This window comes from Wenzhouxiangella limi (assembly GCF_010499265.1).
GTDB lineage: Bacteria > Pseudomonadota > Gammaproteobacteria > Xanthomonadales > Wenzhouxiangellaceae > Wenzhouxiangella > Wenzhouxiangella limi.
The window spans coordinates 1-57,500 of sequence record NZ_JAAGSC010000023.1 but is presented as its reverse complement, the minus strand read 5'-3'; the positions used below and the strand labels follow the sequence as shown (position 1 = coordinate 57,500).

The 57,500-nt window shown below is 62.4% G+C and carries 49 protein-coding genes and 2 rRNA genes (1 of these 51 running past the window's edge); 26 read left to right on the top strand and 25 right to left on the bottom strand.

What is annotated here, in order from left to right; all coding sequences use genetic code 11:
• Positions 1-1,423: ribosomal RNA gene (locus tag G3I74_RS00400) — 23S ribosomal RNA — on the top strand; it begins 1,460 nt to the left of the window's first position.
• A gap of 166 nt (positions 1,424-1,589) precedes the next feature.
• Positions 1,590-1,703: ribosomal RNA gene (gene rrf / locus G3I74_RS00395) — 5S ribosomal RNA — on the top strand.
• A gap of 294 nt (positions 1,704-1,997) precedes the next feature.
• On the opposite strand, the gene G3I74_RS00390 is transcribed toward rrf, so the two are convergent.
• Positions 1,998-3,269 (bottom strand): dicarboxylate/amino acid:cation symporter, encoded by a 1,272-nt coding sequence (locus tag G3I74_RS00390; RefSeq protein ID WP_164208867.1) that lies wholly within the window; start codon positions 3,267-3,269, stop codon positions 1,998-2,000.
• Positions 3,270-3,432: 163 nt separating this feature from the next.
• Here G3I74_RS00390 and G3I74_RS00385 point away from each other — a divergent pair, with 163 nt between their 5' ends.
• The 3 genes from G3I74_RS00385 to G3I74_RS00375 all read left to right on the top strand — a co-directional run bounded on the left by G3I74_RS00385 (position 3,433) and on the right by G3I74_RS00375 (position 6,400).
• Entirely contained in the window at positions 3,433-5,124 is a 1,692-nt protein-coding gene (locus G3I74_RS00385) for a glutamine--tRNA ligase/YqeY domain fusion protein (RefSeq protein WP_164208864.1), read from the top strand.
• Positions 5,125-5,279: 155 nt separating this feature from the next.
• Positions 5,280-5,738 (top strand): bactofilin family protein, encoded by a 459-nt coding sequence (locus tag G3I74_RS00380; protein ID WP_164208863.1) that lies wholly within the window; start codon positions 5,280-5,282, stop codon positions 5,736-5,738.
• A 101-nt stretch (positions 5,739-5,839) separates the two neighbouring features.
• Positions 5,840-6,400 (top strand): hypothetical protein, encoded by a 561-nt coding sequence (locus tag G3I74_RS00375; RefSeq protein WP_164208860.1) that lies wholly within the window; start codon positions 5,840-5,842, stop codon positions 6,398-6,400.
• Here G3I74_RS00375 and G3I74_RS00370 read toward each other — a convergent pair.
• Together G3I74_RS00370 and G3I74_RS00365 are read right to left on the bottom strand one after the other, a co-directional pair.
• Complete coding sequence (locus G3I74_RS00370; protein WP_164208857.1) at positions 6,375-8,819, bottom strand: heavy metal translocating P-type ATPase; 2,445 nt, start codon at positions 8,817-8,819, stop codon at positions 6,375-6,377. The genes G3I74_RS00375 and G3I74_RS00370 overlap by 26 nt on opposite strands.
• A 100-nt stretch (positions 8,820-8,919) precedes the next feature.
• Positions 8,920-9,318, bottom strand: a complete 399-nt coding sequence (locus tag G3I74_RS00365; RefSeq protein ID WP_164208854.1) for a hypothetical protein — start codon at positions 9,316-9,318, stop codon at positions 8,920-8,922.
• Positions 9,319-9,480: 162 nt separating this feature from the next.
• Here G3I74_RS00365 and G3I74_RS00360 point away from each other — a divergent pair, with 162 nt between their 5' ends.
• The 4 genes from G3I74_RS00360 to G3I74_RS00345 all read left to right on the top strand — a co-directional run bounded on the left by G3I74_RS00360 (position 9,481) and on the right by G3I74_RS00345 (position 16,601).
• Positions 9,481-10,191 carry a TetR/AcrR family transcriptional regulator gene (locus G3I74_RS00360; protein ID WP_164208850.1) on the top strand — a complete coding sequence of 237 codons (711 nt, stop codon included), beginning with the start codon at positions 9,481-9,483 and terminating at the stop codon, positions 10,189-10,191.
• Complete coding sequence (locus tag G3I74_RS00355) at positions 10,188-11,309, top strand: efflux RND transporter periplasmic adaptor subunit (protein WP_164208847.1); 1,122 nt, start codon at positions 10,188-10,190, stop codon at positions 11,307-11,309. The genes G3I74_RS00360 and G3I74_RS00355 overlap by 4 nt, the downstream gene beginning before the upstream one ends.
• A 17-nt stretch (positions 11,310-11,326) precedes the next feature.
• Positions 11,327-14,440, top strand: coding sequence for an efflux RND transporter permease subunit (locus G3I74_RS00350; protein WP_164208844.1), 3,114 nt, complete (start codon positions 11,327-11,329; stop codon positions 14,438-14,440).
• A gap of 94 nt (positions 14,441-14,534) precedes the next feature.
• Positions 14,535-16,601, top strand: coding sequence for a TonB-dependent receptor domain-containing protein (locus G3I74_RS00345; protein WP_164208841.1), 2,067 nt, complete (start codon positions 14,535-14,537; stop codon positions 16,599-16,601).
• 69 nt (positions 16,602-16,670) lie between these two features.
• On the opposite strand, the gene G3I74_RS00340 is transcribed toward G3I74_RS00345, so the two are convergent.
• The 12 genes from G3I74_RS00340 to G3I74_RS00285 all read right to left on the bottom strand — a co-directional run bounded on the left by G3I74_RS00340 (position 16,671) and on the right by G3I74_RS00285 (position 28,509).
• The gene (locus tag G3I74_RS00340) at positions 16,671-19,064 is read right to left on the bottom strand and encodes a complex I subunit 5 family protein (protein ID WP_164208838.1); all 2,394 of its coding nucleotides are present in this window, start codon (positions 19,062-19,064) and stop codon (positions 16,671-16,673) included.
• Complete coding sequence (locus tag G3I74_RS00335) at positions 19,061-20,557, bottom strand: complex I subunit 5 family protein (RefSeq protein WP_164208835.1); 1,497 nt, start codon at positions 20,555-20,557, stop codon at positions 19,061-19,063. Before G3I74_RS00335 ends, G3I74_RS00340 begins: the two co-directional genes overlap by 4 nt.
• On the bottom strand, positions 20,554-22,050 hold the full coding sequence (locus G3I74_RS00330) for a proton-conducting transporter transmembrane domain-containing protein (RefSeq protein ID WP_164208832.1): 1,497 nt from the start codon (positions 22,048-22,050) through the stop codon (positions 20,554-20,556). Before G3I74_RS00330 ends, G3I74_RS00335 begins: the two co-directional genes overlap by 4 nt.
• The gene (locus tag G3I74_RS00325; protein ID WP_164208829.1) at positions 22,040-23,536 is read right to left on the bottom strand and encodes a proton-conducting transporter transmembrane domain-containing protein; all 1,497 of its coding nucleotides are present in this window, start codon (positions 23,534-23,536) and stop codon (positions 22,040-22,042) included. Before G3I74_RS00325 ends, G3I74_RS00330 begins: the two co-directional genes overlap by 11 nt.
• Positions 23,533-23,850 (bottom strand): sodium:proton antiporter, encoded by a 318-nt coding sequence (locus G3I74_RS00320; protein ID WP_164208826.1) that lies wholly within the window; start codon positions 23,848-23,850, stop codon positions 23,533-23,535. Before G3I74_RS00320 ends, G3I74_RS00325 begins: the two co-directional genes overlap by 4 nt.
• Positions 23,851-23,878: 28 nt before the next feature.
• Complete coding sequence (gene mbhE, locus G3I74_RS00315; protein WP_164208822.1) at positions 23,879-24,583, bottom strand: hydrogen gas-evolving membrane-bound hydrogenase subunit E; 705 nt, start codon at positions 24,581-24,583, stop codon at positions 23,879-23,881.
• Positions 24,580-24,828, bottom strand: coding sequence for a Na(+)/H(+) antiporter subunit B (locus tag G3I74_RS00310; RefSeq protein WP_164208819.1), 249 nt, complete (start codon positions 24,826-24,828; stop codon positions 24,580-24,582). The genes mbhE and G3I74_RS00310 overlap by 4 nt, the downstream gene beginning before the upstream one ends.
• Positions 24,815-25,141 (bottom strand): monovalent cation/H(+) antiporter subunit G, encoded by a 327-nt coding sequence (mnhG, locus tag G3I74_RS00305; protein WP_203594420.1) that lies wholly within the window; start codon positions 25,139-25,141, stop codon positions 24,815-24,817. The genes G3I74_RS00310 and mnhG overlap by 14 nt, the downstream gene beginning before the upstream one ends.
• Positions 25,138-25,419 (bottom strand): monovalent cation/H+ antiporter complex subunit F, encoded by a 282-nt coding sequence (locus tag G3I74_RS00300; protein WP_164208816.1) that lies wholly within the window; start codon positions 25,417-25,419, stop codon positions 25,138-25,140. The genes mnhG and G3I74_RS00300 overlap by 4 nt, the downstream gene beginning before the upstream one ends.
• Positions 25,416-25,889 (bottom strand): Na+/H+ antiporter subunit E, encoded by a 474-nt coding sequence (locus G3I74_RS00295; RefSeq protein ID WP_164208813.1) that lies wholly within the window; start codon positions 25,887-25,889, stop codon positions 25,416-25,418. Before G3I74_RS00295 ends, G3I74_RS00300 begins: the two co-directional genes overlap by 4 nt.
• Before the next feature lie 123 nt (positions 25,890-26,012).
• Positions 26,013-27,581 carry an amidase gene (locus G3I74_RS00290; RefSeq protein ID WP_164208810.1) on the bottom strand — a complete coding sequence of 523 codons (1,569 nt, stop codon included), beginning with the start codon at positions 27,579-27,581 and terminating at the stop codon, positions 26,013-26,015.
• Positions 27,582-27,606: 25 nt separating this feature from the next.
• Entirely contained in the window at positions 27,607-28,509 is a 903-nt protein-coding gene (locus G3I74_RS00285; protein WP_164208807.1) for an acyltransferase, read from the bottom strand.
• Positions 28,510-28,540: 31 nt separating this feature from the next.
• Between G3I74_RS00285 and hspQ the strand changes: the two genes are divergently transcribed.
• From hspQ to G3I74_RS00245, 8 genes are all read left to right on the top strand, one after another.
• Entirely contained in the window at positions 28,541-28,855 is a 315-nt protein-coding gene (gene hspQ, locus G3I74_RS00280) for a heat shock protein HspQ (RefSeq protein ID WP_164208804.1), read from the top strand.
• Between the two features lie 11 nt (positions 28,856-28,866).
• On the top strand, positions 28,867-29,445 hold the full coding sequence (locus tag G3I74_RS00275) for a methyltransferase domain-containing protein (RefSeq protein ID WP_164208801.1): 579 nt from the start codon (positions 28,867-28,869) through the stop codon (positions 29,443-29,445).
• A gap of 91 nt (positions 29,446-29,536) precedes the next feature.
• Positions 29,537-30,259 carry an acetoacetyl-CoA reductase gene (gene phbB, locus G3I74_RS00270; RefSeq protein ID WP_164208799.1) on the top strand — a complete coding sequence of 241 codons (723 nt, stop codon included), beginning with the start codon at positions 29,537-29,539 and terminating at the stop codon, positions 30,257-30,259.
• Positions 30,260-30,481: 222 nt separating this feature from the next.
• Positions 30,482-30,850, top strand: coding sequence for a phasin family protein (locus G3I74_RS00265; RefSeq protein WP_164208795.1), 369 nt, complete (start codon positions 30,482-30,484; stop codon positions 30,848-30,850).
• An 88-nt stretch (positions 30,851-30,938) separates the two neighbouring features.
• Positions 30,939-31,448 carry a polyhydroxyalkanoate synthesis repressor PhaR gene (gene phaR, locus G3I74_RS00260; protein ID WP_164208791.1) on the top strand — a complete coding sequence of 170 codons (510 nt, stop codon included), beginning with the start codon at positions 30,939-30,941 and terminating at the stop codon, positions 31,446-31,448.
• Between the two features lie 51 nt (positions 31,449-31,499).
• Complete coding sequence (locus G3I74_RS00255) at positions 31,500-32,255, top strand: SDR family oxidoreductase (RefSeq protein ID WP_164208788.1); 756 nt, start codon at positions 31,500-31,502, stop codon at positions 32,253-32,255.
• A 27-nt stretch (positions 32,256-32,282) separates the two neighbouring features.
• Positions 32,283-34,055, top strand: coding sequence for a PHA/PHB synthase family protein (locus G3I74_RS00250; protein WP_164208785.1), 1,773 nt, complete (start codon positions 32,283-32,285; stop codon positions 34,053-34,055).
• A 110-nt stretch (positions 34,056-34,165) separates the two neighbouring features.
• On the top strand, positions 34,166-34,603 hold the full coding sequence (locus G3I74_RS00245) for a DUF1499 domain-containing protein (protein WP_164208782.1): 438 nt from the start codon (positions 34,166-34,168) through the stop codon (positions 34,601-34,603).
• A gap of 58 nt (positions 34,604-34,661) precedes the next feature.
• Here G3I74_RS00245 and pyrC read toward each other — a convergent pair whose 3' ends face one another.
• Positions 34,662-35,711: a dihydroorotase gene (gene pyrC / locus G3I74_RS00240; RefSeq protein WP_164208779.1), complete on the bottom strand. Its 1,050-nt coding sequence runs from the start codon at positions 35,709-35,711 to the stop codon at positions 34,662-34,664.
• Positions 35,712-35,824: 113 nt separating this feature from the next.
• On the opposite strand from pyrC, the gene G3I74_RS00235 reads away from it, so the two are divergent.
• Entirely contained in the window at positions 35,825-37,060 is a 1,236-nt protein-coding gene (locus G3I74_RS00235; protein WP_164208774.1) for a saccharopine dehydrogenase family protein, read from the top strand.
• On the opposite strand, the gene G3I74_RS00230 is transcribed toward G3I74_RS00235, so the two are convergent.
• On the bottom strand, positions 37,057-38,067 hold the full coding sequence (locus G3I74_RS00230; RefSeq protein ID WP_164208771.1) for a homoserine O-acetyltransferase family protein: 1,011 nt from the start codon (positions 38,065-38,067) through the stop codon (positions 37,057-37,059). The two genes, G3I74_RS00235 and G3I74_RS00230, sit on opposite strands and share 4 nt — an antisense overlap.
• The gene (locus tag G3I74_RS00225; protein WP_164208768.1) at positions 38,064-39,392 is read right to left on the bottom strand and encodes an O-acetylhomoserine aminocarboxypropyltransferase/cysteine synthase family protein; all 1,329 of its coding nucleotides are present in this window, start codon (positions 39,390-39,392) and stop codon (positions 38,064-38,066) included. The genes G3I74_RS00230 and G3I74_RS00225 overlap by 4 nt, the downstream gene beginning before the upstream one ends.
• Before the next feature lie 361 nt (positions 39,393-39,753).
• Between G3I74_RS00225 and G3I74_RS00220 the strand changes: the two genes are divergently transcribed.
• From G3I74_RS00220 to G3I74_RS00205, 4 genes are all read left to right on the top strand, one after another.
• Positions 39,754-40,185: a rhodanese-like domain-containing protein gene (locus G3I74_RS00220; RefSeq protein WP_203594418.1), complete on the top strand. Its 432-nt coding sequence runs from the start codon at positions 39,754-39,756 to the stop codon at positions 40,183-40,185.
• 143 nt (positions 40,186-40,328) lie between these two features.
• Positions 40,329-40,787: a hypothetical protein gene (locus tag G3I74_RS00215; RefSeq protein ID WP_164208763.1), complete on the top strand. Its 459-nt coding sequence runs from the start codon at positions 40,329-40,331 to the stop codon at positions 40,785-40,787.
• A gap of 151 nt (positions 40,788-40,938) precedes the next feature.
• The gene (gene thpD, locus G3I74_RS00210) at positions 40,939-41,898 is read left to right on the top strand and encodes an ectoine hydroxylase (RefSeq protein WP_239056488.1); all 960 of its coding nucleotides are present in this window, start codon (positions 40,939-40,941) and stop codon (positions 41,896-41,898) included.
• A gap of 72 nt (positions 41,899-41,970) precedes the next feature.
• Entirely contained in the window at positions 41,971-42,372 is a 402-nt protein-coding gene (locus G3I74_RS00205) for a DUF3775 domain-containing protein (protein ID WP_164208760.1), read from the top strand.
• A 172-nt stretch (positions 42,373-42,544) separates the two neighbouring features.
• Here the strand turns inward: G3I74_RS00205 and G3I74_RS00200 are convergent, their stop codons facing one another.
• The gene (locus tag G3I74_RS00200; RefSeq protein ID WP_164208757.1) at positions 42,545-45,154 is read right to left on the bottom strand and encodes a cation-translocating P-type ATPase; all 2,610 of its coding nucleotides are present in this window, start codon (positions 45,152-45,154) and stop codon (positions 42,545-42,547) included.
• 40 nt (positions 45,155-45,194) lie between these two features.
• Here G3I74_RS00200 and G3I74_RS00195 point away from each other — a divergent pair, with 40 nt between their 5' ends.
• Positions 45,195-46,040 carry an SOS response-associated peptidase gene (locus G3I74_RS00195; protein ID WP_164208754.1) on the top strand — a complete coding sequence of 282 codons (846 nt, stop codon included), beginning with the start codon at positions 45,195-45,197 and terminating at the stop codon, positions 46,038-46,040.
• 104 nt (positions 46,041-46,144) lie between these two features.
• Here the strand turns inward: G3I74_RS00195 and putP are convergent, their stop codons facing one another.
• Positions 46,145-47,602: a sodium/proline symporter PutP gene (gene putP, locus G3I74_RS00190; protein ID WP_164208751.1), complete on the bottom strand. Its 1,458-nt coding sequence runs from the start codon at positions 47,600-47,602 to the stop codon at positions 46,145-46,147.
• A gap of 500 nt (positions 47,603-48,102) precedes the next feature.
• Between putP and G3I74_RS00185 the strand changes: the two genes are divergently transcribed.
• A complete protein-coding gene (locus G3I74_RS00185) occupies positions 48,103-49,101 on the top strand; it encodes a hypothetical protein (protein WP_164208748.1) in 999 nt (332 codons plus the stop codon).
• 870 nt (positions 49,102-49,971) lie between these two features.
• Positions 49,972-50,433 carry a hypothetical protein gene (locus tag G3I74_RS00180; RefSeq protein WP_164208745.1) on the top strand — a complete coding sequence of 154 codons (462 nt, stop codon included), beginning with the start codon at positions 49,972-49,974 and terminating at the stop codon, positions 50,431-50,433.
• Between the two features lie 1,056 nt (positions 50,434-51,489).
• Here G3I74_RS00180 and G3I74_RS00175 read toward each other — a convergent pair.
• From G3I74_RS00175 to G3I74_RS00155, 5 genes are all read right to left on the bottom strand, one after another.
• A complete protein-coding gene (locus G3I74_RS00175; protein WP_203594417.1) occupies positions 51,490-52,692 on the bottom strand; it encodes an ATP-binding protein in 1,203 nt (400 codons plus the stop codon).
• 86 nt (positions 52,693-52,778) lie between these two features.
• Positions 52,779-53,057, bottom strand: coding sequence for a hypothetical protein (locus G3I74_RS00170; protein ID WP_164208739.1), 279 nt, complete (start codon positions 53,055-53,057; stop codon positions 52,779-52,781).
• A 320-nt stretch (positions 53,058-53,377) separates the two neighbouring features.
• Positions 53,378-53,689: a hypothetical protein gene (locus G3I74_RS00165; RefSeq protein WP_164208736.1), complete on the bottom strand. Its 312-nt coding sequence runs from the start codon at positions 53,687-53,689 to the stop codon at positions 53,378-53,380.
• A gap of 160 nt (positions 53,690-53,849) precedes the next feature.
• A protein-coding gene (locus G3I74_RS00160; RefSeq protein ID WP_164208733.1) for an IS3 family transposase occupies positions 53,850-54,937 on the bottom strand; the annotation gives its coding sequence in 2 pieces (ribosomal slippage) (positions 53,850-54,682 and positions 54,682-54,937; 1,089 coding nt in all).
• 258 nt (positions 54,938-55,195) lie between these two features.
• Positions 55,196-56,119, bottom strand: a complete 924-nt coding sequence (locus tag G3I74_RS00155; protein ID WP_164208730.1) for a DUF808 domain-containing protein — start codon at positions 56,117-56,119, stop codon at positions 55,196-55,198.
• 416 nt (positions 56,120-56,535) lie between these two features.
• Here G3I74_RS00155 and G3I74_RS00150 point away from each other — a divergent pair, with 416 nt between their 5' ends.
• Complete coding sequence (locus G3I74_RS00150; protein ID WP_164208723.1) at positions 56,536-57,486, top strand: IS5 family transposase; 951 nt, start codon at positions 56,536-56,538, stop codon at positions 57,484-57,486.
• Positions 57,487-57,500: the final 14 nt, after the last annotated feature.

The window sequence follows — 57,500 nt, the reverse complement described above, 5'->3', positions numbered from 1 at the left end:
AGGTTCCTTAGGCAAATCCGGGGAATCAATACCGAGGCGTGATGGGGAGTGCCCATGTGGCGCGAAGGGATTGATGCCATGCTTCCAGGAAAATCTTCTAAGCTTCAGGTAACACTTGACCGTACCGTAAACCGACACAGGTAGGCAGGGTGAGAATCCCAAGGCGCTTGAGAGAACTCGGGTGAAGGAACTAGGCAAAATGGTACCGTAACTTCGGGAGAAGGTACGCCTCTGGCGGTGATGAGACTTGCTCTCTGAGCTTCTGGAGGCCGCAGTGACCAGGTGGCTGCGACTGTTTATTAAAAACACAGCACTCTGCAAACACGTAAGTGGACGTATAGGGTGTGACGCCTGCCCGGTGCCGGAAGGTTAAGTGATGGGGTTAGCGCAAGCGAAGCTCTTGATCGAAGCCCCGGTAAACGGCGGCCGTAACTATAACGGTCCTAAGGTAGCGAAATTCCTTGTCGGGTAAGTTCCGACCTGCACGAATGGCGTAACGATGGCCACACTGTCTCCACCCGAGACTCAGTGAAATTGAAATTGCGGTGAAGATGCCGTATACCCGCGGCTAGACGGAAAGACCCCGTGAACCTTTACTATAGCTTCACATTGAACTTCGGTTATTCCTGTGTAGGATAGGTGGGAGGCTTTGAAGCGTGGACGCTAGTCTGCGTGGAGCCAACCTTGAAATACCACCCTGGTGTAATTGGAGTTCTAACTCAGGACCGTTATCCGGTTCGAGGACAATGTGTGGTGGGTAGTTTGACTGGGGCGGTCTCCTCCCAAAGAGTAACGGAGGAGCACGAAGGTACCCTCAGCACGGTCGGACATCGTGCGGTGAGTGCAAAGGCACAAGGGTGCTTGACTGCGAGATCGACGGATCGAGCAGGTACGAAAGTAGGTCTTAGTGATCCGGTGGTTCTGTATGGAAGGGCCATCGCTCAACGGATAAAAGGTACTCCGGGGATAACAGGCTGATACCGCCCAAGAGTTCATATCGACGGCGGTGTTTGGCACCTCGATGTCGGCTCATCACATCCTGGGGCTGTAGCCGGTCCCAAGGGTATGGCTGTTCGCCATTTAAAGTGGTACGCGAGCTGGGTTTAGAACGTCGTGAGACAGTTCGGTCCCTATCTGCCGTGGGCGTTTGAGACTTGAGGGAAGCTGCTCCTAGTACGAGAGGACCGGAGTGGACGATCCGCTGGTGTTCCGGTTGTATCGCCAGATGCATTGCCGGGTAGCTATGATCGGAAGGGATAACCGCTGAAAGCATCTAAGCGGGAAGCCCCTCCCAAGATGAGGTCTCACCGAGGACTTGATCCTCCTGAAGGGCCCTGGAAGACGACCAGGTTGATAGGCTGGGTGTGGAAGTGCAGTAATGTACGAAGCTAACCAGTACTAATTGCCCGTGAGGCTTGGTCATATAACACCAAAGCCAATTGCGCTGAAATATTTTGTGACACGACCGTGTCAAGACGCTCAAGAACAGACTTCGCGCTCCCTGCCCATGATGGTGTGCAGGGGGTCCCGGCTTAGTGCCGGGATCAACGGCGCCCCGGCCAGACTGGGCCGGTGCACAGTTGAGTTTGCCTGGTGGCAATAGCGGCATGGAACCACCCGACCCCATACCGAACTCGGAAGTGAAACGTGCCAGCGCCGATGGTAGTGCGGTTCGTCCGTGCGAGAGTAGGTCACTGCCAGGCATTTACACCAGAAGCCCCGGTGCTCGTTTCGAGTACCGGGGCTTCGCTTTTTCTGGGTGCTGGCTTCAGCCACCTGGCAGATGACCAACGGTCACGCGTTTAACGGCACTCCGGCCGCGCTTCTTTCGCTTCGCGAAAACCGCACGCCCTGCGTTGCCTACGCTGCCAGGCATTTACACCGAAAGCCCCGGTGCTCGTTGCGAGCGCCGGGGTTTTTTTTGGTCTATGTTGGGCGGTTCGCAGGCCATGTCGTTCTGCGCGGCTGCGCTCTAACTGCGTTGCCGTTGACCGTATTCAGCGGCCATCCTTCTCGTTGAAAAGGCTACGGTCCAGTTCCCCTTCCGAATCGGCAACGACCACGGTCACCATGGCGTCGCCCGTGACGTTGACCGCAGTCCGCGTCATGTCGAGCAGGCGGTCCACGCCTAGTATCAGCGCAATGCCTTCGGCCGGCAGCCCGACCTGGGCCAGAACCCCGGCAAGCAAGATGAGCCCCACACCGGGGACCCCGGCAGCGCCGACCGAAGCGATGATGACCATGACCACGATCATCAGGTACTGGGTCACGGACAGATCAACCGCGAAATACTGCGCGATAAACCCGGCTGCAATTCCCTGCATGATCGCGGTGCCGTCCATGTTGATCGTCGCCCCCAGCGGAACGGTGAACGACGCCACCTTGTTATCGGCGCCAAGCCGGTGCTCGACCGTTTTCAGGGTGACCGGGATCGTGGCCCCGCTGGATGCGGTCGAAAAGGCAAAGGCCAGCACGGCTCGCATCTTGGAAAAAAAGATTCGGGGGCTCAGGCCGGTCAGCGTGCGCAGCAGAAGCGAATAGGTGACGGTAGCGTGCAACACCAGGATAAACAGGACCAGCAAGACGTATTTCAATACCCCGAAAAACGTCGACAGGCCCGTTGTCGCACCCAGTGAGGCGATCAGGGCGAAAACCCCGTAGGGCGCTAACAGCATCACGAAGCCAACCAGGCGCATCACCACGACGTTGAAGTCGGCGAAAAACTGGCCGACACGCTCGCCCGGCTTGCCCGCCAGAGCGATAGACAGGCCGATCAGTACGGCAAAAACGATGATCGGCAGCATGTCACCGTTTGCCATCGCCTCGACCGGATTGCGCGGCACCATGTCGGTGAGCACCTCGCCGAAGGAGGGCTGCACGGAAATTTCCCGCTCCACCGTCTGTTCAGGGCTGGCGCCGACGCCCGGCTTGACGATGACAGCCGCGGCCAGAGCCAGACTGATCGCGATGCCGGTGGTCAGCATGTAAAGCGCCACCGCCTTGCCGCCAACGCGACCCAGCTTCTTCGGGTCGCTGAGCGCACTGACCCCGGTGATCAGGGAGACGAACACCAGCGGGACGACCAGCATACTCAGGAACCGTACAAAGATTTCTCCGACTACGCCCAGCAAGCCGTCGATGAGAAAGGACTGCGCCCAGGCCTGATCGGCCACGGTCAGATTGATGAGAACGCCAAAAACCAGTCCAAGCCCCATCCCGAACAGGATGCGGTTGGAGAGCTTGCGATGATCGAAGTTGTCGTCGGTCATTATGCGGGGTTGCTCATGGCAGCTGATCAACTGCAGAGGGTAGCGCAGCTAACGACAATGATCCAGAAACAATGCGCTCGCCCAATCGACCCGCCTTGTGTCCCCAGCCGCCCGCAGGCCTTACAATCTGTCGATCGAATCCTTACGGTAGACTTGCCCCTAAATGACTGCTCCCGAATCCACGTCAGCGCCAGCTCACTTCATCCGTACCCGGATTGCCCGTGAGTTCGAAGCCGGTCTTCACCAGCGTGTGGTGACCCGGTTTCCGCCGGAGCCCAACGGCTACCTGCACATCGGCCACGCCAAGTCCATCGTTTTGAACTTCGCCATGCCGGACGAGTTCGGCGGCTACACGAACCTGCGCTTTGACGACACCAACCCGGTGCGCGAAGAGCAGCGTTTCATCGACTCGATCAAAGAAGATGTTAAATGGCTGGGCTACCGCTGGGAAAACGAGTGCTACGCCTCCGATTATTTTGAAACTCTCTACGGCTACGCTTTGTCTCTGATCGACAACGGTCTGGCCTACGTGGACGAGCAGGACGCCGAAACCATTCGCGCCCAGCGCGGCACGCTGACCGAGCCGGGCACAGACAGTCCCTGCCGTAACCGGCCCAGCGCGGAGAGCCGGCGCCTGTTCGAGGGCATGCGGGCCGGCGAATTTCCCGATGGGGCCATGGTCCTGCGCGCCCGAATCGATATGGCCGCCCCCAATATCAATCTACGCGACCCGGTTCTGTACCGGATCCGCCGCGAGCACCATCACCGCACCGGCGACGATTGGTGCATCTATCCCAGCTACGATTTCGCCCACGGTCAGTCTGACGCCATCGAGCACATCACCCACTCGCTGTGCACGCTGGAATTCGAGGACCACCGCCCGCTCTACGACTGGCTGATCGAACATCTGCCGGTGCCGTCGCGGCCGGTCCAGATCGAGTTCGCGCGCCTGAACATGGACTTTACCGTCATGTCCAAGCGCCGCCTTACCCGGCTGGTCGATGAAGGCCATGTCCATGGCTGGGACGATCCGCGCATGCCGACCATCGCCGGGCTCAGGCGGCGCGGATTCACCCCCGAATCCATACGGTCTTTCTGTACCGAGATCGGGGTGACCAAGTCTGAAAGCATCATTCCCTTCGGCGTCCTGGAGCGGAACCTGCGCGATGACCTGAACGCCCGGGCGCATCGGCGCATGGCGGTGCTTCGTCCCCTGAAAGTGGTGCTGAGCAACTTTCCCGAAGGCGAGACTGAGTGGATCGAGGCGGCCAACCATCCGCAGGATCCGGAGCAGGGCTCGCGTCGGTTGCCGCTCACCCGAGAAATCTACATCGAGCGTGACGACTTCATGGAAGACGCGCCAAAGAAATTCTTCCGGCTCAAGCCGGATGGCGAGGTCCGCCTGCGCAATGCGTTCATCATTCGCTGCCAAGAAGTCATCAAGGATGATGAAGGCACCGTCGTCGAATTGCGCTGCACTTTCGACCCCGAAACCCGCTCCGGCCAGCCCGGCTCCAACCGCAAGGTCAAGGGCACGATTCACTGGGTATCGGCCGCGCACGCGATCCGGGCCGAAGTCCGACTCTACGACCGACTTTTCAACGTCCCCCATCCGGCCGGGGACCGAGACGCCGATTTTCTCGAGCATCTCAATCCCGAGTCGCTCGAAGTCCTCAGAGACGCCCGGCTTGAGCCCGGCCTGGCACCGGCAAAGGTCGGGTCATACTTCCAGTTCGAACGGCTGGGCTATTTCGTCCCGGATGTCGACACCGCGCCTGAATCCCCCGTCTTCAATCGGGCCGTGACGCTTCGCGATACCTGGGCGCGGCTTGAAAAAGAGCTGGCCGGACGGTAACCGCGTCCCGGTTTGGGTTAGAGTGTGGCCAGAACGCGCCCATGACCGGGCCATCAACGGATTGAAGAGGTCCCAGCATGTTCAACAAACGAGAGTCGTCCTCCCCGCCGCAGGAGTCGAGTCCGCAGCCAAAGCCAGAACAGGAGCGTCCCAGCATGAGCGAACAGCAGCACCGCGGGGCCGTGATCGGTCCCTCTATCCAGATCGACGGCACCCTCAAGGGTGACGAGGATCTGCTGATCCAGGGCAAGGTCGAAGGCACCATCGAACTGAAGAAAAACAGCGTCACGGTCGGTGAATCCGGCGAAGTCAAGGCCGATATCTTTGCCCATTCCATCGTCGTCGAAGGACAGGTGGAAGGCAAGATTGTCGGGTCGGAGCGCCTCGTGATGCGCAAGACGGCGCGTGTTCGTGGCACTTTGATTGCACCACGGGTCATGCTTGAAGATGGCGCTCGCTTTAACGGGACCATCGACATGGACCCGGAGGCGGAGGCCATCAAATCCGCTTTTGCCGGTCAGTCCACGAAACCGAACCCGCCTCAGGCGCAACCATCCACAGCCAGCGCACCCAAATCCGGCTCATCTCCTGCCGGCAGTGCAGACCGCAGCTGAGCGGGCCGTTCCGGCGTTGTCGGTATCGCGTCGACGCCGTTCGCGCTGCATGTCGGGCTTGACGTATGCGGGAGGAGCATAAAGCGGGTCTTGGAGCACCCTTGTTCGAACAGGCCGTCTCCGGCCTTGACCTTGAACAGCGGGTGGTCGTGCTTGATCTTGGCACTATCCGGTCCGGTACGGTGGACTTGTTTGCTCCCTACCGCTGTCGTCTGGACATCATTGATCTGCCGAACACTCTGCCCGCCCTGGCCGCGATGGAAGACCACGACGAACGCCGGGCCTGCCTGAGCAAGCTGTTTGATGCTCACGCGCGCGAGCCGCTGGACCTGATTTTATGCTGGAATTTACTGAACTACCTGGGTCGCGATGAGATCCATCAGCTGATCGAGCTGCTTGCACCTCGTTTCCAGACCACGACCCGATTGCACGCGATGATGGAGTATGCCTCACCGCTGATGCCCGCCACGCCGGGCCATTGGATTCCGGATGCCAACGCCCGGCTGCACGCCAGCCAGGTCGACGAGGAGCAGATAGAATCGCCGCGCTACAAGCCCAAAGAACTCGAGCGCATCATGCCCCAGCTTGCACCCGAGCGCACGGTGCTGCTAGGCAACGGATTGCAGGAATACCTGTTCAGGCCGAAGCCGGCTCAATCGTGATCCGCTTCAGGCGCAGCGCGTTGCCGACCACGAACAGGCTGGAGCAGGCCATCGCCACGGCCGCCAGCATGGGCGAGAGCAGCCACCCGAACGCCGGGTAGAGTGCTCCGGCAGCAATTGGGATCAGGGCCGTGTTGTAGGCAAAGGCCCAGAACAGGTTCTGTCCGATATTGCGCAGCGTGGCCCGCGACAGGGCAATCGCTGCCGGGACCTTGCCCAGGTCGCCCGACATGAGAACCACATCGGCCGATTCGATCGCCACGTCGGTGCCGGTTCCGATGGCGATGCCGACGTCGGCCTCGGCCAGGGCGGGCGCGTCGTTGATGCCGTCGCCGACGAAGGCCACCCTGCCGTGCTCGCGGGCCAGCGCCTGAACGGCCTCGACCTTGCCTTCGGGCAGCACTTCGGCGATCACCGTATCGATACCGAGCTCATCGGCGATGGCCTTGGCGGTCCGCTGCCGATCGCCGCTGATCATGACCACTTCAAGGCCCAGCGCGTGCAAGGCCTGGATGGCTTGCGGGGTGCTGTCCTTGATCGGGTCGGCGATCCCCAGCAGACCGGCCAGTTTGCCGTCCACGGCCACCAGCACCGGCGTCCGCGCCCTGCCCGAAAGCTCGTCGACGGCCTCGACCGCGGCGTCCGTGGCGACGCCAGCCTCGGCCAGCCAGTCCAGGGTCCCGACATGCACGCGTTGTTCGGCCACGGTGGCAGCAATTCCCTTGCCCGAAGCCGAACTGAAATCCTCGGCCCTGGACAGTTCGATGCCGCGTTCGCGGGCGCTCGCGATGACGGCCCGAGCCAGCGGATGCTCGGAGTCCTGTTCGGCCGACGCTGCCAGCGCCAGGACTTGTTCTTCGTCCCAGGCGCCGAGGGGCGCAATATCGGTCAGCGCCGGACGGCCCTCGGTCAGGGTGCCGGTCTTGTCGAGGGCGACCACGTCGATGCTCTTGAGCAACTGCAGTGCATCGCCGCCGCGGAAGAGGATGCCCTGTTCGGCGCCGCGACCGGTGCCGACCATGATCGAAGTCGGCGTGGCCAGGCCCATGGCGCACGGACAGGCGATGATGAGCACGGCGACCGCGTTGACCAGGGCAAAGCTCAGCGCCGGTTCCGGGCCGAACAGCAGCCAGACCACCGCCGTGATCGCGGCGATGCTCATGACCGCGGGGACGAACCAGGCGGTGACCCGGTCGACCAGTGCCTGGATCGGGAGCTTGGCGCCTTGCGCCTTCTGGACCATGCGCACGATCTGGGCCAGCACCGCGTCGGCCCCCAGGTCGGTTGCCTCGATGACCAGCAAGCCATCCTGGTTGACGGTGCCGCCCACGACCTTGTGGCCGGCTTTTCGGCGAACCGGTTCCGGTTCCCCGGTGAGCATCGACTCATCGACGTGCGAATCGCCGTCGACGACCTGGCCGTCGACGGGGACGGTTTCACCGGGACGGACCCGGACCCGGTCTCCGCGCTCGACCTGCTCGATCGCGATTTCCGTGGTCGCGCCGTTTCTTTCCACCCTTGCTGTACGGGCCTGAAGGTTCAGCAGACGCTCGATGGCCTGGCCCGTGCGGCCCTTGGCGCGAGCCTCCAGCAGCCTGCCGAGCAGGATCAGGGTGACGATCACGGCGGCCGGCTCGTAGTACACGTTCGCCGTCCCTTCGGGCATGAGGCCGGGCGCGAAGGTGGCCACGACGGAATACGTCCAGGCCGCGCCGGTGCCCAGCGCGACCAGCGAGTTCATGTCCGGATGTCCGCGCAACAGGTTGGGGATGCCGATGCGATAAAACATCAGGCCCGGCCCGAACAGGATGATACTGGTCAGCACGAACAAAGCGGTGTGCAGCGTGAAAGTGCCCAGCGAGTCGTGCAGCCAGTGGTGCAGGGCGGGAATGAAATGTCCGCCCATTTCCACGGCAAATACCGGCACCGTCAGCACCAGTGCCAGCCAGAAGCGCTTCTTGAGACCGCGCGCTTCGGCCTCGCGGCGATCTTCGCGATCATGGCCGGTGGTGTCGGGCAGTTCAGCGCTGTAGCCGGCCGCCTCGACCGCCTCTTCCAGCCTTGCCGACGAGACTTGCCCGCTGATAACCTCGACCCGGGCCTCGGCGCTGGCCAGGTTGACCTGGGCCGACAGCACGCCCGGCACACCCTGAAGCGCTTTTTCTACGCGCCCGACGCAGGATGCACAGTGCATGCCCTCGATGCCGATCACGATTTCGTCCAGGTGGACCGGAAATCCGGCCGAGCGAAGGCGTTCCAGCAGATCGGGCAGGGGGCGCTCGCCGGGCCACTCAAGATCAACCGCCTTGCCGGCCAGATCGACCTGGACCTCCTTGGCGGGAGTGTCATCCAGGGCCGACTGCAGCCGACGGACGCAGCTGGCGCAGTGCAGGTTGTCGACGGCGAGGTTCAGGTGCATGGTGTCTTCAAGATCCGGTTGAAAAAAGATCGTCAGACTGTACCAGACCGCCCCACCCCGTCAGGAGTTCACAACCAACCGCCCTGCGCCCACGCTGCGGTTAAAGATAAAGCGTCGTGGTCTGCTGTCGGACCGGCTGCTGCTCGCGCTTTCCGCCGTGCGGACAGCGCTTCTGAGCCGAATCGATATGCTCCAGCTGCTCTTCGGTCAGGACGTCCCGGATTTCGGCTCGCAGCGCCAGGCGCAACTCGCGCGCCCGCTGCAGGGTCTCCGGGTCGTGTCCACTATCGTCGACCGACCAGTCCAGGTCCTTGATTTTTTCGTGGAAGGCACCGCGCAGGTTGGCAATCTGATCGCGCTGCGCCCCGCTCAGGGCGAGACCGCCAGGCTCCGGATTCGACCAGCCTGGCTTGGCCGCGATGGGAGAAGAAAACACCAGCGCCAGAACGGCCAGCGAGCCGGCCACAAGAAGAACGTTGAGAATATGCGCCTTTTTCATCTTGCATCTCCTGTCATTGCTCGGACCCCAATGCTAAAAGCGCCCACGTGATTAGCCTGTCAGAGCCCAACGTGCGATGCGGTGACAGCGAATTCACGGTTTGCCAACGCGTCGTGCTGTGAACTTCGTTCATAATACGCACTGGTAAGCAGGTTCGAGCCCATGGGAACACGCGAACGCCGTCAGCGCGAGCTGGAAGCGCGAGAACAACTCTTTCTGGAAACGGCCAGGCGGCTGATTCGCGAGGAAGGCCTGCTGACGCTGCAGATGGCGCGCCTGGCGCGGGCCTGCGATTATGCGACCGGCACGCTGTACCAGCACTTTGCCTCCAAGGAAGACCTGCTGGTGGCGCTGGCCACGCAGCGGCTTCGCGAGCACTGTGAGTTGTTTCGGCGGGTGGCGGCGTGGTCGGCCGGGACCCGCGAGCGCATGTTCGCGCTGACTGTGGCTGATGAATATTTCAGCCGGCGCCATCCAACCTATTCGAAGCTGATGCAGTACGTTTTCACCGAGGTGGTCTGGGAGACGGCGACGCCGGAGCGACGCGAACGCCTCACCGCCGAGCTTGCCCCGGCCGTGGCCGCCATCACCGGCGTGGTCGAGGAGGCCATTGAGCGCGGTGAGGTCGACGCCGGCGCCTTGAGCGCCCAGGAACTGATGCTTGGGCCCTGGGCGGTCTGTCACGGTATGCAGTCGCTGCTGCAGACGCGCGGCATGCTCAGTCAGCTGGCGATGGCCGCGCCGCGCCGGACGATCTACGTGCACGCCCAGGTGTTGCTCAACGGCATGAACTGGCGGCCGCTGGCCGATATTGGCGACGAGGCGGCATTGAACGCTGCAGTGGAACGCATCGAGCGGGAGTTACTGGCATGAATAAGCGGATGTTTCTGATGCTGGTCGCGGTCGTCGTGCTGTTCGGCGGTATCTTCGGCTACAAGGCCTTCGTCGATCGCATGATCACCGATGCCTTCGATAACATGGGCCCCGAAACCGTCACGATCACCGCAAGCCGGGTCCGTTCCGAGGAATGGACGCCACGCGTTGAAGCCGTGGGAACGTTCAACCCGGTCCGCGGCGCCGAGCTGAGCCTGGAGAGAGGTGGCATCGTGCGCGAGGTTTCGTTCGACAACGGGCAGACCGTCGAGCCTGGTCAGCGCCTGCTTTCGCTCGATATTCGAGTCGACGAAGCTGAACTGGCGCAACTGGAAGCATCGCAGCGTCTGGCCGAAATGGAACTGGAGCGCCAGCAGAGCCTGTACGAGCAGCGGTCGATCTCCAAAGCGGTTCTGGATCGGGCCGCCACCGAAGCCGATCAGGCGCGGGCCGCCGTGGCCGCGCGCCAGGCCATGATCGATCAGAAAATCCTGCGCGCACCTTTTGCCGGCCGTCTCGGCATCCGCCAGGTCAACCCGGGGCAGTTCCTTTCTCCCGGGACGCCCATCGTAAGTCTGCAGTCACTGAACCCGATCTTTTTCGACTTTACCCTGCCGCAGCGCCGGCTGCCGCTGCTCGATACTGGCGCGGTGCTTGAGGCCCGCGTAGACGCGTTTCCCGAGCAGACCTTTCGTGGCCAGATCACCGCGCTCGAACCGCGCCTGGACGCCTCGACCCGCACGATCCGCGTGCAGGCGACCTTCGACAACGCCGATGAGCTGCTGCGCCCGGGCATGTTCGCCCGCGCCGAGCTCGACCTTGGCGAGGCCGAAGACGTGCTGGTCCTGCCGCGGACTGCGATTCGCGCCTCGACCTACGGCGATTCGGTCTTCGTGATCGAAGGCGATGGCGAGGATGATCTGAAGGTCGTGCAGCGCTTCGTTCGCACCGGCACCTCGCGCGGTGATCTTGTGGCCATCCTCGATGGCGTGGAAGAAGGTGTCCGCGTTGCCTCATCGGGCCTGCTGAAGCTGCAGAACGACACCCCGGTGCGCATCGATGAAGACGAATCCGTCCAACCCAGCGAAGACCCGGATCCGCGTCCGGACAACGCCTGACCGGATCCGCGAACCTTATGCGCTTTACCGACGTCTTCATCAACAAGCCGGTGCTGGCCATCGTCGTCAGCCTGTTCATCCTGCTGCTGGGGCTGCGCGCGATCTTCGATCTCAACGTGCGCCAGTTTCCGGAGATCCAGAACGCGGTGGTCACCGTCAGCACCACCTACATTGGTGCCGACGCCAACCTTGTCCAGGGCTTCATCACCACACCGCTGGAACGCGAGGTGGCCCAGGCCGAGGGCATCGACTACCTGGTCTCGACTTCGGTTCCCGGCGTGTCGGTCATCCAGGCGTATCTGCGCCTGGACGCCAATCCCAACGACGCCTTGACCGAGATCGCCGCCAAGGTCAACAAGCTGCGCTCCGAGTTGCCGGATCAGGCCGAGGATTCGGTTGTGGAGCTGTCGGTGGGCGAGCAGGTGGCGGCCATGTACCTGTCGTTTTACAGCGATCTTCTCGACGACAGCGAGATCACCGACTACCTGGTCCGCGAAGTCGAGCCGCAGCTGGCCACCATCCCCGGTGTGCAGCAGGCCGAAATTCTCGGTGCCGGCACCTTTGCCATGCGCATCTGGCTGGACCCGGAGCGCATGGCCGCCCAGGACGTCACCGGCCTGGACGTGCGCCGTGCGTTGCAGGCCAACAACGTCTTATCGGCGGTGGGCCGCACCCGCGGCCAGATGGTCACCATCAACCTGACCGCCGATACCGACCTGCAGTCGGCCGAGGAATTCCGCCGCCTGGTGGTTCGCGGCGAGAGTGGCTCGCTGGTTCGGCTTGAAGACATTGCCGAGGTCGAACTCGGCCCGGAAAGTTTCGATGCCTCGGTCACCTACAACGGCCTCGATGCGGTCTTCATCGGCGTGGAAATCTCGCCCGATGCCAATGCCCTCGATGTCATCGGCGAGGTTCGCGAGGTCTGGGACGAGCTGATCATTCCGCGCCTTCCCGAGGGGCTGGAGGCAACCATTTCCTATGACTCGGCCGAATACATCGAAAGTGCCATCGACGAGGTGATTTTCACCATCTTCCTGGCCCTGGTCATCGTCGTGCTGGTGATCTATGCCTTCCTCGGCTCGGCCCGCAGCGCCATCATTCCGGCCCTGTCGGTGCCGCTGTCGCTGATCGGCACGTTTTTCCTGATGCTGCTGATGGGCTTTTCGATCAACCTGCTCACCCTGCTGGCCATGGTGCTGGCCATCGGGATCGTGGTCGATGATGCCATCATCATGCTGGAAAACATCGAGCGCCAAATGGAAAACGGCAAGTCGCGAATCGACGCCGCGATCGCTGGCGCGCGCCAGCTGGCGTGGCCGATCGTTGCGATGTCGACCACGCTGATTGCGGTCTTCTTGCCGATCGGGTTCGTCGGCGGGCTGACCGGCACCCTGTTCATCGAGTTTGCCTTCACCCTGGCGGCCACGGTCGTTCTATCGGGGGTGGTCGCGCTGACCCTTGCGCCGATGATGTGCTCGCGCGTGCTGCGCTCGCGCCGGCGCGAGGCGCGGCCGAAGTTTGCCGCCTGGCTCGATCGGCGCTTCGAGCGCCTGCGCGATGGCTTTCGGTCCCATCTGCACGGCTGGCTGGACAACCGCCACGTGCTGGCAACCTTCGGCCTGATCGTGCTGGCCTCGTGCTATTTCCTGTTCGTCACCAGTGAGACCGAGCTTGAGCCGCCCGAGGATTCGGGCTTCATGTTCTCGATCCTGGAGGCCGACCCTTTTGCCACGCTCGACTACCTCGAGCGCAATACGCGCCAGCTCAACGAACTGGGTGAAAAAACCGAGGCGATCGAGGGCATCTTCCTGATCAACGGCTTCGGCGGCGGCCAGATCGGGGCCACCAACCAGGCCATTTCGGGCATCGTCCTCAAGCCCTGGGACGAGCGCGATGTCGGCACCCACCAACTGCTGGAAGAAACCGTCCAGCCGTTCGTCGGGCGAATCCCCGGTCTGCAGTCTTTTGTTGTGGTGCCGCCGGATCTGCCTTCGCCCGGCGGTGGCGGACCACCGGTGGAGTTCGTGATCGGTTCGACCGACTCCTTCGAGAACCTGGAAGATTTTGCCGATCAGCTGATGGAAAAAGCCATGGAATCCGGCCGCTTCATCTTCGTCAACTCCGATCTCGACATCGACCAACCGCAGCAGGATATCCAGATCGATCGCGATCAGGCTGCGCTGATGGGGGTGGACATGGCGCAGGTCTCGGGCGACCTGGCGACCATGCTGTCGGGCGGTTTCGTCGGCCGTTTCGCCATGGACAACCGGTCCTATCGCGTCATCCCCCAGGTCGAGCGCGCCGAGCGCCTGACCCCGCAACAGGTCGGGGATTTCTATACCCGCAACCGCGACGGCGAGCTGGTCCGCATGGCCGGGCTGATCGATCTGGAGCCCTCGGTCCAGCCGCAGCAGCTCAAGCGCTTTCAGCAGCTCAATGCGGTCACCATCACCGGCGTGCCGCGACCCAACGTCAGCCTGGGCGAGGCCCTGGGCATTCTCGAAGACGCGGCCGCCGAGATCCTGCCGCGCACCTACAGCGTGGACTACGCCGGCCAGAGCCGCCAGTTCAAGACCGAAGGGCAGCAGCTGGTGATCACTTTCTTCTTTGCCCTGATCGTGATCTTCCTGGTGCTGGCCGCCCAGTTCGAGTCCTTCCGCGATTCGGTCATCATGCTGGTCACGGTGCCGATGAGCATCGCCGGTGCACTGATCTTCGTCTCGCTGGGTCTGACCAGCCTGAACATCTACACCCAGGTGGGCTTACTGACCCTGATCGGGCTGATCGCCAAACACGGCATCCTGATCGTGGAGTTCGCCAACCAGCTCCAGGACGAAGGCAAGAGCAAGCGCGAGGCCATCGAAGAAGCGACCTCCATCCGCCTGCGCCCGATCCTGATGACCACGGCCGCGACGGTCCTGGCGATGATCCCGTTGCTGATCGCTGCCGGTCCGGGTGCCGGTTCGCGTTTCGCCATCGGCTTGGTGATTGCCTCGGGCATGACCATCGGTACCGCGTTTACCCTGTTGGTTGTGCCCGCCATCTACCTGTATCTGGCGCGGGATCGGTCGGCCGGCGAGCAGGCTGCTGATGACGGTCAAGAGGCAAAGGCGGATCCGGTGACTGGTTGATGCCAAGGGGCCGGCCGGCTTTAGGCAGCCAACATTCGGCGTCTATCAGGCTTATGATTTTGCGGTTTAAAGCCGAGGTGAGAGCACTCTTGTAATGAAGGGATCTGTATTCGCTTGCTTTCTGATTGCGCTTGCGGTCCAGGGCGCCAATGCGATCGAGGCAGCACCATCCGATGGTCCGGACAACCGGGGTTCCAGCGAAGACACCGTGGTTTATCCGGCCTCGTTCTTCAGCGGTTACCAGCCGGTCAGTGCGCGCGACATGGTCGAGCAGGTACCGGGCTTCCAGATCAGCGACGGCGGTCGCAGTCGCGGATTCGGTGGGGCCGGTGGCAACGTCCTGATCAACGGCGAGCGGCCGAGCAGCAAACAGGATTCGGTGTCGAGCCTGCTGACGCGTGTTCCCGCTTCGCGCGTTCAGAGAATCGAGCTGATCCGCGGCAACACCGGCCGGTTCGACGCCAGTGGCCAGGCGGTATTGGTCAACGTGGTCGTCGACAACTCTCAGCGTGCCTGGACCTGGAGCACCACCGTCGAGCAGGACCTCGACAGCGGCGGTCCCACCCCTGGCGGCAGGCTTTCCATGCTCGACCGGTCCGGCAAAACGACCTGGGGCGCGGGGGTGTCGGTCAGCACATCGTTTGTCGGCAACACCATGGTTGAGCGACTGCTGGTGGCCGGGACCGAAGCCGAACGACGCGATGAGTTCGAGCGAAGGCGGAGCCAGAGGCTGCAACTCAACGCCAACAGCGCATCGACCCTCGGCGGCGCGACGCTGCGTCTGAACAGCGAGATCGTTTATCGCGCGTCCGATTTTCTGGAACGGTCGACACGCACGCCGCTTTTCGAACGCGATGGCACGTTCAACCTCAATCAGCAAGCCGATGACACCAGGTTCGAGATCGAACTGGGTGGCGATCTCGAGTGGCGCCCGGCACCGCTGTGGGAGGTCAAGCTGATCGGCCTGCACAACAGCGAGATCGTCGACGATGAAAATCGCGAAATCCTGATCTTTTCTCCGCTGCCACCGGATCTTCGGCGCCAGTCGAATCGCGACACCCGCCAGAGCGAGTCGATCGGCCGCGTCGAGCTCGACTGGACGGCAAACGCCGCTCACCTGGTGGAGTTCGACGTTGAAACGGCGCTCAATACGCTCGACAACGCGCTGGTGCTGCGGGTTGGTGCGGACGGTGAACTCGAGCCGGTGGACGTGCCGGGAGCGAACAACCGGGTCGAGGAACTGCGCGCCGATCTCCAGTTGCGCGATACCTGGCAGCTCGGCCATTTCAGCCTGGAGTCGGCCATGGGAGCCGAACTGTCGAGCATCAGCCAGACCGGCGTCGATGCCCCGGATCGGGAGTTCTTCTTTCTCAAGCCGTCGCTTACCCTGGTGCATGCGCCGAACGAGCGCATGCTGAATCGAATACAGTTCGGTCGCGAGATTGCCCAGCTGAACTTCGCCGACTTCATCAGTTCGGCGAACTTCTTTGACGACGACATCGAGCGCGGCAATCCGGGGTTGGAACCTCAGCAGACCTGGGCTGCCGAGATTTCGACCGAGCGCAGGTTCGGCGCGGTTGGCGTGGTCAAGATGAGCGTCTTCCACGACTGGGTTCGGGACGTGCAGGACCGGCTGCCGATTGACGACCGCTTCGAGGTGCCGGGCAATATCGGCAACGGCCGGCGCTGGGGCGTGCGCGCGGAAGGAACATTTGCGCTGGATCACATCGGCCTCGACCAGGCGCGGCTCGACCTCGAGGCACGCTGGCAGGACTCGGCCGTGACCGACCCGGTCACCGGCCTGACGCGAAGATTTTCCGGCCAGCGGCGCTACGTGCTCGAGGGCGAACTACGCCAGGACCTGGTCGATGCCGGCTGGGCCTGGGGCATCGAATCCGACTACGTCGACCGGGCGGTTGGGTTCGAGCTCGATGAACTCGATATCGACGAGCGCGGCGTGGACCTGGAGGCCTTCATCGAGACCACGCGCTATTTCGGCGTCAAGATGGAGCTCCTGATCCAGAACATCCTGGACCGGCGCTTTCTTCGCGACCGAACCGTTTTCAACGGCCCGCGTGGCTCCAGCGAGGCGGCTTTTCGCGAAGTCCGCGATCTCCGGCGAGGCCGCTCGGTGCTGCTGACCGTGGGAGGCGCATTCTAGACGCCGGTGCAGTCCGATCTTGGGCGGCCCGGCAATGGGATTTTTGATGGCGTCTTCTCGGCTCAGAAATCACGGCATGGGAAGTTTTAGCAGCCGCAACGCCAGGGCCAGGCACAGCAGGATCACGAAAGCGATCAGTAGCCCGGAACTCAGGTCACGCGCCACTTTCCTGACCCGTCCTCGGGCGGCCCGGACCAGCGCGCCCTGCGCCAGTCTCTCGCTGACCGGCCAGTGTGCACGATCAGGTGCCAAAACCACGGCGGCCAGCTCGGCCGGCCAGCTGCGCTCCGGCCAGTTGTGGTCGGGATGGTCGCTTTCGGTGCCAAGTGCCGCCTCCAGTTCGGCCAGAATCTCCTGCATCTCGCTTCCGTCCAGTCCGGCATCAAGCTGCTTTTGGGCCACCTCGACCGCCCGTGAGGCCAGCTTTTGGCAGAACGCTTCGTCCCGGCCCAGCCTTTGTGATCGACGGTCGCCGGCCATGGCGCGTTGAACCAGCTCCGTCCCCAGCCAGCCTGCGATCAAGTGGGTGCCGTTGATCAGGGCGTCGCCCGGGTATTGGTCCTTGTGCTTTTGTGCCAGCCGGTCTGCCGCCACAAGCAGGCGGTCGCGCTGTTGGTCCAGCGCCTCAAACAGCCGGTCTTCGTATGGTTCGTGGGTTCCCGGGCGGGTCAGCCCGTCAACATCACGGCGCAGCGCCCGGCACAGTCTTCGATATAGCCTCCGGACCGTCCCGGGGGCCGCAGCCCGCGCGGTCGCCGCCAGGCAGGACAACTGAAGGCATAGGTTGACAAGCCCAGTTCCCAGCTTTCGGTACCACCAGGCAACGCCCACGGCCTGAGGCAGCTGCAGGTTGAACCAGCCGAATTTCATCCCGGCGACAAACACTGCCACGCCGCCGGCCAGAGTCCCGGCCGAAGCGATCAGGTCCTGACCGCTCATGAAGTAGTGCTCCAGGTAGTAGGTAATCGGTTGTGCGGAAACGCCCCAGTCAGCCAGTGCGGGTGCGATCACGGATCCGAGCAGTTCGTGCGGACGCCAACCCAGCCAGATAATGGGCACAACCGGCATCAGCATGCCGACCAGCAAGGCAGGCTGGACCTCGCGAACGCGCTTGGGCTGCTGCGGTTTTCTTAGAAAGATCAGGCCGATGAACTTGATGAACGAGGCGACCGTGCCGGCGCATGCGGCCATATACAGCCACTCGGCGTAGACCAGGATCTGGCCACCTTCGCGCTGGCTGGCTTCGACCAGGCCATGGTGGATCATGCATTTGCTGACGAAACCATTGAAAAGCGGCACACCGGCGATGCCGGCGGCGGCGACCAGCATGCAGGCAAAGGTGACCGGCATGCCTCGCCACAACCCACCGAGACGATACATGTCTGCGGTTCCCGCGCGCAGGGCCACGGCGCCGGCACCGAGGAACAGGCAGGATTTGAACAGCGCGTGGTTGACCACGTGGAGCAGAGCGCCGGCCGTGGCCATGGCCCCATCGGCGGCCAGAAAGGCGCCGACGCCCAGCCCGGTCAGCACGAACCCCATCTGGCTGACGCTGTGCCAGGCGAGCATGCGCTTGGCCGAATGCTGGCCCAGCGCCAGCACGACGCCGATCAGCAGGGTTGTGATACCCAGCAGGGTCAGCAAAAGGCCCATGTCGACGGTCTCGCCCCAGGCCTGGGTTTCCGGCGTCGGCGCCATCAGCATGTTCAGGCAGCGGAACAGGCCGTAGGCGCCGGCCTTGATGATGACGCCGGAAAGCAGGGCGCTGGCCGGCGCCGGCGCCACCGGATGCGCTGCCGGGAGCCAGATATGCAGCGGCACCATGCCGGCCTTGACGCCGAAGCCAACCAACAGGAGGGCGAAAATGCTCCAGCGCCAGCCCGCGCCGACCGCTTCGGGCAGCGGCTGCCAGGCCAGGCTGCCGGCCTGTGCCTGAATCGCCATAACCCCCGCCAGCAAAGCGATGCCCCCGGCCAGTGTCATCCAGAAATAGGTGATGCCGGCAGAGCGTGCCTCCTGGCTGCCGCTGTGGACCACCACCAGTACAGCGACCAGGCCAAGCAGTTCAAAGAACACAAACAGGGTCAGCAGGTCGGCAGCGAGCACCACGCCCAGATTGGTGGCCAGCAGCACCAGGCAGACCGACAGGAATCGCCGTCGGTGCGGGTCGTCGCCGAGATAGCCGGTTGCGTAGACGACGGCGCTGAGCCATACCAGGGTACCGACGAGCGCAAACAGCAGGCCGAATGGGTCGGCCTGAAAATGAAAACGGCCGAGAAGGCCCGGCAGGCTGCCGATCAGGATTTGGCCCTGAATGACCGTCGGGGCGAGGACGAGCAGCCCCGCCAGCACCAGCACGACCGTGGTGATGGCAAGCGCGTTCTGCCCGCCCGAATTCCTGATGGCGGGCAATGCGGCCGCCGCGAGCAGCGGCAAGAGAACCAGCGCCGAGAGCATCGTCATCCGCTGCCGCCCAGCAGCGTTGCTGCCGCCAATCGAGCCAGCTCCAGCGGCAGTCCGGGCAGGGTCGCGGCCAGGCCCAGCAAGGTGGTGATCACTGCGCTTGTCGCCGTCATCGCCAGCATCAGGGATGGTGGTTCGCCAGCGTCTGCGTCGGCTGGCGGTGGCCCGGGAAGCGGCAGCCAGATGCGCAAGATCAGCGGCCACAGATAGGCGGCGGCCAGGAGCGAGCCGACCAGCAACACGCTCAGCGAGACGATGCTCCCGTCCGCGAGTAGAGCGGCACCGAGCAGCCATTTGCTGAGAAAGCCGGACAGGGGTGGTACGCCGACCATGGCCAAGGCCAGCAGGGTCATCAACACGCCCGTGCGCGGCATGCGGTGGCCCAGCCCGTCGAGCTGGCTGACGCGCGTGTAACCGGTCCCGGCAGCAACCAGGCCGGCGCAGAAAAACAAACCGGCCTTGATGAAAGCGTGATGGCTGAGATGCATCAGGGCCCCGACCAGCGCCAACTCGCCGAGCGTGGCAACGGCCAGCATGACGTAGGCCATCTGGCTGATGGTGGAATAGGCCAGTCGGCGCTTGAGTTCATCCTCGCCCACCGCCAGTGCGCCGGCGCAGATTGCGCTGATGCCCGCCAGCAGCGCAAGCCAGGGCATGACGCCGAGTTCGGTGAGCACGCTGGTGCCGAAGACTTCGAAGACGACGCGGAGTATTCCGAAGCTGCCGGCCGCCACCATGATGCCGGACAGAAGGGCTGAAAATGGCGCCGGGGCGGCAGGATGCGCATCCGCCACCCAGCCGTGCAGCGGCATCAGCGCTGACTTGACCCCGAAGCCGATCATGAAACAGGCCCAGGCCGTCAGCAAGTGTCGCTGGCTGGCATCGGCTGCAAACAGGCCGCCGGGAACGAACCGCAGATCGCCGGCGAGGAAATAGACCAGGATGACGCCGGTCAGAATGAACACCCCGCCGACGACGATGTAGACGATGTATTTCAGGCCTGCCGCTCGCGCCCGCTGGCTGCGGTCATGGACGATCAGCACGTAGCCGATCAGCGAGAACAACTCGTAGAACGCAAGCAGCGTCATCAGGCTGGCGGCAAAGGCAACGCCCAGCATCAGTCCCTGGGAAACCAGGACCAGGGCCAGAAACCGTCCCAGCCTGGGATCGTCGCCCATGTATCGCAGCGCATAGGCAGTGGCCATCGGGAACAGAGTTGCAATGAGCAACGCGAAAAGCGTCCCCAGCGCGTCTGCGCGCAGCACGATGCGAAGCGGCGGTGCCAGCTCCATCAGCGCCAGCTCGAACTGGAAGCCCTGGCGCACCGCCATGATCAGCACAACTACCAGGCCGAGGCACAGGCCGCCGGTGCCCAGCGTGATCGGTCCCAGCAGTTGCCGATGCCGGCTTGCTGCGGCCAGCAGCGTTGCGCCGGCCAGTGGCACGACGAGGATCCAGAGCGGCAGCAGCGAGGGCAGGGTCACGCTGGTCATGGTCGCGACAGCTCCAGGCCAAAGGCGAAATTGACCGCCGATTCGGCCAGCGCGAAAGGCATGGCCGGGGCCTGGGCGCCGATGCCCAGCAACACCACGTAGGCCGCGCACGCCAGGATGGGCCCCAGCAACAGGATTTCTGGTTCCTCGCGGGACAGGCTCGGGTCCGGACACGGCTTGAAGTAGGCCCGGTAGATGATCGGTAACCAGTAGGTGGCGTTGAGCAGGGCGCTGAGCATCATCACTGCGACGTAGATCGGCATGCCGGCCGCCAGCGCGCCGGCCGACAGATACCACTTGGTGATGAATCCGGCCAGCAGCGGCACGCCCATGAAGCTCAGGCAGGCGATCGTGCAGGCGCCCATGGTCCACGGCATGATCTGACCCAGGCCGTCGAGTTCCGAAACGCGGGTCTTGCCGGTGCGTTTCTCGATCGCGCCGGCGACGAAGAACAGGGTGATCTTGGCGAAGGCCTGGTTGGCGATATGGATGACCGCGGCCAGCGCCGCCAGCGGCGTCAGCAGGCAGGCCGCCAGCACGATGTAGGACAACTGGCTGATCGTCGACCAGGCCAGGCGCAGCTTGATCACGTCCTGGCGCAGTGCCATGAGCGAGGCGACGATGATGGTCAGCGCGGCAATCACGGCCAGCACCGCGGTGTAGCCGAGGCTGGCCAGCAGGTTGACGCCGAAGACGTTGTAGATGACCCGCAGCAGCCCGAAACTGCCGGCCTTGACCACGGCCACCGCGTGCAGCAGCGCGCTGACCGGCGTCGGCGCGACCATCGCGCTGGGCAGCCAAGCGTGCAGCGGCATGACGGCGGCCTTGACGGCAAAGCCGCCGATCAGCAGCACGAACAGGATCAAAAGCGTCTTCGGCGGCGTCGCCGGGTCGACCAGGCCGGGTTGGCTCAGGCTCAGGCTGCCGGTGAGGTGGTAGAGCAACGCCATCCCGGCCAGCAGGGCCGCGCCGCCGGACAGCGTGTAGGCCAGGTAGCGTCGGCCCGCTCGACGAGCCTTGAGCGTGCCGCTGTGGATGACCAGCGGGTAGGTACACAGCGTCAGCAATTCGTAGAAGATGAACAGGGTCAGCAGGTTCTCGGCAAACGCGATCGCCACCGTGGTCGAAATGCACAGGGCAAAAAAACCGAAGAACCGGCGCAGCGCGTGACTGCCCCGCATGTAGGCGATGGCATAGATCGTGGTCAGCACCCACAGGGTCGAAGAGACCAGGGCGAAAAACATGCCCAAAGCGTCGACCCGGAAAGCGAACGGCAGACCAGGCAGGATCTCGCCGGCGTTGAACACGAACACCGTGCCCGACAGGGTGGCCGGCAGCATCGACCAGACCAGGGCGAACTTGACAACGGCTGCGGCCAGGCTCAGGGCGATGCGCCAGCGCTCGTGGTGACCCAGCAACACGATCCCGAGCGCGCACAGCGCCGAGACCAGCGGCGCCAGAACCGGGCGAAGATCGAACAGCTCAGTGACCATGTCCGGCTTCCAGGATGCGAAAGCTCAGCGGTTCGATCCATTCCAGCACCATGGCCCCGGCCAGACCGCCGACCATGGCCACCAGACCCAGCATCAGGATCGGTGCTCGGATCGACAGCGGCGCTTCATCAGCCGTCAGCACCTGGCCGCGTGCCGGCGGCAGAAAGTACAGGCTGTTGATGATCCGGATCGCCCAGGCCAGGGTCAGCAGGGCGCCGCTCATGACCACCGCGATCAGCCAGGGTTGGCCGGCTTCGAGCGCGCCCAGCGCGATCTGCCATTTGCCGACGAATCCGGCCGTCGGCGGCAGCCCGGCCACGGCCAGCAGAGCGAGGGTCAGCGCCGCGCTGCTGACCGGCATGCGCTGGGCCAGGCCGCGGAGATCATCGATTCGGCTCAGGCCGGTGCTGAGCACAAGTGCACCGGCGGACAGGAACAGGCCGGTCTTGATCAGGGCATGAAAGCCCATGTGCGCCAGCGCACCGCCGACCGCGGCTGGCGTGGCCAGGCCCAGTCCCAGAGCAATGTAGCCCATGTTGGTGACCGTGGAATAGGCCAGCATCAGCTTGAGTTCGCGCTGGATCATGGCAAGCACGGCCCCGATGACGATGGCCGCCACGCCCAGCCAGACCAGCAACAGGTCCAGGGCAACGAGCGAAAAGATGTCGGCTTCGGCAAACAGCATGCGGGTGCGGATCAGGCCGACGATACCCATCTTGACCACCAGCCCCGACAGCAATGCGCTGACCGGGCTGGGTGCCGAGGCATGTGCGTCCGGGAGCCAGAAATGCAGCGGAAAGACGGCCGCCTTGACCAGGAACCCGACCACCAGGCATCCCAGGGCCAGCCCGGCTGCCGCAGGCGCTTGGGCCGCGGCCAGGCGATCGCCGATGTCGCTCATGTTCAGGCTGCCGGTCTGGGCATGCAGCAGCGCGATCGCCAGCAACACCAGCATGGAAGACACCGCGCCCACGATCAGGTACTTCAGGGCGGCCAGCGCCGCGACCGGGCCGCGCGCCAGCGCCACCAGGGCGTAGGCCGAGATCGAGAAGACCTCCATGAACACGAACAGGTTGAACAGATCGCTGGCGGCCAGGAATCCGTTCATGCCGCCCAGGTTGATCAGGACCAGGCCATGAAACAGGCTGTGCCGCTGCGGCGTTGCTTCGGTCTGGACAAAGGCCCGCGAGGCGATCAGGATCAGCAGGGTCAGCAGACCGGCGGCGCTGCCCATCAGTATACCGAGACCGTCGAAGACCAGTTCGATGCCATACGGTGCCGGCCAGCCGCCCACCGGGTAGCGCACAAGCCCGCCGTCGAGCGCCTCGCTGACCAGCGTCAGCGTGGTCGCAAGGGTCAGGGCGGCGGCCGTGATCGCCCACCATGAGCAGGCGTTGTGCCTGCGATGGAACAGCGCTGGCGCGAGTACGCCGGCGGTGATCGGCAAGACGACCGACAGGGGCAGCAGGTGAACCGCTGCACTCACTCCTCGGGCTCCAGCAACTCGTCGAGTTCGATCGAGCCGCATTCGCGCTTGACTCGCACGATCAGCACCAGGGCCAGGGCGGTCACGCTCAGGGCCACCACGATGCCGGTCAGCACCAGCGCGTGGGTGACCGGACTTGCATACGGCGCCTCAAGACCGCGGCCGAGCAGCGGCGGTGAGCCGCCATCGACCATGCCGGAAGTGACGATCAGGCCGAACACGGAAGTTTCCATGATGTTCAGGCCGATGATCTTCTTGAGCAGGTTCTGGCTGGTCAGGACGATGTAGAGCCCCACGGCGAACAGGACCACCATGGCGAAATAATCGAGATGGGCGAGTCCGCTATCGATGTATGTCCTCCTCCAGGCTCAGGAAGAACCCGGTCAGCGCAGCCGCTCCACCGAAGCCGATGGCAAGTTCCAGCAGTACCAGCGCAAACTCGCGCATCCAGCCCGGCTCTGGCAGCGCGAACCACCAGCCCACCAGCCCCAAACCTGCCAGTGCGCTGACGGTAAAAGCCAGCGGCGCAACGGCGCGCAACCAGAACAAGGCACCGGTGTGCAGAGCGCCGCGCAGGCGATCCGGACCCAGGGCCAGGCTTAGCAGGATCATCAGCGCGCCCAGCACAACGCCCCCCTGAAAGCCGCCGCCAGGCAGCACGTGTCCTTCAATGATCATGAATAGCGCGAACAGGGCGATGAACGGCGTCATCAGGCGAATGACCTGATCAACCACCGGACTGACCGGTACGCGTCGGGGCGGCGGCTGCGTCCGCGGTCCGCCGGCGCTTCGAACCAGGAGTACGGCAATAAGGGCGGCAAAGATCACGACCACTTCGCCATAGGTGTCCAGCGCCCGGTAATCGAGTAGCACCGCGGTGACCCGATTGCCGGTTCCGCCTTCTTCGACGCCATCCGCCAGATAGTTTGCTGCCACGTGGCGGTGCACGGCTTGATCGGCTTCGCCCGGCGGCGGCAACTGGCTGACGCCGGCCATCATCAGCGCGGCCAGCACCACCACCAGCACCAGAGCGAGGGCGCTTCTCATTTTTCTCGTCGCCCGGTGCGGGTCAGGGCGTAGAAAAACAGGACAGCGGTGATGCCGGCACCCACCGCGGCCTCGGTCATGGCCACATCCGGTGCGCCCCGATGCACCCACAGCAGGCACAGAGAAAAGCTGTAGATCGAAAACAGTACGACCGCGGCGGCCAGATCCTTCAGCCGCGCGATCGCCAGCGCGCAGCCGATCAGCAGCGTCAGAATCAGCAGATCGAAAACGTCATTCGGGCTCATTGCCTGGCTCCCGGGTCCAGGGCACGTGACCGGCGTGCCAACCGGCCCGCGCCAGCGCGTGGCCGGCGGTTGGGCTGGTGATTACGATCAGGGCGATCAGCGCCAGGATGCGGATGGTGGAAATCTCGGGACCGCTGAGCAGCGCGGCGCCGGTCAGGATCAGGACGGCACCGATCGGGTCGCACTTGGTCGTCGCGTGCAGGCGGCAGTAGAAGTCCGGCAGCCGCAGCAGGCCGATGGTCCCGGCCAGGAAGAAGCCGCAGCCGGCCACGATCAAAAGCCCGGCGACTGCCGTCAGGGCCAGGCCGGTCACGGCGCGGATTCCGGATGCGGCAGACGGCCGGTTTCGACCAGTCTGCCGACGACCAGGCTCACGGTGAAGCTGAGCAGCCCGTAGACCAGGGCGACGTCCAGCCACAGGCCCTGGTCGAGCACGGTGCCGAGCAGGACCAGAATGATGAGGGTCTTGGTGCCGATAACGTTGGCCGCGACCAACCGGTCCAGCAGAGTCGGCCCGAGAATGGCCCGGAGCAGGCAGCCGATCGCGTTAAGCAGCAGGAAAAGCAGCGCACCCCACAGCAGCGTGGTCATGCCGTTCTTTCCAGCAGCCGCGCCAGGCGGCGTTCAAGTATCCGATCGGTGATCGGCGTGGCAAAGCGCGCTTTCAGGCAGTGGATGGTCAGCAGGTCGCCTTCCAGGTCGACGCAATGGGTGCCGGGCGTCAGGGTGATGCTGTTGGCCAGCGCTGCGCGAGCCAGCGGGCGGCGCAGCGAGGTGCGGTACTTGATCACCTCGGGCGCGATGGCCATCTCCCGGCTCAAAACCAGGCGCAGTACCTGCCAGGCGGCCGGGATCACCATCGGAATCAGCGCCAGGGCATAGACCAGCAGACCCAGCGTCTCGCCCGTCTCCAGCCGGGTCTGGCTCCCGAGATAATGCAGGCTGATGGCGGCAACCAGGCCGGCCAGGACCAGTCCCAGCAAGCCGGGCCACCAGCCCAGCCCGGCGGTCAGGATCAGCCAGAACAGGAATCCGGCCGCGGTCAGACGAATCCAGCGCAAGGCGCCCTCCAATCGCCCGGTACCTGCTCCTGCGCGGAAAGGGCACCGAGCCCTCCATGGTCCTCGTCATCCAGTATACGCCGGTGACGATCGGGGTTTTTTATCGCCCCCGGTGCGTACCGTTCAGGGCGTGCCGCCGGGGCGCGCGCTGGGTCTGGCCACGGCGCCGCGCTGGAGCTCGAATGCGCGCGCGGCGCGAATCAGGGTGGGCTCGCTGTAGCGACCGGCAAAAAAGCTCAGGCCCACCGGCAGGCCGTGGACTAGGCCCATGGGCACGGTCACGGCCGGGTAGCCGGACACGGCGGCCGGGGTCGAACTGCCGCCGCCGAAATGATCGCCGTTGATCCAGTCGATCTTCCAGGCCGGGCCGCCGCTGGGCGAGATCAGCAGGTCGACCTCATGCTCGGCCAGCAGGCGGTCGATGCCGTCGGCGCGCGTGGCCGCATGGACCCGGGCCAGCGCCTCGAGGTATTCCTCGGATTCAATCCCCGAAGTTTCCTCGGCGCGCTCGAAGTGCTCTTGTCCGAACCAAGGCAACTCCAGTTCAGCGTGTTGCTGGTTAAACTCGATCAGCGCGGCCAGATCGAGTTGGCTCAAATCCGTATCGGGCAGATCCCCCAGGTAGGCGTTGAGGGCGTGGCGGAACTCGTGCAGCAGCACGGTATAGGTGTCATCCCAGAAACCGTCGGGCCACTCCAGGGAAACCTCGTCGATGATTTCCGCGCCGGCCTCGCGCAGCTGCGCCACGGCCTGGTCGTAGGCCTGGTTGACGTCGGGATGGAAGTCGGAAAGCCCGCGCATCACGCCGATCCGCAGGCCCTCGAGGCTGGCATTGTCCAGCGCGGCCAGCAGATCCTCAGCGCGCCAGTCCGGGCGCTGTGAGGTCGCTTCATCGGCAGGATCGACCCCCATCGAGGCCGCCAGCACGCGGGTGGCGTCGGCCAAGTCCATCGCCATGGGTCCGGCGGTGTCCTGGCTGTGCGAGATCGGCACGATGTGGGTGCGGCTGACCAGCCCGACGGTGGGCTTGATGCCGGCGTTGCCGTTGGCCGAGGCCGGGCAGACGATCGAGCCGTTGGTCTCGGTGCCGATGGCCACCGGCGCGAATCCGGCGGCCACGGCCGCGCCGGACCCGGCGCTGGAGCCGCACGGCGTGCGCGTCAGATCGTAGGGGTTGCGCGTCTGGCCGCCGAGCGCGCTCCAGCCGCTGGACGAGCGCTCGCCGCGGAAGTTGGCCCACTCGCTCAAGTTGGTCTTGCCGAGAATGACCGCCCCGGCTGCGCGCAGGCGCGCCACCAGCGGGGCGTCGCGGCCGGTGTGGTTGGAAGACAGCGCCAGCGACCCGGCGCTGGTTGGCTGGTCGCGGGTTTCGATGTTGTCTTTGAGCAGGATCGGGATGCCGTGCAGCGGGCCGGGTTCGCCGCCGCCGGCCAGATGCTCGTCCAGCGCGCGCGCCTGATCGAGCGCGGTCGGGTCGAGCGCCAGCACGCTGGCCAGTTCAGCATCCAGCGTGTCGATCCGATCGAGAAAATGGGCGGTCAGCGCCTCGGCGCTGATCTGCCTGCCGACCAGCTGCTGGTGCAGCTCGTCGATGGGCTGTTCATGCCAGGGCGTCTGCGCGCCGGCGGCAGCGCAAATCATCAGGACAACGAAGCCGATCAGGGCCTTGCGATGAGAGGGTTTCAGGTTCATAGGACGGTTCCGGGGCAGGTTGAGGTCAATGAGCGGCTCGCTCCAGCAGGCGCTGTATGGTCGCGTCCTTTTCCGTCCAGAGCTCGTTGAGCCAGTTCTGAAAATCGCGCCGGAAGGCCTGGTCGGTATGGTAGTCGCGGCCTTTGAATTCGGGCGGAACGGGCAGCACACGCACGTTGACCCGAACCTCGGGAATGCGGTCGGCAAACAAATCGAACAGCTCTCCCCGGCCGTGGGGATAGACCAGGGTGACGTCGATGATGCCGTCGAGCACCTCGCCCATGGCATCAAGTACGAATGCGGTCCCGCCGGCTCTGGGCTTGAGCAGGTGCTTGTATGGGGAGTTCTGGGCGGCGTGTTTTTCCGACATAAAGCGCGTGCCTTCGACAAAGGCACCGATCACCACCGGGATATCGCGATATTTCCGGCAGGCCTTGCGGGTGGCCTCGATATCGCGTCCGGCCAGCTCCGGGCGACGAGCGATCTGCTCGCGGGTGTAGCGCTTCATGAACGGGAAATCCAGCGCCCACCAGGCCAGGCCCAGGATCGGCACCCAGATCAGCTGGCTTTTGAGGAAAAAGCGCAGCATCGGCAGACGGCGGTTGAAGACCTTTTGTAGCACCGGGATGTCGACCCAGCTCTGGTGATTGCACAGCATCAGGAACCTGCCGTTCGGCATGGCATCGGGCAGACCCTCGACGCTGACCTGGAGGTGGGTCAGATGGTCCATCATCCAGCTGTTAACGTCGATCCAGCTGGCGACCAGCGCCATCAGCCAGCGATCGCAGATTCGACGCACTGGTTCAACGCGCAACAGCGCTTTGACCAGGGCGACCGTCATCAGGGGCGCGACGTGAACGAGGCTGTTGAGCGTGAGCAGCATCGTGGCGCCGACGATGCGCAGGCTGCGACCGATTCGATGGATCATCGGATGTCGATGGGCTGGTAAGCTGGTGAATATGGATCATAAACCGAATTTCTTCATCGGGCAGGTCATCCGTCATGTCCGTTTCGGCTATCGCGGGGTCATCATTGACGTTGACCCGGTTTATCAGGGCACGGAGGCCTGGTACACGCAGGTGGCGCGCTCGCGCCCGCCGAAGGACCGGCCGTGGTACCACGTGCTGGTCCACGAGGCCGACCACTCGACCTATGTGGCCGAACGTCATCTGGAAGATGATCGCGAAGGCGGGCAGGTGGATCATCCGGCGCTGGGGCAGTTCTTTTCGCGCTTTTCCGACGGGCGGTATCTCACCTCCCGCGCCCTGCAGTAGCGCCTGACAGCGTGCGCGGCGTGGAACAGGTCCCGTGGCTTTACGACGCGCTGATCCGGCTGTTTCCGGGCTTGGCGCGCTGGCGCTCGGAGCTGATGCGCCAGGCCCGTGGCCGTGTGCTGGAGGTCGGTTGCGGCACCGGCCTGGGACTGCGAGAACTCGCCGGGCAAACCGAGCGCGTCTGGGGTATTGACCCGGCCGCCGGTTCACTGCAGCGCGCCGCAGGCCGGGTGCCCTCCGCGGGCCTGGCCGTGGCCAGCGCCGAGTACCTGCCATTTGCTGACGACAGTTTCGATTGCGTGGTCTCCAGCCTGGTGTTCTGCAGCGTCGGAGATCCCGAACGCGGCCTGGCCGAAATTCGCCGGGTGCTGGCTCCCGGCGGTTTCTTGCTGATGTTTGAGCATGTGCAGGCCCGCAGTCAGCCATTCGCCGGGTTGCTCAACACGATTCAGCCGGCCTGGACGACGATCACCGGTGGCTGCCATCCCAATCGGCACACCGAATGTATCGTTGAGAAGGCCGGTTTTCGTATCGATCCCGATTCCCGCCGCGCCAGCGGTTTGATGCGCATGTTCCTCGCCTATCCGTAGCTTTTGTCATGTTGCGCTGCACAGTTACATTTTGGTTTCATGCAGGCACAATAGCGCCCGTTGGATCAGAAACTGCTTCGGGAGTAGCAACATGGGTAAGGTCGCTATTGTCACTGGCGGAACCCGCGGAATCGGCGAGGCCATCTCCAAAGAGCTCATTGATAAAGGCTTTACGGTGGCTGCAAGCTACGGCGGTAATTCGGAAGCCGCGGCCGCGTTCGAGCGCGAGACCGGGGCCAAGTCCTACCAGTGGGACGTCGGTGACTTCGAGGCCTGCCAGGAGGGCGTTCGACAGGTCGAGGCCGATCTCGGCCCGGTCAGCGTATTGGTCAACAATGCCGGGATCACCCGCGACGGGACCATGCACAAGATGACCGCCGAACGCTGGCAGGAAGTCATCCAGACCAACCTTACCTCGTGCTTCAACATGTGCCGCGCCGTCATCGAGGGCATGCGCGAGCGTCAGTACGGCCGCATCGTCAATATCGGCTCGGTCAACGGCCAGGCCGGCCAGTACGGCCAGGTCAACTACGCCGCGGCCAAGTCCGGCATCCACGGGTTCACCAAAGCCCTGGCCCAGGAAGGGGCGGCCGTTGGCGTGACCGTCAACGCCATCGCGCCGGGCTATATCGCCACCAGCATGGTTGAGGCCGTACCCGGCAAGGTGCTGGAAAAAATCGTCGCTCGGATCCCGGTAGGTCGTCTGGGCCGGCCGGAAGAGATCGCGCGGGGTGTATCGTTCCTGGTCGCCGAGGATGCCGGCTTTATCACCGGCTCCACGCTGTCGATCAACGGCGGCCAGCACATGTACTGAAGAACGTTTTACGACGTTCCCGGGCGCACCGGCCCTGATTGAAAAACTCGGTGCGCCATCCTCAACATTGGTAAACACCGGGCCGCCCGGCCCGAACCGCAATCCCCCGAGTGACTGATGTTGCACTGCACAAAAACCTGTGCTAGTATTTTGTGCAACGCACAATCATTAAGTGCGTGAAGACGCCCAAAGCCACTTTTGACAGAGACAGTGAGGAACACCATGAATACCCCGACCGCCTTTACCGAAATGAAAAAAGCCCAGGACATTCTGATGGAAGCCATCGACAAGTCCGCGCGCACCAACCTGGAATCCGTTCAGAAACTGCTCGAGCTCAACAAGGAGCGCATGACCGGCCTGAGCGATGTCAGCAACCCCAGCGATCTGATTGCCCGCCAGTCGGCTGCCTTCAAGGAATATGCCGAGCATCTGAGCGCGCACATGGAAGCCCTGACCGCCATCGGCACCGAGTCGCGTGAGCAACTCACCGAACTGGGTCAGGAGTTTGCCAAGACCATGGACTTTTCCACAATGTTCGGTCTGGCCGAAGCTCCGAGCAAGCCCAAGGCCAAGACCTCCGCCAAGTCCTGACCTGATTCCCGCTTGACGCCGGCAGGCGCAGCCTGCCGGTGTTTTGTGCACGTGCTAACACACGGGTTACACTAGCAGGATCATGACTATGACCGCCGAACCCCGCATCATCAAGAAGTACGCCAATCGGCGTTTGTACGACACCGGCTCAAGCCAGAGCATCACGCTGCAGGACGTTCGCGACCTGGTTGGCACTGGCCATCATGTGCAGGTCGTGGAAGCCAAGACGGGGCGTGACGTGACCCGTTCAGTCTTGCTGCAGATCGTTGCCGACCAGGAGTTGCTTGGCCGTCCGGTGCTCAGCAACGAGTTCCTCGAATCCATGATCCGGGTGAGCTCCAACCCGATGCGCGACCTGACTCGCGGCTACCTCGAGCGGGTGATGACCCACATCGAGTCGCAGCAAGACTCGGTTGAGCGGGCCTGGGCCTCGACGCTAAAGTCGTCGGGCCTGGAGGATCTTGGCAATGTGTCGCCTCTGGCCCCTTTCCGACAGTTTCAGAAAAAGATGTTCGAATTGTGGAGCGCGGCCCTGACGCCGAGCCTGCGCGACGATCCCCCGGCTGATCCCGAAGAAGAAGAAAAGCGCGGGTCCTGAAGCGGGCCGGCGTCTTCCACCCATTGCTTCCAGCACAAGGAAAACCCAGGCATGAAGCTTGACGACAAGATCGTGGTCATTACCGGCGCCGCTCGCGGCCTCGGTGCCGCCATGGCGCGGCAACTGGCAGAACAAGGCGCGCGCATCGCGCTGATCGACCTGAAGTCCGACCAGTTGTTTGAAACCGCGAAATCCCTCCCCGGCGGCGACCACCATGCCGTGGTGGCCAGCGTGTCCGATGAGCAGCAGGTCGAGGCCGCCTTCGCCGAAATCGAGTCCCGTCTCGGCCCGGTCGACGTGCTGATCAACAACGCCGGTATCACCCGCGATGGTCTGCTGCTCAAGGTCAAGGACGGCGAGGTTGTCGACCGCATGTCGCTGGAGCAGTGGCAGCAGGTCATCGATGTCAATTTGACCGGCGTTTTCCTGTGTGGCCGGGCTGCGGCCGAACAGATGATCCGCGCCGGTCGCAGGGGCGTGATCGTCAATATCTCCAGCATCTCGCGCAGCGGCAATTTTGGCCAGACCAACTACACCGCCTCCAAGGCCGGCAACGCCGCGATGACGGTGAGCTGGGCCAAGGAACTGGCCCGCTACGGAATTCGTGCCGCGTCGGTCTCGCCGGGTTTTACCGCAACGGAAATGGTCGCCGCGATGCCGGACAAAGCCATCGACAAGATTACCTCCGGGATCCCGCTGAAACGCCTGGCCGAGCCGGATGAAATTGCCGCCACGGTGCGCTTCATTATCGAAAACGACTACGTCAACGGACGCGATTTTGCCGTCGACGGCGGATTGCGACTGTAAACGAATCGGGCAAAAGAGGGAACAGACATGAGTGAACAGCAAACGATGGCCACCCGCAAAGAGCTGGCTGAACTGACTGCGGAAATTTCGCGCATCGCCCGCTTGTCGGCCGACTTGAGCCTGCGCCAGGCCAGGCGGCTTGAACTGCCGACCCTCGACCCGCTCAACCTGAAGCGACCCCTGCTGCAGGCGACCATGAGCACCGTGCGCCACCCGACGCGCATCCTGGCCGCACAGTGGAGCCTGACCCGGCGCTACCTGTCGCTGTTGAAATATTTAGGCTTCCGCGCCATCGGCCGCGAGACCGAGCCCGCGGCTGCGGCTGCCCGCGCCGACCGCCGCTTTCGCTCCGAGCACTGGGACGAGAAGCTGATTTTCGATCTGCTCAAGCAGGCCTACCTGCTGACTGCGGACTGGATGCTCGACAACGTCGCGCAAATGCAGGGCGTGAGCACCGATGATCGCCAGCGCATTCACTTCTATACCCGCCAGTTCGCCGAGGCCTTGTCGCCGAGCAACTTCATCCTGACCAATCCGGAAGTGCTCGAGACCACGCGCAAGGAAAAAGGCCTGAACCTTCTCAGAGGCTTCCGTCAGCTTCTGGAAGATGTCCAGCGCGGCGATGGACAGCTGCTGATATCGATGACCGACTACGACGCGTTCGAGGTCGGCAAGAACATCGCCACCACGCCGGGTTCGGTGGTCTACCAGAACGAGATGATGCAGCTCATACAGTACACCCCGACCACCAAGACGGCCTACACCAAGCCGCTGCTGATCGTGCCGCCCTGGATCAACAAGTTCTACATTCTCGATCTGCAGCCCAAGAACTCGTTCATCAAGTACGCGGTCGATCGCGGCTACACGGTGTTCGTGATCTCCTGGGTCAATCCGGACGAAAAGCTGCGCTACAAGCGCTTCGAGGACTACGCCCACGACGGCATTTTCGAGGCCCTTGACGCGATCGAAAAAGCAACCGGTCAGCGCCAGGTCAACGCCATCGGCTACTGCATCGGCGGCACCCTGCTGGCGGCCACCCTGGCGCTGATGAAAGCGCGCGAGGATGACCGTATCCAGTCGGCCACCTTCTTCACCACCCAGGTCGATTTCTCCGAGGCCGGCGAGCTCAAGGTCTTCATTGACGAGCATCAGCTGAAAAACCTGGAAAAGAAGGTCAAGAAGCAGGGCTACCTGGACGGCGAAAGCATGGCCATGACCTTCAATATGCTGCGCGCCAGCGACCTGGTCTGGAGCTTCGTGGTCAACAACTACCTGCTGGGCAGGAAGCCGGCCAGCTTCGATCTGCTGTACTGGAACTCCGACTACACGCGCCTGCCCGAGACCATGCACTTGTACTACCTGCGCAAGATGTACCTGGAAAACCGCCTGGTCGAGCGCGGCGGCATCGAAATGGACGGCGAGCCGATCGATCTGCGCACCATCGACCTGCCGGTCTACATCCAGTCCAGCCGCGAGGACCATATCGCCCCCTACCCCTCGGTCTACAAGCTCACTCAGCTCATCAGCGGCGATACCACCTTCATGCTCGCCGGCTCCGGCCACATCGCCGGCGTGATCAATCCACCGGCAGCCAAGAAGTACGGCTACTGGACCAACGACGCCCTGCCGCCCGATCCTGAAGACTGGATTGCAGGTGCCGAAGCCCACCAGGGCAGCTGGTGGCCGCACTGGGATCAGTGGCTGAAGGCCAGGTCCGGCAAGCGCATCCCGGCGCGCGTGCCCGGTGACGGCGAACTGCCGGTGATCGAGCCCGCGCCCGGCAGCTACGTCAAGGCCTGATCACCCTCAAGCCGCCCCCTTGACTATGGGGGCGGACTGCAACCGCGCCCGGAGCGAACTGGACGTGCCGGAAAACACGATTCCGTGAAACCTGCAAAACATGTTCTGCCATGAAAACACTGATCATTATTGGCGTAGTGTTGGTTGTTGTCGGCGTCGGCGGCCTGGTCTATCTGGGCCAGAAATCCAGGACTGGCACGGCTCCTGGCCTTCAGGTGGGGCAACTGACTGCCTGCCCGTCGTCGCCAAACTGTGTGTCCAGTGAAGCCAACACGCCGCAGGAGCAGAAAGTGGATCCGCTACCCTTTCGGGTCTGGGGACAGATTCCGTCTGTCGTCGAGGAAATGGGCGGCACCGTGACCCGGAACGAGGGCAACTACATCGCCGCCGAATTCACTTCCAGCCTGTTCAAGTTCACCGATGACGTGGAGTTTCGCCGGTCCGATGACGCCGTGCACGTCCGTTCGGCGTCTCGGGTCGGCTACTCGGACATGGGCGCCAATCGGGAGCGCGTTGCGGCGTTGCGCGACCAACTGGGCAACCAATAGCGCGCTCCGAAGACGGCTTGGCTCGTGAGATCGCGCGGGCAGGTTTGGGGTCAGGGCGCTAGCAATTTTCGACCTCGGCTGCCAGGCGCCAACGTGCTGCCCCGCCGGCGCGCAGCGGAACGCCCGATTCGCCACCGAAGTCGACCTGCTCAGGGATGGCTTGCTGTTCGCGTAACAGGGTGATGGTGTCCGCGTTGCGGTTGATGCCGTAGAAAGCCGGCCCGTAGTGGCTGGCAAAGCCCTCGAGCTTGTCCAGCGCGCCGGCGTCTTCGAACACTTCCGCGTAAAAACCCATGGCGTTGCGGGCTGAGTAAATGCCGGCGCAGCCGCAGTCGGATTCCTTCGCGCCCTTGGGGTGCGGGGCCGAGTCGGTGCCGAGGAAGAATTTCGGGTTGCCGCTGGTGGCGGCTTCGACCAGGGCCTGGCGGTGGCGCTCGCGCTTGATCAGCGGCAGGCAGTAGTGGTGCGGGCGCAGGCCGCCGTCGAACATCGCGTTGCGGTTGAGCAGCAGGTGGTGGGCGGTGATGGTGGCGGCCAGGTTGGACGGCCCCTGGCGCACGAAGTCGGCCGAGTCTTTGGTCGTAATGTGCTCCAGCACCATGGGCAGTTCGGGAAAAGCCTCGACCAGGCGGGTCAGATGGCGGTCGATGAACACCGCCTCGCGGTCGAACACGTCGATGTCGCCCTCGGTGACCTCGCCGTGCATCAAAAGCGGAAGACGAACCTCCTGCATGGCCTCCAGCACCGGCCAGACCCGATCGATCACCCGCACCCCGCTGGCGGCGTTGGTGGTCGCGCCGGCCGGGTAGTACTTGACCGCATGTACGTGCTCGCACTCGGCCGCGCGGCGGATCTCGTCGGGGCTGGTCTGCTCGGTCAAATACAGGGTCATCAGCGGCTGGAAATGCATGCTTTCCGGCACCGCCGCCAGGATGCGCTCGCGGTAGGCCAGGGCCAGGTCCACGGTCGCCACCGGCGGTTTGAGGTTGGGCATGATGATGGCGCGGGCGAACTGGCGGGCGGTATCGGGCACCACGCTTTTGAGCATGGCGCCGTCGCGCACGTGCAGATGCCAGTCGTCGGGTCGGGTCAGGGTCAGGCTCTGCACGGAAGACATCCTTTTAGGGCACAAGACAAGTTTATCAGCCTGGCTGGCCCGGGCCACATCCCAGGCGCCAGCGGTTAAGCTTGGGACCGACTGTTTTCGAGGGATAAGATCACATGAGCAATCCGCCGGAATTCCACCTGGTGCTGCTGGGCGCGACCGGATTTACCGGGCGCCTGGTGGCCGAGTACCTGCTCCAGCGACATGGGGCCGGCGGCGAATTCAAATGGGCGCTGGCCGGGCGCAGCCAGGACAAGCTCGAACGCGTGCGCGACGAGCTGGGCGAGGCCGCCGCCGAGTTGCCGCTACTGCTGGCCGACTCGCACGATCGCGCCTCGCTCGACGCACTGGTCGCGCGCACCCGCGCGGTGTGCAGCACGGTGGGACCCTATGCGCTGCACGGCTCGGAGCTGGTCGCGGCCTGCGCGGCCGCCGGTACGGACTACTGCGACCTGACCGGCGAGGTGCCCTGGATGCGCCAGATGCTGGATGCGCACGAGACGGCAACGAGTCAGTCCGGCGCGCGCCTGGTTCACTGCTGCGGGTTCGACTCCATCCCCTCCGACCTGGGCGTTTGGTTCCTGCAGCACCACGCCCAGCGCCTGTTCGGCCAGCCGATGACGCGCGTGCGCTTGGGCGTTCAGGCGCTCAAGGGCAAGATGAGCGGCGGTACGGCGGCGAGCATGCTCAACATCATCGAGTCCAGCCGCTCGGACTCGGAGATCGCGCGCATCGTGAAAAACCCTTATGCGCTGTGTCCCGAGGCATTCCGCGAGGGCCCGCGCCAGCCCTACGTCAAGGGCCCGACTTTCGACGAGGATCTCGATGCCTGGCTGGCGCCATTCGTGATGGCGGCGATCAATACCCGTATCGTCCATCGCTCGCATGCCCTGCAGGGTCGACCCTGGGGCGAAGACTTCACCTACGAAGAGGCGATGATGACGGGCACGGGGTTCAAGGGTCGGCGCCAGGCTATGACCTGGTCGCTGGCCCTGGGTGGCTTTGCCCTGGGCGCGAGCCTGGGCCCCACCCGCAAGCTGCTCAAGAATCGTTTCCTGCCCAAGCCGGGTGAGGGCCCGTCCAAGGCCGCGCGCGAGCGCGGATTCTTCAAGCTGCTGCTGGTCGGCCGCGACGACGACGGCCACGAAATCCGGGTGCGGGTCAGCGGCGACCGTGACCCCGGCTATGGATCAACGGCCAAGATGCTGGGCGAAGCGGCCTACACCCTGGCTACCGATGTGCCGGAGGGCTCACCTCCCGGCGGCTTCTGGACGCCTTCGACCGCCATGGCCGAAAAGCTCATGCCACGCCTGGTCGAGCATGCGGGTCTGACCTTCGAGGTGCTGGACTAGCGCACACCCTGACAGCAGCTCAAGCGATAGGGCAGTTTGCGCCGGCAGCGAAAGTCGGTCACCAGGCGGTTGAGTGCATCCTGCTTGATCAGGAAGGCGTCGTGGCCGTGCGGGGCGTCCAGGGTGGCCAGCTCGGCATCGGGCATTTCGGCAGCAATTGTTTCCAGTTCGGCCGGCGGGTAGAGCAGGTCGGTGGTGATGCCGACCAGCAGGGTCGGGACTTCGGTCGCGCGCAGCGCGGAGACGGTATCGCCGCGGCCCGGGCCGATATCGTGGTTGTCCATGGCCTCGGCCAGGCGCAGGTAGGCGTTGCGGTCGAAGCGCTCGGTCAGCGCGCGGCCGTGATGGTCCAGCCAGCCGCCGGTCGGATCTTCGGGATCGGACGCATCGAAGCGCGGGTTGAGATTGTCCCAGTGGCGGTAGCTGATCATGGCGACCATGCGCGCCAGATCCAGCGAGTCATCGAGCTCGAGCGCGCGCCGCTGGACATGGTTGAACGCTCGCGCCCAGGCCGTCTGCCGGGCCGGCGCGGCGATCACCGCAGCGGCATCGACCCGCTCCGGATGGCTCACCGCCCATTCCAGCGCCTGCATCCCGCCCAGCGAGCCACCGATGACCAGGCGCAGGGTGTTGACGCCGAGATGGTCGAGCAGCAGCCGCTGGGCGTCGACCATGGCCCGCACCGTGACCGAAGGAAAGGCCTCGCCGCTGCCGTCCAGCGGCGGGCCGCTGGTCAGTCCGCAGCCACCGAGGACGTCGGCGCAGACGATGAACTCGCGTTCCGGATCCAGCGCCTTGCCCGGCCCGAGCAGGCCCGACCACCATTCATCCACGTCCGCGCTGCCGGTCAGCGCCGGGCAGACGAGGACCGCGTTGTTGCCGGCCCGGTTGAGCCGGCCCCAGGTGCGATAGCCGATCTGCAGGCGCTTGAGTTCCAGTCCGCCGTCCAGCGGCGGCGGGCGCTCGAACTTCACCACCTGGCGTTCATGGACATCGCCGCGGTTCATGCCGCGACTTCCAGGCCGGCCTTTTCCAGGGCCTGGGTGAAGTCGGCGATGATGTCGTCGATGTGCTCGATGCCGACCGAGACCCGGATCTGCTCAGGCTTGATGCCGGCATCCTTACGCTCGGTCTCGCTGAGCTGCTGGTGGGTGGTGCTGGCCGGGTGGATGACCAGCGTCTTGGCGTCACCCACGTTAGCCAGGTGGCTGGCCAGCTTGACCGAGTTGATGAAGGTCTTGCCGGCCGCTTCGCCACCGCGGATACCGAAGGTCAGCACCGGGCCGAAGCCGTGCTGGAGGTATTTTTTCGCCCGCGCATGCCAGCGATGGTTCTCCAGTCCCGGGTATTCGACCCAGGCCACGGCCGGCTGATCGTCCAGCCAGCGCGCCAGCGCCAGGGCGTTGTCGACGTGGCGCTGAACCCGGAGCGACAGCGTCTCCAGGCCCTGCAGGAACAAAAAGGCGTTGAACGGGCTCATCGCCGGACCCAGGTCGCGCAGGCCCTCGACCCGCGCCCGGATGGCAAACGCGATGTTGCCAAACTGGCTGCCGGCGCCGAAGACTTCCCAGAAGTTCAGCCCGTGGTAGCCGGGCGCGGGATCGGTAAACAGCGGAAAGCGGCCGTTGCCCCAGTCGAAGGTGCCGGCATCGACGATCACCCCGCCGACCGAGGTGCCGTGTCCGCCGATCCACTTGGTGGCTGACTCGACGACGATATCGGCGCCGTGGTCGATGGGTCGGACCAGGTAACCGGCCGCGCCGAAAGTGTTGTCGACGATCAGCGGCAGGCCGTGCTTTTTGGCCAGCTTTGACAGGCCTTCGAAGTCCGGGATGTGCGAGCCGGGGTTGCCGATGGCCTCGACGTAGATGCCGCGGGTCTTGTCGTCGATCTTTTCTTCGAACGCGGCCAGGTCGTCGCCCTGGACCAGGCGCACGTCGATGCCCATGCGCGGCAGCGAAACCTTGAACTGGTTGTAGGTGCCGCCGTAGAGCGAGGCGCTGGCGACCAGATTGTCGCCGGCCTGGGCGATGGTGGTGATGGTGATCAGCTGGGCCGACTGGCCGGAGCCCGTGCCGACCGCGGCCACGCCGCCTTCGAGTGCGGCGACGCGCTTTTCGAACACGTCCACGGTCGGGTTCATGATCCGGGAGTAGATGTTGCCGAATTCCTGCAGCCCGAACAGGCGGGCGCCGTGGTCGGCGTCGTCGAAGGTGTAAGAGGTGGTCTGGTAGATCGGCACCGCGCGCGCGTTGGTGCCGGGGGCGGGTTCCTGGCCGGCGTGGACCTGCAGGGTCTCGAAATGGAGGGGCGGCTTGTTGGCGTCGGTCATCGTGCGTTCCTTTTGGTTTGGCTCAAGTCTGTCAATGTCGGCGGCCAGGCTCCGTGATGCGGGCATTGGGCACGAAAAAACCCGCATCGGTCAGGCCGCTGCGGGTTCGTCGTGTTCGGTGGCTTGTTTCGGGATTCGATTCAGGTCATGAAAGAGTCCACACACCAGCGCGACGCCGCAGCTTTGGGGCTCGGCATACACATGGTGCACATGCAGTTATGGCGGAAATCAGTCCTCATGGGGTCGAAGTGTTGCTTCATCTGGCCACCGTTGTCAAGGCGAAATTTGAATCGGCCATCAAAAATACCTCATACGAGTTTGCTAATATTCGCGTCCCCTTAACCCAGTAGAGGACTTGCCGGTGTATCGATTCCTTGCCTTGCTTGCTTTTTCGTGGGCGGTGCCTTTGGCAGCTCAGAACGCCCTGCCCAGCCTGAGCGCAGAGGATGCCCGAGCCCTGCAGGAAAGCGGTGAGCTGGTCCTGATCGATATCCGTCAGCCCGAGGAATGGCGCCAGACCGGCATGCCGGAAGGTTCGGTGGGTATCAGCATGGCGCATCCGGAGGGCGGGCAGGGCTTCCTGCGCGACGTGCTTGCTGCCGTCGACGGCGACACCGATGCCGCCATCGCCGTGATCTGCCGCACCGGCAACCGTACCAGCCAGGTGGTGCCGGCGCTGCAGCAGTGGGGCTTCACCCGCATCTACCACATCCCCGAGGGCATGCTCGGCAGCCGCTTCGGAGCCGGCTGGATTCCGTCCGGCCTGCCGGTGGAGGCATGCGACCAGTGCTGACTAACAACCGACCGGAAAAGAAGCGATTCAAGGCAACGCATTCCAGGCTCGGCTACCATAGATTGACAATCCAATCGGTTTGAACCATGTACCAGCCTGCCGGCCCGCCCAGTATCACCGAGCGCGTCAGCCGCCATCTGCTGATGGCGATGAAGCTGACGTTTTATGTCCTGATCTTCTATTTGTTGTTTTCGATCGCCGCCGGGCTTTTGATTCCCGGCGATGTCGTCGGTCGCTATACCCTCGTGACCGAGCAAGCGGCCAGCTGCAGCGATCTTGAGAACCGCCTTGAATCGTTTAACGTGAACGATGTTCGCTATCGTGTCGTGCCCGCGGACATCACAGAGCTCGCCGACGAAGTCGCAGACGGCACCGCCTGTTGGCTGGAAATCCGCGGGGTGCCCGACAGTGGCGTGGGCGATGCTGCTGCCCCGCTCTACGAAGCCGCGCTGCGCATGACCGACGGTCCGCTCTCGATCGAGCGCGCCTATCAGCCGCGTTTTGGCCAGGCTGAGACCGTCGCGATCTGGTTGCTGTCGATCTTGCTGGCGGTGCTGATCATCTTTTCTCGCCGCCCGTCTAAAACCGATCCTGAGGTATGAGTTGTACGGTGAGCCAGGCAGCGCCATGGCTCGCGGCTGGACGTTGAGCATGGCTTAAAAATCTTTTCGCGCCGCAGGAGGGCGCTCTTTTAGTCCCGGTGTTGTAATCAGGACATCGCCAAGGGCCAATCGAATCGAATCATTGAGGAGAATGACCATGGCTACCACAACAGATCTATACCCATCGCGCAAATCTGAACCCGATGAGTTTTTTCCGCGGCGTGACCCGACTGTATACGGCACGCCCGACGACGGGCCGCTGGAGCAGGAACAGCTGGATCGCTATCGGCGTGACGGTTTCCTGTTTTTCCCCGGGTTCTTCTCGGGGAATGAGTTGGGCCAGTACCGCAAGGAGTTGTCGAGGCTCTGCTGCGATCCGGACATGGCCGGTCGCGAGGAAGTGATCACCGAGCCGGATGGGGAGGAAGTGCGCTCCATATTTCGAGTCCATCATCATTCGCAGCTGTTCGACGAACTTTCCCGCCATCCCCGTGTGTTACCCATGGCCGAACAGCTGCTCGGCAGCCCGGTATACCTGCACCAGTCACGGATCAACTACAAGCCTGGCTTTAAGGGCAAGGGCTTCAACTGGCATTCCGATTTTGAAACCTGGCACGCCGAGGACGGTATGCCCGCAATGCGAGCGGTGAGCTGTTCGGTCATCCTGACCGACAACGACATGTACAACGGTCCCTTGATGCTGATCCCAGGATCGCATCGCTATTTCATTCCGTGTGCTGGTCCGACGCCCGACAATCATTATCGTCAGTCTCTGCGGGTACAAAAGCTGGGCGTGCCTGACACCGACAGCCTCGCGCACATGATCGAAAGTGGCGGTATCGAATCGGCGATCGGGCCGGCCGGCTCACTGCTGCTGTTTGAGTGCAACCTCCTGCATGGCTCCAATGCCAACATGTCGCCCACGCCTCGCAGCAACGCGTTTTTCGTTTACAACAGCGTGTTCAATACGCCCGATCGACCTTTCGGAGCGCGGCACCGGCGACCCGGGTTCCTGTCGAACAATGAAAGCTTTGCCCCCCTGAAGACGGCCCGAGCAAAACACCGGACCGACCTCGCACGGGAGACGGATTCGGCCTTGCGGCCGGCTTGAAACGATGGGGTCTTGTAGGATGAACTCATCCCATCCTGGGCCGGTATCGAACCTCAACCAACGGAGAAGGCCATGAATGCAAGCGAGATCGAGCTCGACGTCAACCCTGCAGATGTTTGCAAGCTGATCGAACTGGCACGCGATTTCCACACCCAGGAGGCGGTCGTCCTGCCGGACGAGACCTCGGATCAGGATCTGGACATGAGCGGTATCGCCAGGGATGGCGCTCCGACCCACCCGGTTCGCGATGAATTCCGGACCATCGTCGCAGACCTAGAACCGCGCCAGCAGATCGAACTCGCGGCGCTGCTGCGACTCGGGCGCGGCGATTTCACGGTCGAAGAGTGGGACGCCCGCATGGCCGAAACCGGCGATGCCTGGTCGGGCCGCATGGTTGACGAGTTGCTGGATCAGCCGCTGTTGGCCGATCATCTGAGCGCCGGTCTGGAACGGCTCGGTCATTCCTGCGACTAGGGTCTGTGAGGAGACCTGCATTGACCATAGCGGGCGTGTTGCTGTAGGCGGCGCGATTCACAATCCGGCCCGGTCGCTGGTCACGGTTTTCGACCGGCAGATGAAAAAATCTCGCTTCGAGACGGTGCCGACTTCTGGCGTTTGCATAAACGGGGACTACAGCGCGATCGGGTCAGTCCGCGGCGCGGCTTTGCCGTCTTCGATAGGCCCACTTTTCCAGCTCGACCAGCACCAGCAGCGGCGTGACCAGCGCCAGGATCAGCAGCCAGTGGCCCAGGCCCAGGGCGGTGGTCTCGAAGATCAGCTGGGCCGCCGGCAGGTAGGTGAAACCCGCCTGCATGAGCACCAGCACGCCGACCAGCACCCAGGCCCAGCGATTGGCCAGCAGGGCCTCGAGGGTCAGGCTGGGTGAGAGCCAGCGGCGGCAGTTGAACAGGTAGACGATCTCGCCGACGACGAGCAGGTTGACCGCCATCGTGCGCGCCAGCGCTTCATCGCTCTGGCCGGAAAGACTCCACTGAAACACGAAAAAAGTCAGTCCCGTCAGTACCAGGCCGACCCACAGGATGCGGACGGCCACAAAACGGGTGATCAGCCCCTGATCCGACGGGCGCGGCGCACGATCCATGACCTCGCCTTCGGTGGGTTCAAAAGCCAGCGCCAGCGCCAGCGTGACCGCCGTGGCCATGTTGACCCACAGAATCTGCACCGGCGTGATCGGCAGTGTCATGCCGGCCAGGACGGCCGTGGCGATCACCAATGCCTCGGCCGCGTTGGTGGGCAGAATGAACAGGATCGCCTTGCGGATGTTGTCGTAGATGCCCCGACCTTCCTCGATACCCGAAGCGATGGTGGCGAAGTTGTCGTCGGCCAGAACCATTTCCGCGGCCTGACGAGAGGCCTCGGTGCCCTTGATGCCCATGGCCACGCCGATGTCGGCGCGCTTGAGCGCCGGGGCGTCGTTGGCGCCGTCGCCGGTCATGGCGATGACCGCGTCGTTGGCCTGCAGCGCCTTGACCAGCCGCAGCTTGTGTTCGGGCGAGGTGCGGGCATAGACATTGGTGGCGCCGACTCGCTTGATCAGCTCGTCGTCTTCAAGCTTTTCCAGTTCAGGGCCAGTCAGTGTGTCCTCGTCGCCCTTGATGCCCAGCTTGCGCGCGATGGCGCTGGCGGTGGCGGCATGATCGCCGGTGATCATCTTGACCGTGATGCCGGCTCGATGACAGGCCTTGATCGCTGCCGGGACCTGATCGCGAGGGGGGTCCTCGAAGGCCACAAGACCCAGCAGGCAGAGTTCGTCACCGACCTCTTCAGGCTCGATCGAATCGTCCCAGTCCTTGTCTTCCTGCCATTCGGCCAGGGCCAGCACGCGCAGGCCGTCGGCCGTGAGTTTGTCCAGTTCCTGGTCCCACCAGTCGCTGTCGAGATCCTGGCAGTCCTGGCCGCTGCGCTGGGCGGTACAGCGCTCGAGCACGGTTTCCGGCGCCCCCTTGACGATCAGGCGGCCGTCGTGGGCGGTGGCCATGAACTTTTGCTCCGACGAAAAGGGAAGTGCCCCTCGCCGGGGGTGGTCCTCGCGCAGCTGTTCGATATCGATGTCGGCTGGTTCGGCCAGCGCCAGCAGCGCTTTTTCGATCGGGTCACCTTCCTCGCCGTCGGCATCGGCGTCGTTGCACAAAATGGCCGCTTCCGCCAACGCAACCACGCCTGGGTTGTCTTCGACGCTTTGGTCGGCGTCGCGCGCCTCGTCGCCGATGACGATGCGGCTTGCCTTGAGCACGTTGCGCGTGAGTGTGCCGGTCTTGTCGGAGCAGATCGTGGTCACCGACCCCAGGGTTTCGACCGCCGGCAGCAGCCGGATGATGGCCTTGCGATCGGCCATTCGCCGCACGCCCACGGCCAGCGTGATGGTGATGATGGCCGGCAGGCCTTCGGGAATGGCCGCCACGATCAGCGCCACCCCGGCCAGGAAGCCTTCGGCGGGCGGCATGTCGTGGATCACCAGGGCCAGCCCGACAATGGCGGCGGTAAAAGCCAGCAAAGCCGCTGTCAGGATGTGGCCGAAGCGATTGATCTGGCGCACCAGCGGCGTGGTCAGCTTCTCCACGCCTTCGAGCATGGTGCTGATCTTGCCCAGTTCGGTGTCGCTGCCGATGGCGATGACCACACCCTCGGCTTCGCCGGCGGTCACCAGCGTGCCCGAGTAGACCATCCCCTTGCGGTCGGCCAGGGCGGCATCCTCGTCGACGGCCTCGGAACTTCGATCCACCGGCACCGACTCGCCGGTCAGCGCGGCCTGATCGACCTGCAGTCCACGGGCCTTGAGCACGCGCAGATCGGCCGGTGCCTGGTCGCCGGCACGCAGCCGAACGATGTCCCCGCACACCAGTTTGGCCGCCTCGATTTCCTGCCAGCGACCGTCGCGCCGGACCTTGGCCTTGAGCGCCAGCATCTGGCTGATGGCTTCCATGGCCTTTTCGGCCTTGCCTTCCTGCACCAGGCCGATGAGCGCGTTGATGATGACCACGGCTCCGATGACCCCGGCATCGACCCATTTCTCGAGCGCGGCCGCCAATATCGCGGCGGCGATCAGCACATAAATCAGGACGTTATGAAATTGCGCCAGCAGCCGCTGCCACCAGGGCCGGCGAGCGGACTCCGGGAGTTTGTTCGGCCCCTGCTCTTCGTGGCGTTTTTCGGCCGTGGATTCTTCAAGCCCTTCGGACGAGCTGTCGAGCTTCTCGAGCGCTTCGTCTTTAGACAAGGCGTGCCAGTTGGTCATTGCGCCCCCATGGATGGATTCGCATTTTGAAAGTGACTTGATGATACCTAGGCGCAACCGGCAACAAGCGCACGACCGCCAAAACCGGCAAATACCCGTTTTCGTCGGCTGCAACCACTCGCTGGACCTGCACGCCCGATTCGGCCGCGTTGTCGCTACCATGGAGCGCATGTGCGGACGCGGCGGACATGATTTTTCCTGGCGGCAGGTCTTTGATTACCTGAACGTTGTCGGCGAGCCACCTGCGGGGCATTTCCGGCGGCTTAACGTGGCGCCGTCGAGCCGGCGCGGCGATGGCGTGGATTGGACAGAACTGCCGGCTGTGGTCGCTGGCGACGACGGGCAGCGCGAATTCGTGCGCATGGTCTGGCCGCTGGTGCCGGGCTGGATGAAGGGCGAACTGCCGAAATTCTCCACCGCCAACTGCCGCTCCGAACCCGGGGTGCCGTTTTCCGAAACCGTGGCGAAAAAGCCGACTTTCAGAACGGCCTGGAAGAAAGACCAGCGCTGCCTGGTGCCGTTTTCCTGGTTCTACGAGTGGGACCAGCGCACCCAACCCAAGCAACCCTGGCGGGTCCTGCCGGCGGAGGCGCCGATGCTGGTCATGGCCGGACTGTGGGACGAGACGCGCCCACCCGGCGGCGCCGCGTTTCGGTCGTTTACCCTGGTGACCGCCGAACCCAACCGGCTGCTGCGCGAGATCGGTCACCACCGCGCCCCGGTGATCCTGGGCCCGGAGCAGTGGTCGACCTGGCTGCAGGGTTCAGCGGAAGAAGCGCAAGCCCAGATCGCACCGCCGCCGGAAGGCGCCCTCACAGCGCACCGGGTGACGAAGCGCGTCAACAATCCGGGCTACGAGGAAGAAGATCTGCTCCGGCCATGCTGAAATGCAATCGGTCAATGGCCACGGCCCGCGACACCGCCGGCATTGAGGTTCGCTGGTCATCGCCAGCGGCGTGGAAACCAGGCCGCATCCTGCGACAAACGCGCTTATTTGCGCGTTTGCGCGAACTGCTGGCTTACCTCGGCCGATGGTTCGGCGCTGGCCAGACTGGCTAACACGATCGCGATCGAGGCGAAGATGAAGCCGGGGAGCAATTCATAGACATCGAAAAGACCACCGGAAAGCTGATTCCAGGCAATCACGGTGACCGCGCCCACGACCATGCCGGCCACTGCACCCGCCCGATTCATCCGTGACCAATACAGCGAGAAGATGATCAGCGGACCGAACGCTGCGCCGAAGCCGCCCCAGGCATAGGCGACCAGATCCAGAACCCCGGCCTCGGGGTTCAGGGCCAGCACGATGGCGATGAGTGATACCGCTATTACCGAACCACGGCTAACCCAAACCAGCTCGGAAGGGGAAGCATCCGGACGCAGCAGCCCCTTGTAAAAGTCGTTGGTCAGGGCGCTCGCCGACACCAGCAGCTGGGAGTCGATCGTGCTCATGATCGCAGCCAGAATGGCCGCCATCAGCACACCGGCAATCCATGGATTGAACATCGCGCCGATCAACTGGATGAGGACTGTTTCGTGCTCGACCAGCGGTTCGGCGGCGAAATAGGCCACGCCCATGTAGCCGGTGCCGATCGCGCCGACCAGCGCCAGCACCATCCAGCTCATGCCGATCATTGTTGCGCGCGGGACATCCTTCTCGGAGCGGATCGCCATGAACCGCGCGAGGATATGCGGCTGGCCGAAGTAGCCCAGACCCCATGCGAGCAGCGAGATCATGCCGATGAAGGTCATACCCTCAAGGATCGCACTGTGGCCGGGATCAATCGCGGTGATCTGGTCGGTCGCTTCGCCCCAGCCACCGACGAGGACCACCGCGAACATCGGCACGACCAGCAGCGTCAGAAACATCAGGATGCCCTGAACAAAGTCGGTCCAGCTGACAGCGAGGAAGCCGCCGAGAAAGGTGTAGGAAATGATTACGATGGCACCCACGATCATGGCCGTGGTGTATTCCATGCCAAAAGTGCTCTGGAAAAGCAGACCACCACCGACGAGACCGGCGGAGATGTAGAGGGTGAAGAAGATCAGGATGACGATCGCCGAGACCGTCCGGAGCAGATGCGACTGGTCGTTGAAGCGATGTTCGAGAAAATCGGGGATGGTCAGTGAATCACTCGCCATTTCCGTTGCCCGACGCAACGGCGCCGCGACAAAAAGCCAGTTGAGAAGCGCGCCGGCCACCAGGCCAACACCAATCCAGAGTTCGCTGAGCCCGGACAGGTAAATGGCTCCAGGCAGACCCAGCAGCAACCAGCCACTCATGTCGGATGCGCCGGCGCTGAGTGCGGCCACCCCCGGCCCAAGGCTGCGACCACCAAGGACGTAATCGGACAGATTGTTTGTCATGCGGTAGGCAACAAAGCCGAGCACCAGCATGGCGGCAAGATAGACCGCGAAAGTTATAAGCGTTGGAAGAGGTATATCCATGAGCGGGTTTCACCTTGACCGGGACCGGGGTATCACCGCCCGGATTGTGTGCCGAGCTTCCATGCATCCAGAAACTTCGAGGATGAACCTTTGGTGCAGGGCACAGTATCCAGGTCCAATCGCTTTGCGCCCATTTGACCTGCGAGGTTCATGGGGGCAGTGTACAGGAATCATATACACCCCACGCGCCTGACCAGGTGGGTGCTCTCAGGGTTGCTTTAGTTGATGAAGCGCTGACTCATCACCGGCAAGCTCAACTGCCATCATAAAAATTCACGTGTCCATCAGGTGATCAGGGCCGTTCAATCGTTACGCCATTGGCATTGCGGCGCCGGGTCCAGGGCTGCCGTGGTCGGCGCTTAAGCGCTTAGCGCGTCCTTGCCTACCTCCACAATAGCCGCGTTTTCGCTGAACTGGGAGTTGAGCAGCAACCAGGGGTGGCACAATCCGCCGCCTGACTGCGTAGGAGGGGATACATTCAAAATCATTCCCAGCACGCCATGCAACAGACCCTGCGCAAACCCGGCTTCGGCGAGCGCCTCAAACAGCTCGCCTATCTGCTCAAGCACACCTTCACCATCGTCGGGCGCGATCCCGGTATCGTGCGCCCGTGGGTGCGTATGACGATTTACGGTCTGGTGCTTACCTGCGTGTTCTTCAGCGCGATCACCGCCTTCATCGTCGGCGCCAACGGCATTGGAACGCTGTTGCTGCTCGTCTCGATCGTGCTGTTTTTCTATCGTTATTTCTTCGACACCCGTCAGGAGCTACGCCAGAGCTGGCTGGTGAGCGAGGCCCTCAAGGGCGAAAAGCGATCGGCCGACCAGGCCGGCGCGCGCGTGAAGGCGCTGGCCTGGACCGCACGCAAGATCGCCCTCATCGATATGCTGGTGGCGTGGGTGATGTCGCTGAGCGGAAAGTCTGGCAAGGCCGGTGCCTTGGTGCGCCTGTTGATGCGCGGGCTCGAAGAAGTCTGGGACCTGGTCAACCACTACCTCCTTCCTTCGGCTGCCGTCGACGGCTACGGCATTCGCGATTCGGTCTCGCGCATGGGCACCCTCAAAGACAACGTCCCCGAGACGCTGGCCGGGGTGTTCGGTATCGACATCGCCGCGCGGGCGGTGGGCAGCATCATGGTGCCGATCTATATGGTGTTGTTCGTCGCTGCCGTGGCGCTTGGCCTGTGGCTGGGCGACGCCGTGCCGGCTTTCTATGCCGGAGACGCGCGCGAGCTGTTCAACAACGTGGAGGCCGGCTTCCTGCCCGAAGAGATGCATTTCTCCTGGCTGCCGCTGCTGGTTGCCCTGTGGCTCGCCAAGCTGGGTGGCGTGGTGCTCGACCGGTTGACCAACTCGGTCAAGGTGATCTACTTCTCGATTTTTTACATGCGCATCACCCACGCCGAAGACATCGTCCCGGAGATCCGTGGCGAACTCGACAGCTATCTTCGTATGGAGGCGGAAGAGCCCGAGCCGGTGGCCGATCCATCAAGCGCCTGAGCGGTCTTGGAGCGAAAATGCAAACGATTCCTAACGTCAATGATCGCGCGGATACTCGCTGACATAGTCAGCAAGGACTTGCCCGGTCTGCAGGCGCAAAGCAGGACACTGTTGGCCATGCGCATCGGTCTGTATCATTGGAGCGGCACTCATACGCAAGGCGGAGAGCTCCTTTACCCTGTTGACGAGGAGGAGGATTTTAAGCCTGCGCCCGTATCGTTACACGCCGTTGCCTTATAACGCAGGGCGTTGGCTGGCTGGCGTGACTGACCGAATCTCTTAACTTGATTATGACGTAATATGACCAATTTAATGGCAGCTCTTAGAAGTCTTTGTCCGTACCAGTAACGGGCCGTGGCACAAGTCTGCAATGAGTGAGTGCTGGTTGATCAGGAACTACAAGCAGAGTATTTCGAACGTGCGACTCTTGGGCCAGCACCTCCAACGTCTAGATGTAATCTTCGAGCTCCGGGATGAAATAGATTGTCTGCTCCTCATTCGCTTCTGGAAGGAGGCCGGAGTTATCCAGCCGCCGAGTCCATTCTATGAATGACGCAAACAATCCAAGGATCAAGGTGCGAAGATTTATACTGGGCAGCCAAACCTCCATGAGGTCTACTTCGGAGTCACGAGCAGCCCGCCGAAATTGATGGAGGAGTCGACTTAATGGGCGGTTCGTAATTCGGGGCTCACTTTTCGCACTGTTGAAATTCAGGAGAGGAAGCGTTTACAGTAACGTACAAGGCGACCATGATTGCAATATGAGCTTGCACGCAGTCTTTTTTTTGTCATGGCTCTCTCAGTTTTTTATTGCACTTGACTCCAAGTCATTTTTAGGTTTTTTGATAAACATTTTATGGAGGAAACGAAATGGCATTTAAGTCTGGTTTGATCGGTTTGGCCGCAACAATACTGTTCTTATCTCCTCAAAATACGCTCGGTGCGCCAGATGGCGCAATACCATTTTATTGCTTCGACATCGCGAGTACAGATAGCTCCGCAAATGTTGACTGTTGGCGGGCAGATACGGGATCTAAATTCACAACAGTGCCGACGGGGCTTCACATGCATGTTACCGACATGTATTTCTATCCGAATTCTCTCGTCACAAGCGGCGTTGCGAGAGGATTCATTGGCCGCGATGATGGCGACCCATTTCCAGGTCGGCCTAGTATCGACTTTTTGGCCGACCTGACGCAAAAGTTCCACTTCAACACGCCTTACATCATATTGAATCCCGGCCAATCACTTAAGATCCGTAACGACAGTTCATCGGATTTTGCCGTAGACGTATTTGCCTCCGGATACTTAAGTTCAGACGTATCATTATGAAAGTCGTGAAGACATTTGGTGCTTTACTGTTAGCTTGCTTGTGCGTCCCGGAGCTTGTGGCCGGACCACCCTCAGATGCGGAGCCAGTCTACTGCCAAGGCATTGCAGCAACTGGCTCCGGGCAGATACTGGATTGTCGATTTGCACGTGATGACACCAATGCAACCCCAGTTCCTATAGATCGAAAGCTATACGTTACGAATATCAGCGTAAACCCCAATAGTATCGCCAGTAGTGGCACTTTCAGAGTGTTACTTGGGAGAGAGGACGGTGATTCATTTCCTGGGCGACCTAACTTGAGGTTATTAGGTACGCCTGTGCAAATGTTTAATAACAGCACGCCCCATATCGTTCTGAGTTCGGGTGATGATCTGGCGATTTATAATGATTCTTCTTCGGACTTTCCCGTTGACGTTTATGTGTCCGGATATATTGCGGAAACATTCTCCGCGCCAAGAGAAGATCTGATATTTAAAGACCGTTTCGAAATGTAATTGGGGCCGTGTTCCGTGCGAGCTATCAGAGGGAGGTTGCTATAGATAATTTAGCGTATTGGAATGTTGGTGAAAAAAGCGGGATGCCCCGAGGGGCTGGCGCCTAAAGTGCTCAGACGAATCGGCGTATGGGTCGATGTGATGGCTTGGACTGTGACTTGGTTCCCTTTATTGGCATATTCGTGGCGCGGCTATTTCTTAAGGGCCATTTGGGAGTTTGTCCTCGGGGCGCTGTTGGGATGCGTATTGACACACAGCGATGTGGTTTGCGACGGGCAGGAGGACGGTGCGAACATCGTCGCAGGCCTCGCAGGCTCTGGGTAGCTTTCGGCGATGTCGAGGCGCTACTCGACGCTCCGGTGCGTCGAGTCACCGAAGATGCGCTCCTCCGCGCCTGGCTGATTCCGGCATCTCAAACCGATTGATCCAGTCAGTTTCACCGAAAGGCTCCGCGGCAAAGGAGCAACTGCTACCGAATATTCCGGTGAGTTGTTTGTCCTGCTTTGCTCGCTTTTCGGCTCGAACTTCGGGCGTGCGCGTCAAAGAAAAGTTGCGCTGTTGCTTATGAGTGGGTCCAGTCGTGGATTGGGCGGGAAAGAAATTGCGCCAGGTCGATACCGTCAGCGCCGACTAAAAGGGTACGGTCTGGATCGAAAGCTTTGCGGAAAGCGGCCATCCCCGACAGGGCGTGACGCCGGGTCGTGCTTTTGACCTCGATGGCGAACAGACGCTTAGCCGCTTGGACGACAAAATCCACTTCTCTGTTGCCCTGGCGCCAGTAGTACAACTCGCACGCGCCTCGCGCCGCCTCATTGACCAGGTAAGCGCCGACCGCGGATTCCACCAGCCGGCCATGGAACTCGCTGTCGGCGCGGGCCTGTTCCGGCCCAAGGCCTGACATGGCGGTCATCAGTGCGGTGTTGAACACCTGAAGTTTTGGGCTGGAAGCGCGCTGGCGCACGGCATTATCAGCGTATTTTTGAAGACCGCCGAGCATGCCCGCAGCCTCCAGCAACTGCAGATAATGGGCCAGCGTCGTCGTGTTGCCAGCGTCCTGCAGCTGTCCCAGCATCTTGGTGTAGGACAGCACCTGCCCGGAAAAGCGGCAACCGAGTTCAAACAAACGGCGCATCAAGGCCGGTTTGTCGACCCGGGTCAGAAGCATGACATCGCGGGCGATGGTGGTTTCGACCAGCGCATCCAGAATATAGCGACGCCAGCGCTCTGGCTGGCCGGCCAGTGGTGCGGCACCGGGGTAGCCACCGTAGTACAGATAGTCTTCCAGGGAAAAGCCGAAGGCGTGCTGCATCTCGGCAAAGGACCAGTGCGGCAGATGAAGGGTCTCGAAACGGCCGGCGAGGCTCTCTGTCAGGCCCTGCTGCAGCAACAGCGGCGCCGAGCCCAGTAACACCACCTTGAGCGGGCGCTTCTCGCGGCTGTCCTCGTCCCACAGCCGCTTAACGGCCTCTGACCACTGCTCAACCTTCTGAATCTCGTCGATGACGAGGATCCCGCCAGCCTCAGCCAGCTCGAAGCGCGCGGCCTCCCATTGGGACACAAGCCAGTCGCGGTCCCTCAGTGAGGGTTCGTCGGCACTGGCGAATCGAACGGGCAAGTCCATGCCCTCGGTCACCTGCTGAACCAGCGTGGTCTTGCCCACCTGACGCGCCCCGGTGACGATCTGAATCCATCGCCTGGGCTCTTGCAGGCGTTTCGCGAGCTCTGCTGCCTGTGATCGCTGAAACGATTTATTATTTTTACTCATCATATTGAGTATTTTTACTCAACGCCTTGAGTTCGTCAAGACCGTCATCCTTTACGGCAAGAAATGGCGACCACCCGAGCTCCAGTCTATGGGTCGTTGTCCGGGATCTGGCGGTTCGAATCCGCCGCGGCTCGCTCGCTGGTAAGGGTGTCGCGGATTTCGTGGCAGAGGCGCCACAGGTCTCCGGTATCGAACAGGCAGACATCGGCGACTTCGACTCGCATCTCGGAGTCTGTTGCGAGGGGAAAAGGGAAGGCCAGGGAAAGCCGGATATATTTCATCGAAAAATCGCCCCAGCGCTTGCCTCGCATGAAGAAGATCTGCTCGCGTGTCCAGTGCGACAGTTCGAACCCGAGCGTCCCCAAAAGCCGCTCGAGTTCATCGCTTGGAACATCGGCGGCCAGAATCGTTTCCGGCAGACGGACAGGCGCGCTGTACTTCGGCAGCCACTTAAAGCGCGGCTTTTCGCGTTCCAGCGATGAGAATTTGCGACGGCGATAAAAGTAGCGGAAAAGTGACGCGAAAAATCCCTCTATCTCGATGCCGACCTCCTTTACTGTTTCAGTATGTCTTGTGTTGATTCGACCAGCGATTTCGATATGAAGATGCGAATTTGCTGCCCAACAATAGCGAAAACGCTCGTTGTTCAGATTGTGGCTAGCCTTCCAGCTATGCCAGATTGATTCTAGAACTTCCTCTCGATATGGTCGTCGTCCGCTTCTTTCGGCTTTGACTTCGTATTGATCGTCAGATAGGCGATGATCCCAGAGGCTAGAGCAATCAAGGGAATATGGCTAAACCAGCTTTCTGGGTCAAAACCAGTATCGAAGATAGCGGCCGTGACAACAGAAAGAAACAAATGAAAAATCGGCGCAAGCAGGGCAAACGCGAAGGCAACGAGCAAAGAGGCAAGAACGCCGGCCTCCTTGATCAAATATCGATGGATCAGATGCGCCAGTAGCCACATCAGTCCCAAGACAATCACGAAATCCAACAAATCCTTTCTCCTGCCAGGTGGTTGCGCCCGTCCTCACGGGGATTACCCAGGGTCTGAGGAAGCGCATGAATTCGCTTTTGCTATCCCGACGGGCGCCTCGCATTCACATCAAGCGTCCCCTGGTAATCCCCCCATTTATAGCGGGCCGCAAAAGTAGAGCTTAGGTCACCATGGCCAACTTCTGTTTCGGAGTAATGCCTCCAAGGGCCATATTGGGTCGTTCGTTATTGTAGGTCCAGAGCCAGCGAGTGGCGAACTCGCGGACCTGATCGATGGATTCAAAAAGGTATTGAGCCAGCCAGTCATATCGGACCGTGCGGTTGTAGCGCTCGATGTAGGCGTTCTGCTGCGGCTTGCCAGGCTGGATGTATTCCAGCCGGATACCACGCCGCTCTGCCCAGCACGAGACGGCAGAACTGACGTACTCAGGCCCGTTGTCACAGCGAAGAACCTTGGGTTTGCCACGCCACTCAATAACCTGCTCCAGGGCCCGGATGACGCGCTCCGACGGCAGTGAGAGATCGACTTCGATCGCCAGGCCCTCACGATTGAAGTCGTCCAGAACATTGAACAGACGGTAGCTGCGGCCGTCTTCGAGCTGATCATGCATGAAGTCCATCGACCAGCACTCGTTGATTGCCGAGGGTTCGGCCAATGGCTCCGGTTTCTCCCGGACAATCCGCTTCTTGGGCTTGATCCGTAGGTTCAGCTCCAGCTCCCGATAGATCCGGTACACCCGCTTGTGGTTCCACCCGAACCCCTTGACGTTGCGTAGAAACAAAAAGCACAGCCCGAAGCCCCAGTTTCGCTGGTTGGCGGTCAGCCGGACCAGCCAGTCAGCGATCTCGGCGTTCTCGTCACTGAGAATGGGCCGGTACCGGTAACAGGTCTCGCTGACGCCCATACAGTCACAGGCCAGACGAATGCTGATCCCGTGCTTCAAAACCGCTTCCTTGGCCATCTCGCGGCGGCGAGATGGCTTTACAACTTTCCCTCAAGGGCCTCCTTGCGGATCTCGGCCTTAATGCGCTCCTCGGCGTACATCTTCTTCAGCCGTCGGTTCTCGTCCTCAAGTTCCTTGAGACGAGCCATCAGCGAGGCGTCCATACCGCCGAACTTTGAGCGCCACTTGTAGAACGTTGCGCTGCTGATGCCGTGCTCCCGACACAGCTCGGCCACCGGGACACCAGACTCAGCTTGCTTCAGGACAGCCAGGATCTGGCTATCGGAAAAACGGGACTTCTTCATGCAGAATCTCCTTCGCACGAGTTTACGAGAAAATTCTACTTTTGAACCCCGCTAGTTTTCGGGGGGATTACCCCCTTATGCGACCACCTGACCCCCAGCCTATGCGTCACGCTGGCGCGAAATTGTATCCGAAAGCATAACTTGTCGCCCCTGAAAACCATATCCTGTAGCAAAACTGTGGATAAGTAGCAATTGTCGAGCAGCATCGCCGGAGTATTGCCTAATTCGGGCAGGATGCTGGATTGAAAATCTCGGAAATTAGTGCTCGCCCTTCGAATGGGCTCCTTGGCCCGTGAGCCTGAAGCCGAGCGAAAGGACTGCCACGATGATTGTGCCGATCACGACGCCGAGAAGACCGTCGAGTAGAAGCAGCGTGACCGCATCAAAAGGTCCAGTCAGTGTCGCCCAGTCCTTGAACAGGTGCTCGATGGGTGGCGTATTGTGCGAGAAGATCCCGCCGCCAACCAGAAACATTGCGATGGTGCCTACGATCCCAAGGCCCTTCATCACCATTGGCGAGGCGTCAATGAGCCACTCTCCCAACCGGCCGATCCCGCCACCGTGCCGCGACAGGTGGATACCCAGATCATCGATCTTTACGATCCCGGCGACCAGTCCGTACACGCCCACAACCACTAACGCGCTTATGGCGATCAGCACGCCTAGCTGTACGATCAGCGTTGCCGCAGCAACTGCGCCCAGCGAGATGACGATAATCTCAGCCGACAGGATGAAGTCAGTGCGAATTGCACCCTTGATCTTTTTCTTTTCGAAGGCGACCAGGTCGACGTCGGGATCCCGGAATGCCTTCTTCAGCTGCTTCTTCGCCTGCTTTTCAGCTTCGGGGTGGAAGAGCTTGTGATAAATCTTGTGAGCGCCCTCACAGCATAGAAAGGCACCGCCGAGCATCAATAGCGGTACGATCGCCCACGGCATGAACGCGCTGATGAGCAGTGCAGCCGGGATCAATATGGCCTTGTTGAGTGCTGCGCCCTTGGCGACCGCCCAGATGACGGGCAGCTCACGCTTGGCGGATACACCGGTAACCTGCTCGGCGTTGACTGCCAGATCGTCACCGACCAGTGTGGCGGTCTTCCTGGCAGCGACTTTGGTCATCACAGCGACGTCATCGAGCAGGGTGGCGATGTCGTCAAGAAGGCTGAGTAAGCTCGCTCCGGCCATGCCATATGCCTTTCGCCAATCGAACAATGAGTTTGTCACAGTGGGAGCGACTCGTGGCCGCTTTCAGCGACGGCTACCGATCGGCAACCGGTTGGCCTAACCGGGCGGAGGGAGAATCCTGGTAGACCAATGCCGGACACCTCACCACAAGAAGCCCTTTACATAAAGGTCCACCGCGACCGCCCGAGCCCCAGTCTATGGGTCACCCGGCGGATAACCCATAGAAATCAATAAGATGGCGGGCACTGCAGGACTTGAACCTGCGACCTACCGATTATGAGGATCACGAAGACTACATATCAGTGACGATAACCTGCTGTTCCTTAGGAGGTTTTTGCCCAATCGATTTAGGGCAACTCTGAATTAATCGCCATTCTGCGACAATATCGGAATCGTTTCTCACCGGACTGAATTCGATGGACCAGCTGAGCTTTGCCGACCTGGAATACGAGAACAAGAAGCGCAAGACGCGGCGCGAGAAGTTTCTGGAGCGCATGGACGCGCTCATCCCCTGGCCGCGGCTGGTCAAGAAGCTCAAGAAGCACTATCCCAGAGGCACCCGGGGCCGTCTCCCTTATCCGCTTGAGACCATGCTGCGGATTCACTGCATGCAATTGTTCTACAACCTGTCCGATCCGGCAATGGAAGACACCCTCTACGAGATTGAGTCCATGCGCCGCTTCGCCGGTTTGAAACTGTCGGATGCGCTGCCCGACGAGACCACCATTCTGAACTTCCGCCACTTTCTGGAGCGCTACAAGCTCGGCGACAAGATCTTCCAGGAGGTCAATCGCCACCTGCAGGAACAAGGCCTGATGCTCAGAGAAGGCTCGATCGTTGATGCCAGCATCATTGATGCGCCCAGCTCGACCAAAAACCAGGAAGGACAGCGAGACCCTGAGATGCACCAGACCCGGAAAGGCAAGCAGTGGTACTTCGGGATGAAGATGCATATCGCCGTCGACGACACACTGGGGCTGATCCACAGTCTGGAGACGACCCCGGCCAATACCCACGACCTCAGTGTGGTCGATCGGTTGCTGCATGGCGAAGAAGAGCGAGTCTTCGGCGACTCTGGCTACAGGGGCATTGAGCAGCACGTAGCACCCAAGAAACTCAAAGCACGCTTGTTCGTGGCTGAGCGTCCCGGCAGACGCAGGACGATGAATCCCGACAGCCCAGAGGCGTATGCCGAGAAGCTCAAGGCGTCGATGCGGGCGAAGGTTGAGCATCCGTTCTTCTACATCAAGAGAATGTTCGGTTACGGCAAGGTCCGCTACCGAGGCCTGACCAAGAACCGCAACCGGCTGAGCATGTTGGCGGCCTTCTCGAACCTGCTGATCGGGCAGCGCTATCAGCCAACGTAGGGTTACTGCGTCCG

Bases quoted from the DNA above. Each gene is read 5' to 3' on its own strand.
- G3I74_RS00390 (WP_164208867.1), bottom strand. From the start codon at position 3,269: ATGACCGACGACAACTTCGATCATCGCAAGCTCTCCAACCGCATCCTG.
- G3I74_RS00385 (WP_164208864.1), top strand. From the start codon at position 3,433: ATGACTGCTCCCGAATCCACGTCAGCGCCAGCTCACTTCATCCGTACC.
- G3I74_RS00380 (WP_164208863.1), top strand. From the start codon at position 5,280: ATGAGCGAACAGCAGCACCGCGGGGCCGTGATCGGTCCCTCTATCCAG.
- G3I74_RS00370 (WP_164208857.1), bottom strand. From the start codon at position 8,819: ATGCACCTGAACCTCGCCGTCGACAACCTGCACTGCGCCAGCTGCGTC.
- G3I74_RS00365 (WP_164208854.1), bottom strand. From the start codon at position 9,318: ATGAAAAAGGCGCATATTCTCAACGTTCTTCTTGTGGCCGGCTCGCTG.
- G3I74_RS00360 (WP_164208850.1), top strand. From the start codon at position 9,481: ATGGGAACACGCGAACGCCGTCAGCGCGAGCTGGAAGCGCGAGAACAA.
- G3I74_RS00355 (WP_164208847.1), top strand. From the start codon at position 10,188: ATGAATAAGCGGATGTTTCTGATGCTGGTCGCGGTCGTCGTGCTGTTC.
- G3I74_RS00350 (WP_164208844.1), top strand. From the start codon at position 11,327: ATGCGCTTTACCGACGTCTTCATCAACAAGCCGGTGCTGGCCATCGTC.
- G3I74_RS00345 (WP_164208841.1), top strand. From the start codon at position 14,535: ATGAAGGGATCTGTATTCGCTTGCTTTCTGATTGCGCTTGCGGTCCAG.
- G3I74_RS00340 (WP_164208838.1), bottom strand. From the start codon at position 19,064: ATGACGATGCTCTCGGCGCTGGTTCTCTTGCCGCTGCTCGCGGCGGCC.
- G3I74_RS00335 (WP_164208835.1), bottom strand. From the start codon at position 20,557: ATGACCAGCGTGACCCTGCCCTCGCTGCTGCCGCTCTGGATCCTCGTC.
- G3I74_RS00330 (WP_164208832.1), bottom strand. From the start codon at position 22,050: ATGGTCACTGAGCTGTTCGATCTTCGCCCGGTTCTGGCGCCGCTGGTC.
- G3I74_RS00320 (WP_164208826.1), bottom strand. From the start codon at position 23,850: ATGGTGGTCCTGTTCGCCGTGGGGCTCTACATCGTCCTGACCAGCCAG.
- mbhE (WP_164208822.1), bottom strand. From the start codon at position 24,583: ATGAGAAGCGCCCTCGCTCTGGTGCTGGTGGTGGTGCTGGCCGCGCTG.
- G3I74_RS00310 (WP_164208819.1), bottom strand. From the start codon at position 24,828: ATGAGCCCGAATGACGTTTTCGATCTGCTGATTCTGACGCTGCTGATC.
- G3I74_RS00300 (WP_164208816.1), bottom strand. From the start codon at position 25,419: ATGACCACGCTGCTGTGGGGTGCGCTGCTTTTCCTGCTGCTTAACGCG.
- G3I74_RS00290 (WP_164208810.1), bottom strand. From the start codon at position 27,581: ATGAACCTGAAACCCTCTCATCGCAAGGCCCTGATCGGCTTCGTTGTC.
- G3I74_RS00285 (WP_164208807.1), bottom strand. From the start codon at position 28,509: ATGATCCATCGAATCGGTCGCAGCCTGCGCATCGTCGGCGCCACGATG.
- hspQ (WP_164208804.1), top strand. From the start codon at position 28,541: ATGGATCATAAACCGAATTTCTTCATCGGGCAGGTCATCCGTCATGTC.
- phbB (WP_164208799.1), top strand. From the start codon at position 29,537: ATGGGTAAGGTCGCTATTGTCACTGGCGGAACCCGCGGAATCGGCGAG.
- G3I74_RS00265 (WP_164208795.1), top strand. From the start codon at position 30,482: ATGAATACCCCGACCGCCTTTACCGAAATGAAAAAAGCCCAGGACATT.
- phaR (WP_164208791.1), top strand. From the start codon at position 30,939: ATGACCGCCGAACCCCGCATCATCAAGAAGTACGCCAATCGGCGTTTG.
- G3I74_RS00255 (WP_164208788.1), top strand. From the start codon at position 31,500: ATGAAGCTTGACGACAAGATCGTGGTCATTACCGGCGCCGCTCGCGGC.
- G3I74_RS00250 (WP_164208785.1), top strand. From the start codon at position 32,283: ATGAGTGAACAGCAAACGATGGCCACCCGCAAAGAGCTGGCTGAACTG.
- G3I74_RS00245 (WP_164208782.1), top strand. From the start codon at position 34,166: ATGAAAACACTGATCATTATTGGCGTAGTGTTGGTTGTTGTCGGCGTC.
- G3I74_RS00235 (WP_164208774.1), top strand. From the start codon at position 35,825: ATGAGCAATCCGCCGGAATTCCACCTGGTGCTGCTGGGCGCGACCGGA.
- G3I74_RS00230 (WP_164208771.1), bottom strand. From the start codon at position 38,067: ATGAACCGCGGCGATGTCCATGAACGCCAGGTGGTGAAGTTCGAGCGC.
- G3I74_RS00225 (WP_164208768.1), bottom strand. From the start codon at position 39,392: ATGACCGACGCCAACAAGCCGCCCCTCCATTTCGAGACCCTGCAGGTC.
- G3I74_RS00215 (WP_164208763.1), top strand. From the start codon at position 40,329: ATGGCGATGAAGCTGACGTTTTATGTCCTGATCTTCTATTTGTTGTTT.
- thpD (WP_239056488.1), top strand. From the start codon at position 40,939: ATGACCATGGCTACCACAACAGATCTATACCCATCGCGCAAATCTGAA.
- G3I74_RS00205 (WP_164208760.1), top strand. From the start codon at position 41,971: ATGAATGCAAGCGAGATCGAGCTCGACGTCAACCCTGCAGATGTTTGC.
- G3I74_RS00200 (WP_164208757.1), bottom strand. From the start codon at position 45,154: ATGACCAACTGGCACGCCTTGTCTAAAGACGAAGCGCTCGAGAAGCTC.
- G3I74_RS00195 (WP_164208754.1), top strand. From the start codon at position 45,195: ATGATACCTAGGCGCAACCGGCAACAAGCGCACGACCGCCAAAACCGG.
- putP (WP_164208751.1), bottom strand. From the start codon at position 47,602: ATGGATATACCTCTTCCAACGCTTATAACTTTCGCGGTCTATCTTGCC.
- G3I74_RS00185 (WP_164208748.1), top strand. From the start codon at position 48,103: ATGCAACAGACCCTGCGCAAACCCGGCTTCGGCGAGCGCCTCAAACAG.
- G3I74_RS00180 (WP_164208745.1), top strand. From the start codon at position 49,972: ATGGCATTTAAGTCTGGTTTGATCGGTTTGGCCGCAACAATACTGTTC.
- G3I74_RS00175 (WP_203594417.1), bottom strand. From the start codon at position 52,692: ATGAGTAAAAATAATAAATCGTTTCAGCGATCACAGGCAGCAGAGCTC.
- G3I74_RS00155 (WP_164208730.1), bottom strand. From the start codon at position 56,119: ATGGCCGGAGCGAGCTTACTCAGCCTTCTTGACGACATCGCCACCCTG.
- G3I74_RS00150 (WP_164208723.1), top strand. From the start codon at position 56,536: ATGGACCAGCTGAGCTTTGCCGACCTGGAATACGAGAACAAGAAGCGC.